The following is a 54,086-nucleotide window of genomic DNA, read 5'->3' as shown; positions in this document are numbered from 1 at the left end:
AATCTAGATCAGATTTTCATGAGAAAGCCATTCTGAGAATCGATCCGCAAAAAAAATTTATTTTCATGAAAAAATGAAGTTTTACATGAAAGGACTTTGTCACAAGTGTCATACCTCAAATGTGGATGTAAAAATTTCAGACGGGATGACTATCTGCGTTAATTGCTTAGAGAAAAAAGCATAGAGAAGAAACTCAAATTATTTGTTTAATCTTTTTTCTGATCTCTATTCCATGCAGCTCTATAATCTCTTTAATTTCCATAATTTCGTCTCCTTCTGGCCATCTTCCAACATTATCAAAAAACGTGTGTTGTGTATGGCACTCTAACCTGCCAATATACCAGCCATATGCAAAATTATAGTCATTATCAAATTTCCAGATTCTTTTCATTTGTGGTAATATTTCATTTAGCATTGTAGGAATACCTGCTATATGCTCTTGAATGTTTTTTTGGATTATTTCATAAACTTCAGAATCAGCTGACATGTCTAATCAAGAAAAATAATGAAAATAAATTTTGGGATACGACTTATTCAAGGTTTTTGAATTGCTCTTTTTTAAGAGTTAAGATGACCTTCTCACCAACACCCCAAATTTCAGATTTTGCAAGAATCTTTGTATTAAAGAGTCCATTGGATACTTCGATTGATTCAAGCTCATTTGTTTCGGTGTTTCTATGAAGTCTTTTGATTTTGCCTAACTTTTGTCCATCAATATCTACTACTGGAGAACCAACTGTTACTGGAGGTGTACTAAGCAGCAACATGTTGTCTGTAAATTTATCAATGTATGTCTCTGACAAAAAGTAATCTTTGTTGAATCCTTGATGTATGGTTACTCCAGATACTCTTAGGGTATCTTGATTTATGTGAATGTGTTTGACTTTACCATATTGGATTCCTTCCCTATCAATTACTTTTTTCCCTGTGAAATCATCGGCGGTAGTAAGATTCGAAGGCATTCCTTCTAGTTTTGTTGACATTAAGATGTATTCTGAAATTTCCTTATCATCCCAGATATCAGGATTTTCTATCAATGAGGTTAAATTACTTGACAAGTGATTCGTTTCATGGCTAAGAATAACGGGGATGCCTTTAAAGCAAAATTAGTCACCAAGGGACGAATTTCTGGAAAGAGTCATTCTGTTTGGCTAAGAGGTGTCATGTATGAGGATAAGATCTATTTTTCAAGACACAGACCAGACAGTGATTGGTTCAAAAATGCACTTGTAAACCATAAAGTACTCATACAATATGATGATCTGGAAGTCTCCGGAAAAGCGTCTTTAGTTACTGATGAAAATCTTGCAAAAAAAATTTCTGAATTAAAATATCCTGGAGAGGAAAGAGCAAAAGAACATAGAGTGAATCTTCAAGTACAGCCAGATTAGGAGTGTCAAAATCAATTTAGATATGATAACTCAAATGCTGTTTGGCGTTATCAAACACACTCACATTATAGTGCTAGATTCTATTTGAGTAATTATTGAATTTAATTAAGAGAGGCCAACATAGAGGAGTCATTGGTGTAGAGTCTGCAATAGTTATGATTGCATTTGTAATTGTAGCAGCAGCTTTGGCCTTTGTAGTTCTCAACATGGGTTTCTCAACTACTCAAAGAGCAAAGACCGCAATCATTTCAAGTTTAAGTGAAGCAAGCAGCTCAATTGAGATTGCAGGAAAAGTTACAGGTATCGGTGATGTCACAGCAGGGTTACTAAATGTTACAAACGTTCCAATTAAGGTAGCATCAGGCGGAGATTCTGTAAACATGAATCCAACTCTTACGGCAGTAAAGTATCTAAGTAATTCAGTCTCATATGATGATATCTTTGTTGGTGCTTTAGGAACTGGTTCTTATGTAAACATCACCCTAGCAATGGATGCAGCAATGAATACTGGCGGTTTCATCAATGCTAATACAGCAAGAGACACAGCAGGTAGTGGAAACGCAAATGCAACTGCAGCATTTCTATATTATGCAGTTAACAGAAATGATAATGTAATCATCGATCAAGGAGAGCATGCAAATGTTGCAATTGTCTTCAAATCAGATGAAAGACCATCAGCACTTGATAATCTAAGAGTAGAAATTCTAGTTCCAACTGGAGCTCCACTGACAATAGAGAGACAAGTTCCAAACGTAACTAATCTAGTTGTTGATTTAGGTTAAATCCTAAATCTTAGACTATGTGAATTATTGTACTAACCCCACGTCTGTCTGACTCTTGATTGTTATTCATTTCAGAAACAGTAACAGTAAATGAAATCACATCACGCTGCTTGCATTCTTCTGCATGTAGTTTTAGATGTAAATCCATAACATCAAATTCATTCTGTGGTAGATTGGTTTCGTCAATGAATGCCTTACAAGAAGATTCAGTCCTAAATCTATCATCTTTAAAATGAAAGCCAAGCTTTGTCTTTCTTCCTTCACGTCCAGTTGCTTTTACATTGACATCAATTATTCCTGGTTTTGATAGCGTATAGCTAGATGTTTTATTTACAAATACCCCAATAGGAAATGGCTTTCCTGCAGTGGATTCAGCCATCTTTTGAACGCCATCATTCATTACAACATCAACGCTTTTGATAGATTGTGCAATTTTTGCTATCCATTCATTGGTTCTCTCAATAGTAGAAAATATTCCAGCTCTTCGTTTTTTGTCCTCTTCATCTGGCAGTTTGTAGTAATCAACCCAAGCAAGATAATCTTTTGAAATATCCTTGATAAACTGCATACATGTAATTTTATAATCTTCAAGACTGTTTGCCCGTTCGGAACTCTCATCTGAACGTAATGAATCATAATCCATAGGTAATGCCATGAATTAACTTGGATTACATCTAAAAAAACCAATCCCAATAAATTCAATTATTAACTAGTCGTTGTAAAATTTCAGTCATGAGTTTTTCATCAATCGTAAAAGAATTACAGGATAAATTAAAATCAAATTTACCACAGATTAGATTTTTGCTAAAGAAAAATCCTGCAATAGCATACTCAAAGATTACAGAGATTGGCTTTGCAGTAGGAAAGAAACACAATATCAAATTAATCGTGAACTTTCCTCAGGAAGGGAAAATCGAAAATTTTGAGATGTATGGAAAACAAGATCTAAGCATAATCATTGATCAAACCAAAACAAACTTTCCCATTAGTCGTGAGATAATAAAAGAAAAAGCCAAAGAGTTGTTTACGGATTCAAAAACAGAGGATGCATACATGTATGAAGGAAAAGAAGGGGTAAAGGTATTTTTTGAGAAAGGTAGAATCGATATCTTACCCCATTCACTTCACATTTGGTGTGAGTTTACTAAAAGTGTTACTGAATTTTGTGATTGGCTTTTTGTAAATGTCTATAAATTAGATTAATGATTGTGAGATATTTTTTCTAAAAGTAGTTTTGCCTCTTGGTGTTCTGGATCTAATTCTATTATTTTGTTCAAGCATTGAGTTGCCAGTTCTTTGTTTTGTAAAAAGATCTGAATATTTGATTTTAAGAGTAATGTTTCAATGTCGTTTGGATTAATTGATAGTACACGTTCAAAGTATGACAAAGAAGTTTTGGCATCTTCTAGTATGTAAAAAATACTTCCCATGATAAAGAGAAAATCAGGGTCTTGGTCAAATTTTTTCTCGATACTTTTTCCAAATTCGATTGCTTCTTTATAGTCACCATTTTTGGCTAGTTTTCGTAATTTTCTTTTAGGATAATTAAACAGACCCATTTGATTTCATTCTAAATTGATTCAGTGTTTAAGTCTTGATTAGTACATGTTTAGGAAATACGCATGATTCCATTTTGTATCAAGAATTGAATTCCTTGTACAAAATCATTATCTGTGATGGCTCCATCTGCCCACCAACCAGCATTGTTTCTAATCCATGATGGAATTTCATTGGAATCAGAGCCACTCCCTTGAGTAGTGGACGGAATCTTCATGATTCCTTCTTTGATTAAAAATTGTATTCCTTGCACAAATGAGTTATCATCTATTTGTCCATCTGCCCACCATTTGGCATTGTTTTTTATCCAATCTGGAATCTGTACAGTGGTTTTTGGAGGAGATATCGTTTGTTCCCCTGAAATGGTGATGTCTATAGGAAGATAGTCAAGCTCATCCAGTGGAGGTACTATGTAGTCAGGGCTTGTACCATAAATCCAAATTACATAACGTGCCGTTCCAGGAGATTCATCGACGATAGTAAAAGTCCTGACTTGCCCCGATGCAGAATACAAAAAGTTCTTTCCTTCTTCTTGTGCGATAGAACGTTTGGGTTTAAGATTATCATCTACTACGAGAATATCATATTGAACTTGGTTTAGGAATTCCTCTTGGTTAAATTTATTCTTAAAACTGATAAACCATTCTATGCTACATCCGGTTGCAGGGTTTTTTGGTCCATATTTTATCTCAACTAAATATTTGAAATCTTTTGAAGGCTTTTTGATTGAAGTTAATTCATAGTTTTTAGAGCAACCTTCTTTTGCTTTCTTTGGTAAAACCTCTTTTACATTTGTGAAAGGATCTGACGTAATGTTCTCCTTGTAAGATAATAATTCAAAAATGTATTCAGCTGGAGGAATGCCCTCAGCTACATGAGTAAATGTTGATGCCTTGACAGGAAAAGGAAATCCATCTACAATCCAAACTTTGTTTACTGCGCCACCGGTTTTCCAAGTTAATTTAACGGTTTCAAATGTACCACCCTTTACTTTGATTGTCTCAATGCTTGTTGGTAGAATTTGTTCACCACCGATATTTGCTATCTTTCCCCAAGAAACTGCCTTGAATTCCCGTGGTCCTTTTCCGGAGATTCCAATATCTGCAGTTGCATATGCAGAAAGCCATGCTATAGAAGATTTGAATGCTGCACGATACGGAGTTAGATTTTCAGAACCACCACTTGGTTCAGGAGCTACCTTACCCATCTCCATATCCCCTTTCAATACAAAAGCACCATCATACACGACAGCTTCTGCAAGCCATTTTTCTTCAGAACCAACTGTTCTATCACCTTTAATCCAAAAATCAATTTGTAACGGACTACATTCTTCATAGTCTACATGACAAAAACTATACGAAAAATAATCACCTTGTTTTAGGCCTTCACCGACATACCAACTACCTTCCTTGTTTACACCGCCCTGTTGAAATTGTGCAAATGCTGTATGTAATGGAATATTTCCAGCAAATAATATGGCAACCAAAAGTAGGACAACAAATTTACTATTCAAGCAATCAGAATTGCGAATTTACCTAGTTAAAGGTTATTCAAATAAGCAAATATAGAGGCATATTCGAATATTTTGTAAATGTGTGATTGTTCAAAAGTCCACTTGTATGAAGTAGAATTCAAGCTTGACGGGATGATCGTAGTTCCAACACATAAGAATTGTGGATTCTCCCTCAATGAAAAGCAAGCAGATCAGTTTCAAAAAGATCTTGTTAAATCATGGGGATTTGAGCAAGATGACGATTAGTAAAAAAATTGAAAAATAAAAGAAAAGATTGAAAATCTAAACTTCTAAAATTGTTTAGTTGCTTCTTTGCAGACATCAGTACCGCATTTGCAATCTTCACTACAAATACAATGTCCTTGCATTGCGCAATCACATGAATAATCAGGATCGCCACTGTCTGCTTCGCAGCCACATGCTTGATCTGTCATGAGTTCAAGATCTCATACATGATTTTAAAGGTTTAGAATATAGATACGTACAGACTATTGATTCAATCCAGATAAGATTTCCTTTGATGCATTCTGGAGGGAATCAATTTGTTGGCTTATGATGGTCTTATCATTTTCTATGTCAAAGGCAGTTTTTAAAACATGAATGTATTCGGGGTTTCTGTGAAGGGTCTTTTTTATTGAGACAAAGTTATTCCTGTTAAGATATCCAAAGTAAAAGTAGCAATCAGATAAAAGAGAGTTTTTCAAAAGAAACTCATACTTTGATTTTATAATTTCAGAATCATTTGTTTTTCCAATCATTTCCGAAAATCCAATAGTTGATTTTAACATTCTCAATAAAAGCGAGGGAGTAGCCCTTTCTACACCAATACATTGTGTGACTGTCAAAAGGTGACTGTTAATTTTATTTTTTTTAAAACTTCTGGACAAACTTAGAAGATGTGTAGGGCATGGCCTAGTCATATTAAGTAAAGAAATCGCATCAGCTAAATAATATGCAGATGATTTTATCCAACAGGAAGCAAAACCATCATCATTCTTTATTCCTTCTTTTGCTTTAGAAGTACAAAAAAGTGATTCGATTAGGCATGATTTAGCATAGTCATCAAAAAATTTATTTTTGTTCTCATGAATTTTGCTTAAAAGCATCTTTAGTTCCCATGTTTCATCAAAGATAATCTTCATTGAATCAAATTGAACTAAAATATTGGAATTAGATTCTAAAAGTGTACCATGTTGAATTTTAATAAAATCATCATCCAAGCGTATGACACTTGAATCTTGATTTAAATCATCAAAGATAGTAACATTGTATTCACAGCAGTCATATGAAAAATCATGATATTTGCAACCGCCAATCCCTATGGGAAAATTATTGTGGGAAATCATTTCTAACAATTTTTTTTCATCCATAAAAAAGATAGAATATTATTTTCTATAAAGTATCAAACAGACTAATTTTTACAAACAAATGCAAAGTCAAAACATTGCTTTAAATTGCGATTTAAGATGATTTTTTAACAAGCTCCTGTGGTGTAGTCCGGCTAAGCATACTGCCCTCTCAAGGCAGTGATCCCGGGTTCAAATCCCGGCGGGAGCATTAGTTATTTTATCTTCAGAATTAATTTTGTAATTGTTTATTAAAAGAAACCACATCTTAGTTGGAGTATTGGGATTAAGAGATATTCCATTAAAGGAAGAATACAGATCAGATAGAGATGACATCATTAAGGAATTTTTCATTCCATGCCTGAGTAATTGCATAGAATATGATAGATGTATAGAGTATGTATCACTAAAGGGTCTCACAACATTATCAATGGGTTTTGATAATTTTGCAAAGAATAAAGCAAAATTAAGAATTGTTTCTGGACATAGGTTTAATGTTTCAGACCTTGCCATAATCAAAAAGATTTTTTCAGATCCTACATCCGGTTTAAATCTTCAAGCAGAAGATCCAAAATTTCGTCAAGTAAGAGAAATGGTAAAGAATCATCAGGTAGCAGTAAAAATTGCCATACCAAATTCGGATGACGTAGTTGGTTCTTTTAGTGAAAGAATTGGATTATTTATTGATGATAAGGATGATGTAGTAGCATTTAGTGGAACATCAAACAGATCATTTAGTCTTGATAATAGAAATTTTGAATCAGTGGATGTATTTACTTCCTGGAATGATAAAAGCCGAGTAGACACAAAGATTAAAGATTTTGAAAATTTGTGGGAAAACAAAACAAAATATGTTGAAGTCTATGATTTTAATTACGCAGAAAAAAATAATTTGTTAAAATTCTCATCAGACTGGGTAATTGAGAGAGATTAGGAAAAATTCATACTAACTCGTTCTTTGTTTTCAAGGAAGTTTATTTTAGAAATTTTATAATAGATTACTTCACCTCTTTTCTCCACTACTGCAATGATGGGTTCTTTTCCCATTTGCGTAATCTCTTCGACTTTTTGTTGAAGTTTACCAATCTTTTCTTGCCTCCCTTCGTTTAAACCAAATACCAAATACTTTGCTCCTTTTTCGCCAAAATGTCCCCTATCATAAACTCGAAAATCAAAACCAAATCCAAATCCATCTTTTACAGTATAACCTCGAGTCTTCAAATCTCGATAAATCAGGAATTTAGTAAGAATGTCCTCATCAAATTTTATACAAATTTGCATCAAGGTATCAAAGTCTACAAGTTTACTTCCTTTGTGAAGTTTAAGTTTATTTGAATACAACAGATAAAGTGCTTCAAAAGGTTTGAGAAAAAATTTTTTTTCAGTTAAATCTCCGTATCCTTTTAGCTCTAAATCATGTTGCATTGCAGAGTCAGAAATCAAAGTTTGATCGTCAATTAACATACCCTCTACATTTGGCTCCGAGTCATTATCCATAATGTTTGAGATTAGCATTACAATATATGAATCCCATGAGAATCAAAATTTACGAATAATCGTGGCTAACCGTTAAAATATGGGCATCTAACTCACTTGGTCATAAGTGAGAATATGCACGGTGCAAATTACAGAAAAAGTAACGGACAGCCCTACGCTAGAAAAAAGTACATCAAGGGTAAACCTCAGATAAAAATTGCAAAATTTCAAACTGGCAAGATGGGAGATTATGATTTTTGTGTCCAGTTACTGGTAAATGAAAAGATACAGATCAGACATATGGCAATAGAATCAACAAGGCTTGCAGCAAACAAGACCATAGAACAAGTAACAGGTGAAACAGGATATTATTCAAGATTAAGAGTATACCCGCACATATTATTACGAGAAAATAAGATGATTGCAACAGCAGGTGCAGATAGACTTCAAGAAGGAATGAGAAGAGCATTTGGAAAAGCAGTTAGTTTGGCAGCTAGAGTCAAACAAGGTCAAGTAATCTATGAAGCACATGTCAAAAAAGAGCATTTGGAACACACAAAAAAGGCACTCAAGAGTGCATGTGTAAAATTACCAGGCACCCCAACAATCAAAGTCATTCCATTGAAATAATAACATCAGGGAAAAACCAGTTTCAAAAATTCTTTCTCTCTTGATTTTAACATCTCAACGAATTCGGAAAATTCCTCTTCTGTAGGATTTCGTTTTAAAATTCTCCTACACTGATAATAAAATGAATTGTACAATCTTCCAATGAAAATTCCATATGCAAATGAATCACGATTAGATGATAATTTATCAAGCAAATTTACAATGGATGATATTTCAGATGAATTTAAAAAAACTTCATTAATTTTTTCATTCATCTTATTTTCCAATATTTTATCCATACAGTACTTTACTCATTTAGGATAAAAATAATCGCAATAATCAGTACCCTTTAATAGAGAAACTCGAAAACATCGATTGAGCAGTTGTAGTACAGTTTGGTTAATATTCGAGCTTGCCAAGTTCGTGACCCGGGTTCGAATCCCGGCAACTGCATCTAATTTGAATTAGATGATTCTATACCACGTTTTATTATCTCTAATGCGTTTGTGGCTTTTTCAGGCCTTGGCAACTGAATCATAAAGACATTATCTTTACCAATCTCAGAATGCGGTGAAGATATTGCAAGCATTGACGTCTTTGCCAATAATTCAAAAAACTCTAAAGAAGTATTTGCATTAAGCAATATCTTTTCGTTGATTCCACCATCTGAAAATGTAAGTAAGACCTCAACAAAGACATGTCCTAATCCATCTTGTAAAATATTCAAATTAGTATCAACAGATATTGGTTTTCCAGCAACTTTTTGCATGATTTCATCAAATCTTTTTTCTGACAGTATGATACATGGGATTTTTGTGCCATTGTAATCAAATGTGGTAATTCCTTCATGTACTTGCTCGAGTAATTTTTTCATTTCATCTTGTGTCATTTCTAATCTTCCTTGAGTTTTGGAACTATCTTGTCACTAGCCTTTATTAAAAATGGCGAAATGAACGCCGTAATAATTGAAATTAAACCAATTAGAGGAAACACAAAGCTGCTAACTGCACCTATGTCAACTCCAGTTTTGACAATTACAATTGAGAATTCTCCTCTTGGTGCAGCAAGTGTGAAAGCAGATCGTAGTGATTTTCTTCTTTTCTGTCTGAAAATGAAATTCCCTAGTAAATTTCCTCCAAATTTCATAAAAGTTGCTACCAAAATTAGCACCAGAGCCAAAATAATGTAATCTCCAACTTGACTAACATCCATTAATGCACCTACAGAAATGAAGAAAATTGCTACAAACATGTCTTTAATTGGACTTGATATTATCTTGGAGACTTCAGCAGACTTTGATTCTGCTACCAAAACCCCTGCTAGAAATGCCCCTATTGCAACAGATAGACCCACAAAATTGGCAAGTAATGAGTATCCAAAGCAGAGTCCTAATACACTCAAAAGCAGAATTTCGCGATGTTCTGCAGCTGCTACTCTGTCAATAAGTTGAGGAATAATTCTCGTACCAATTGTAAATGTGCCAACTATCAATCCAGTTGCTACTAAGACCACAACCACGATTCCTTCTATTGAAACACTTCCGACTAGTGCAATAGATTGTAATGTAGAAATCAAAATTACGGCAACGACGTCTTCGATAATCAATATACCCAAAACCAGAATTGATGATTCTCTCTTAATTTTGCCCATGTCAGTCAGAATCTTTACAATTACTGCAGTACTGCTAATTGATAACGCAGCACCCAAAAACAATGAATCCATAAAATTCATGCCAAATGAATTTGCAGTTAAAAATACCACCCCTAGTGTTGAAAACAATCCAATCGTTCCGACCCCTACTGCTACTTTACCAATAGATTTGATCTTTGCATATGGAAATTCTATACCTATAACAAATAGTAACAAGATTACACCAATCTCAGCAAAAAGATTCAACGCGGAAATATCTGCAAGTATGCCTATTCCCTCCAAATGACTAGAAGGTTCTACTTCAGGAAGTAGCCAAGCCCACAATGGAGAAAGAGGTCCAATGAGCATTCCTGCAAAGAGATAACCAATGATTAGGGGTTGCCTAATTTTGAAGAATGCTAAAGTAACTACTGCGCCTATTATCATGATAATAGCCAAGTCAGTAACAAAGTTCGTGTGACTTAGGTCCGGAGTAATTTGATCAATAATATTTGAAAAGCTTTGACTGATAGAATCTTGGATTTCATCGGCTCCAGTTTGTAAAAAATAATCTCTCAATGATGTGATGTATTTTATTGACTTTAAAAAGACTAACAGAAGAACGGACTATCTTATGAAGAGCCAAATGTTTAACGTCTTTATTCTTGCATTGTAAAAAACATCTGTAGAATGATGATTAGGTGATCTGAATCATGATGAAAGACACCTGGGGTATCTGACTACTCTTTGGTAAGAACACAATCACCATCTTATTAATAGTACGGTACATTACCGTAATTTATGATAAGATGTGAATACTGTCCAAAAAACTTTGTAGAGAGCATGAATGGTCTGGCTGAAAAGACATTTCACGAGTTGTTGCATGAGCCAGAAGTAGTAAACAATTAGCTCTCATCTCTTTTCTTTTTATCCTAACTTTTTTATCTATTCTTTAATCTCTGAAGGGAGTGGCTGGAAAGACAACAAAAGTAACAAAAAAGACTACAAAAAAGGAGCCTACACAAGCTGCACTATTAAAAAAAGTTGCAACCGTGTCAGATACAACAAAAACATTATCAAAAGAAATTAAATCAATGACAAAGATTTTTGCCGATAATCAAAAGGTGCTTATCTCAATGAAAGGAATGATCGATACATTAACAACAGCTATTGAACATATGCAAAAACAATCAAAGCAAATTAACATTTTAGAAGAAGATACTCAAAAGTTATTTTCAGGATTAAGTGAGGTAAGAAATCACTCCAACATAATTTCAAAAATTAACGATCAGACAAATAGATTGCAAGAAGAGCTTAAAAAAATTGAGGATGTTCAGAAATCATCTCCAGAGTCTGCAAAACTATCTCAACAGGTTTCAGAGAGCATGGATTCGATTAAGAATAATTCTCAAATGATAATCAAAATTGCGCAAAGAGTGGACGAAGTTCGAGATGATCTAAGAAAAGTTTCAGCAAAGACAGAGAATGCATCTTCAATAAATGCAGAATTAAGTAAACTAAAAGAGACATTAAAAACAATTACAGAGCAAACAAGTAAGATTCAGAGCACTGACATTTCAAATCTAAAATCAGAATTGCAAAAAATGTCAGAAAAAATGGATTCTACATCACAGATTAAAGCTGAGATCACAAAAATACAAAAACAGATTGAGTCAATATCTACCCGCGCAGAGAAGATAGATTCTTTGGGAACAGTAATTGAGGGTCTGAAAAATCAATTTCAGGCAATATCAACCAAGGCAGAATCACTTCTGAATCTCAGCGGTAAAATTCAGAATTTAGAGGGTGAAATCAACTCCCTAGTAAAGAGATCCGAGGCAACTGCATTTATGGGTGAAAATCTAAAATCTGTTCAGAGTGAATTCTCTGATTTCAAGGATAATGTGTATAACAAAACCAACACGATAGAGCAAAAGATATCTACACTGTCAGATTTGGTCAAGAGATCAGAAGATGCCAGTTCTGAGTTTCACAGAAAGACGGACAAGGTCTTCCAGGAATTACAAGGAATTAAGAATGTAACAAACAAAGCATCTAGTGATTCATCAAAAGAGATGATGGCTTTGCTAAAACTATCAGAGTACCAATCAACAATTAGGATGACTTCTGAATCAAAATATGGAGAAATTAAAGACCTTGAGAGTATGGCATCTCAAACTGCAGAGATAGTGAATTTGTTTGATAAGGTTTCAATTGAATCACAAGAAAAGATGCCAGTTCCTCACGAAGTTAGACAGTGGGCAGTTAGCAAGATTCTTGATTGTGCAGACAGATGGGAGATTAGATTTTCAGATGTTTTTAACATACTATCAAACAATCTGGGTAAAGACCTTCTAAAAGAATCAATTAGACTGCAGCAGGTCAGAGATATTTTTGGAATTAGGGGAGTAGACGAGTTAAGAAAAGAGCTTGGAACTACCTAGACATCATTAGCAAGATCGTATGCCTTGAGTTGTTGGTTCTTTCTTTTCAATACAGCAAAGATTCCCAAAATTGCTGCAATCCACATTGTACTAAAGATAATATTTTGAACACTAACGTACATGTAAGGAGTTGCATTCATGATATTTTCACGTAATTCAATTGCACTGTGTTTGATACTTGTCATACCAGTGTGATATGCTGAACTATCTCTAGGAGATGAAGATATTTTTTCTGCAGTTGCATACATACTATCTAGCGAAGATTGCATGAGTCCAAAATCAGTTTCTGCAGTTGCAAATATCCAGACGGGGTTTCCTTCTTTTGGAAGTTGATCTTTTATTTCAAGTACATTTACCATGACTGCTTGTGGTTCAGTAGCTCGGCTTATCTCACTGAGATAACCTCTTGAAAGATCCAATGGATATACGTCCTTTCCGTATCCATCAAAAGCCATAAAGGCACCAAACACGATTATTCCAACAATTCCTATCATTGCAAGTTTGTATCCGTAATTTGCCATCTTCTCTGCCTTTGTTACTACGTGATTGGAACTTGATTTAATTCTTTTAAATCTTGAGTGGGAGAGGCTCAGATAAGCAATATAGAAGAATCCCAATGTTTGGATTCCTATTATTGGAGCAAAAACAGGATTATTAGAAAAAACCGAAATTAAGATTCCTAATAGGCCGTATATGCCAAAGAAGATTTCAAGCAGAGTGGTTTTGGTAAATGGTAGATTGTATGCTTTATCACGCCAATCATCAGTGTTTTTTATAATACCATATTTTGGAGTTCGCAAGAATTCGTTCTTCTTACCCAATACTGCATCAAAGACTGCAACCGTATTATTTACAGACATTCCGGCGCTGTAAAGAAGTAAAGAAGGCAGAACCTTTGCTTTTGATTTCCAAGATTCATGATAGAGTTTCTGAATTACAATAAGATATGCGCCAGGACCCATTGCAAAATATGCTGCAATTGTTAATGCGGGAAGAAAGCTGACAACATACAGATTCATGTTTGCTGCAAGCAATACAGGCAAAGATAGAAACTGAACAAGCATTAGTGGAAAAACAATGTGTCGAGTTAATTGAATAAAGGCTTGAATTTTTGCTTCAACTGCAATCTTTCTTTTTAATGCAATTTCTCCGAGTAATTTTATTGCACATTGAATTGAGCCTTTTGCCCATCTAAACTGTTGCCTCTTTGCAGCATTCATCTGGACTGGAAGCTCTGCATCAACTACAATGTCAGGTAAGAAGAGGCATTTCCATCCTTTCATTTGTGCCCTATAGCTCAAGTCAAGATCTTCAACAAGGGTAGCAGTATGCCATCCACCAGCGTCCTCAATACATTCTCTTCTCCAAATTCCGGCGGTTCCATTAAAATTCATAAAAAGATGAGAGTTACTCTTTGCTTTTTGTTCTATTAAAAAGTGAAAGTCCAAACTAAGTGCTTGAGCTTGGGTGATGGCAGAATAATTTTCATTTACGTGTCCCCAACGGCATTGAATTAATCCAATGTTAGAAGTTACAAAATGAGGTATTGCTTTTTTGAGGAACCAGCTTGGAGGAATAAAGTCAGCGTCAAATATTGCCACAAGTTCTGTATTAGTGGATTTCATAGCATGTTTTAGGGCACCTGCTTTGTAGCCACTTCTAGTTCCTCGTCTGACATGTTCTATTTGAAATCCTTCTTTTTTTCGCTCTTCAACTAAATTTTCTAAGAGTTCAACGGTATCGTCATCAGAATCATCAAGAACCATAATTCGCATTTTTTCTTTTGGATAATCCATTGCACATACTGCGTTAACTAAACGAGCAGCAACATACTTTTCATTATAGATTGGAAGTTGAACTGTAATTGTGGGTTCGTCAGTTTCAATTACGCCAAGCGCATCTTTTCGCTTTGATGAGAGAAATGCAAGATAATAGAAATTGGCTGTGTAAGCAGTAATTAGAATGGCGGCAATGATGAAGAGATCAAAGACTAATTGAGTAAAAGGATTAGCGCCCATCCCTAAATGGGCAATGCCCACATCCGTATTTATATTTGCAAGAAAGGGTATGTGAGAAATTAAAGATTAACCTTTGTTTTCGAAGATCTTGATTGCTTTTGGAGGGCAAACTCCTTCACATGCAAGACAAAAGATACAATCAGGTTCTTTTGACATTAATGGTTTTTTCTCAGATGCTGGATTTCCAGGAAAATCAAACCATTCATAGACTTGAACAGGACATGCATCAATGCATGCTCCATCTGCAATGCAAATATCATAATCAACTGAGACAAATTCTCCCCAAACACCCATGATACCATTGTCAGTTCCTTTTCTTCCCCAAGTTTTGATTGTATGACCTGTTGCTTCTACCTTGAATGGTGCTGAAGCTGGCATATGTGATTTGTATTCAACATCAATCGGTCCTGGTTTTGCACCATCTGGAATTTCAACAACTTCCTCTTCTACAGATGCAGTTTGTGTTTGTCCTTCTGGTGCAGCAACCTTTGGTTTTGGTTTTCCGTTTGGAACAATTTTTGCAAGAGGAGTCATATCTTCTAGTTTTTCCATTGCAGCTGCAAGTGAAATCTTTTCAGACTTTGACATTGATTCAATCATTTTGTCGGCAAGAATTGTATTTCTAAGAATAGTATCAATCATCATCTTTGCAAAATGATCTGCCTTCTTTCTGTAATCTTTAACCCATTGTGGGTCTCCGAATTTTTCAATTGGGAATATTTGATAAATAATATCTACAACTTCTCCTGTCACAACTTCGACTGTAACACTTAGCTCAACTTCTTCGTAACCTGCTGCATCTGAATCCTCCATGTTTTGTTCTTTCCATTTGTATGTAGCATAGATTCTGTCAGCATAGGTATCCATCTCAAAGGTTTTTTTCATGCCATCATGAACAGACTTTATTTCGGCAGGATCTTCGAGTTTAATTGGTAATCTATACAAACCTAATTTGTAACCATGTAAAGGATATACACCACGTTTCGCAGTGGGCGACTCCATTGTGTAAACGCGATCCTTAAGCAATAATGACATTTGATTTCTCTAACTACGAATTGTTTAAAAACCTTATCTAGTCCCCGTCATCCGGACATGTTAATTCGCGTAATTCTGTGTATTTTTTTTCCATTGTTTCTGCATGAACCAAAACAGCAGATAGATCAAATGAGTTCTTTGGGAAAAACCACCTGATTACAACCCAATGGCCTATTCCATCCATATCATGGATCATTCCCTTGTCAGATTCTACGTTTAGCTTTTCATCAATAGAGTGCTCTTTGATGGTAAGGCCTCTTTTTGTTCTGTCCTCTAAGACCAGATCAAGTTTGCTCTCTTTAATGTAATAGAAACTACCTTTTTTTAAAATAGGTAAGTCCAGCCCAGAATTATTTTTCGACTGGGTTTCCAATCATGTTACCCCATTCAGTCCATGAACCATCATAGTTTCTAACTCTAGGATAACCTAGCAGATACTTTAAGACAAACCAAGAATGTGAGGAACGCTCGCCAATTCTACAATAACAAATTACGTCTTTATCTGAAGTAACACCTTTTGGTTCATAGTTTTGTTTTAGCTCTGCTACAGATTTGAATGTCCCATCTGCATCATTAACTGCAGTTGCCCATGGTATGTTATTTGCTCTAGGAATATGTCCACCACGCTGTGCATGCTCCATTGGGTATTCTGGAGGAGCAGTAATCTCACCTGTAAACTCCTTTGGAGAACGAACATCAACCATTACAGTGTCATGTCTGTCAAGTGCGCGTCGAACATCATACAGGTATGCACGCAAGCCTTCATCAGGGGGACTAGCAGTGTATTTTGTGTTAGTAATTTGTGGTTCTTCAGTAGTGTATTGCTTATTTTCTAATTCCCATTTTTTGCGTCCGCCATTCATAATTTTGATATTCTCATGTCCATAATACTTGAATACCCAAAACACAAAAGCTGCAAACCAATTATTAAAATCACCATAAAGAATGACTTCAGAGTCGGGAGTGATTCCATTTTTTGACATTAATTCTTCAAATTTTTTCTTATCGATAATATCTCTAGTAAGAGGATCATTGATGTCTCTCTTCCACCAAATTAAGCTTGCACCTTTAATGTGACCCTTTCTATATCCATTTTCAGGATCATAATCAACTTCAACTAAACGTCGTTTTTCATTTGGAGGATTATTTGATACCCATTCTGTATCAACTAAAACTTCAGGATGTGCGTAACTCATATCTAGTTTAATTGAAAATCTGCTTAATTAATTGTTTTTCCCAATTTAGAATCCCAAAACTATCATTTTTAAGTAAATGCAAATGATACACACATGGTTGAAATTAAACAAAGTTGCAGTTGTTAGTAAATTCGGCTCAAAGGAGTCTGAAGATGCTGCAACCAAGGTATCAAAAAAATTCCTTTCAAAAAAATCAACAGTGTTTACTATTGCGCCAGTAAAACTAGAAGGTACTAAACAAGTGGACACCATAGAGGAGTTAAAAAAAGAGAAACTCGACCTTGTTGTAACATTAGGCGGAGACGGAACTACGTTGAGGGCCTTTAGACAACTACGAAACGAAGTTCCTGTTTTGACCATTAATGTAGGTGGGAATAGGGGCATTCTGTCAGAGATTACGATTGATGAATTAGACACTGCAATAAACCAGATGCTTGCAGGAAAGATAATTCTAGAAAAAAGAACCAGAGTAGTTGCTTCCTGTGCTGGAAAGGACTTTCCACCAGCTCTAAATGAGATTTACATTAATAGAACAAACTTGACCAAGACTGCAGAATTTGAGATAAAATTCCAAAACGACACCGTAAAACAGAAGATGGATGGAGTAATAATTGCAACACCCAGTGGATCAACTGGACATTCGTTTTCACTTGGAGGGCCAATTCTACATGAAAGCCTTGATGTACTAATCATCACACCTGTTGCTCCAGTGTACAGACTAGAATCAATTGTAGTTCCAGATGAAAAGGTAGAGATTATTTGTTCTCATGATTGCAATGTTGTAATGGATGCACAAGTTGTAAAATCTGCAGGTTTTGGTGAACCAATAACCATTAAAAAGTATAATAAACACGCAGTCTTTGTTAGACTAAAAAAGCGTGGATTAAGGCAAATGAGTAAACTTGGATTTTAAAATTGTAGACGCCAGCGCGTTTTACGCCGGCATTCCATTTGGCACATTAGATGCATGTCATACCACTACATTGGTGTATGATGAAATTAAACACATAAAACAAAATCAAGATGCTTTAGGAACTCTGTTAGAGACAGGTAGATTACAGATTAGAGATCCTGAAAAAAATACATTAGACTTTATTCTAAAAAAAGCAAAAGAAACAGGAGATCTTCAGCAGTTATCTAAACAAGACATCTCGGTTCTAGCATTATGTTATGAATTGAAAGGAGAGCTAATCACAGATGATTATGCAATTTCAAATGTTTCTGAAAATCTTGGGGTGAAGGTTTCCCCAATTATGACTTCTGGAATAAAAGATGTGGGAAAATGGATTCATTATTGTTCAGGATGTGAAAAGAGTTTTCAGAAAGGAGTAGAGTGTCCACAGTGTGGCAATCCATTGAAGAGGAAGCTAATCAAGGGCAAGCCTCCTTCCATTCCAGTCAACGAATGAGCCATCATATACTTTGACTTTCTCATATCCGGCAATTCTTAATTGATAAAATAGGCTTGATGCCCTATGTCCATGCATACAATAACAAATAATTTCTTTATCCTTTGGAATTTTTCTTTCTAGGAATAGTTTTTCGAGATTTTCTTTATCAGAGAACATCTTACCGTTTGTTCCTAACCCATCAGTAAATGGAATCAATATGGCATTTGGCAAATGTCCACCCATGAATTCTTGAGGTGATCTAGCATCCAACAATACAATCTTTTCCAAATTTGTCAAGATGTCATCGGCATCAATTTGTAAATGATGATTTACCTTTGAAGAAAATTTTGAAGGAGTTACATTGTATGACTTTCTTGTAAGATCAATACCAAATTGTGGAAGAGTGTTAATTCCATGATCCAAAATTTTGGTTTTTTCATGGCCAAAGTATAGAAATGTCCAAGCTATTCTTGCAACAGAAGGATCCATATATTCTCCACACAGTACAACTGTTTTTGATTCATCAACTCCTAATGAGCTAAAAATTTCTACAATGTTTTTTTCATCTGCAACAAGGTGTGAACCATTTTGATCAAATTTTATTACCTGCTCGATTGTCAATGACTGTGAGTTCGGTATATGACCATACATGAAAGAGACTTTTGGTCGGGTATCAAGAATTATTAGTTCAGAATCATCAATGTGATCTTTTAGCCATTGTGGTGAAACTAGCACACGATAAAAAAATTTGATAATTATTTAATACTATGTTAAGAGTCGTGTAAGGTTTTTTGATTTGAAGATTTGATATGATTACTTTGAGTTTCTAACATTTTTTTAATCTTCTTTGCTCTTGAATCACCCAATCCTTCAACCTTTGAGAGATCTGCTGTCGTTGCATTAAAGACTCTAAGTGGAGTTCCAAATTTTTCAAGCATTCTGATTGCAAGTTTCTCTCCAACACCAGGTAAGCTGCACAAAGCAGAAAGTTGTTGTCTCTGGGTATCATTTGATTTTTTTATTTTTTTAAGAAATGGTCCCTTTGTTGCATCTTTTCGAGAACACATTGAGATTAGCAATTTCACCGTATGAGTTGCACTAGGAGTAGGGATAATTGGAATTTTAAAATCTAGTGCGACACTAGATACTGCACCATAAAATATCAATGGGTTATCAGTTATTTCATCAATCTCATCAAGATTTCCCTCCATGAGAATCACTGGAAACTGGAAATGCTCTTTTAGTCGGCTGCATTGATCAAATAATCTACCATCAAAGACAGATGATAGTAAATCATGGAGGCTTTTTCTCTCTACAACTGTTTCTGGTGCAACAATATAATCACCAATTGGTAAGGTTTTGATTTCAGTGTTGATTCCTACTTGTTTTAACAGATCAGGAATGCCACTTTTGCGTTCTCGTTCATCAACTACAATACGTAAATTGGATAGATTCACAAAATTGGTTTTGGTTAATTTGTTAATATCTTATTTGGAGTCTTGAGGTTTACTTGAAGGTTGAGGCTTTGTACCGGATTGACCGCCCTTCATCATTTCAGTAATCTTTGCTTCCTGTTCTTTTAGACTTTCTTCAATTCTAGTTCTTTGTTTAGCTAGTACAGTAGTTCTAGTGTTTGCAAGCTCTTTTTTCTCTTCTAGTTCTGAAATCAAATCCTTTTTGACTGATTTTATAAGAATTGAGCCTGCATGTTTGTAAACAGTGTCATCATCACTTACTTTTTTTAATTCTTCTAGGGCCTTGTCGGTTTCAGCAATTTCCATGTCTAATTGTTGTTTTTGTGCCATGATTGATTGTAAATTTTGTTGAGATTGTTGCATCTTCATTAATTGCTCTTGTAACCATGGAGGCATTTGTTGACCTGAAGACATCTTAACATCTACATTCCATGTTTTCTTATATCTTTACCGATTCAATAGTGTTGTAGCTTGCCTGAATCAATCTAAGTGTGGAGTTAAGATTTGCACGCAAATGTGGGAGTTGGTCTGATTCTATAAGAATTGAAATTTCTTTATTTAACTTCATTTCTGTTTTTGTAGGATTTTCAGGATAAAACTTGTTATCGATATATATTGCATCAAAGATTGCTTTTGTTTTTTCTTTGGCATTGATAGTAATTTTTGCATTAAAGTTTGACATCGTATGCTGTTCCAGCAATTTTAAAACCACATTTCTGGCATTTCCAGATGCCAACGGCTTCTCTGCTGAGCTTTTTTGAACCACAGTCAGGACAGGTTCTTTTTTCTTTAAGCATCAAGTGAACTTGGGTGTATTGTTTTCTTGGCTTGATTCCATATCGAGCACCTAACCCTTTCATTGATTTCTTTTTGGCCATTTTATTGTCTGCCTTGTTTTGCTTGTTTAAGAGTTTCTCTTATTTTTTTACCGATTGAGACAGATAATTCTCCACATTTAATGAGCTCCTCATGCCTAAATCCATCATGACCTCCTTTTTGGAGTGCACAGATGTTTCCATCAGAGTCTGTAGTAATTGTGATTCTAGCATCCATGCAATCCCACTCATCAGCGTTTGGGTCTACTACGATATAATCACCAATTTTAGCCATAGTAACTGAAACTGGAATGGTAGTTATTGGTACATCAGATTCTGCCCCTTCTACAAGTTTTGGTGAATCATTTTGCATCTCCCATTTCGGAGTCTTACTAGACAGTAATGCAGCAGTTGTTGCATAAGAGCATGCATCAAAGAGATTGCCGGCATAATCAATTACACTGTTATCTGCAAATACGCCAACTACAGATTTATCTTTCTCAATAACTAGTTGAGACAAATCAATCATGTGGCTTTCTCTGATTCCTCTATCTACAACTCTTGCAAGTTCAATTACATCTTCATTTGGTGGACCTGTTTCAACAGAGGGATGTGCTACTGGTAAAACTTCAGCAGTACAAATGAAAATTCCTTTATCTCCCATATCAGGAAAAGGTCTATCAGGTTGAATTTTTACACCAGAAATAACTTCAGTATCACCTAATCTTACTCTTGCAGAACCGTTTGCTTTTGGAATTGCTCCTATTTCGATATCTAGTGGTCGAACTTCATCAAGTGAACGTCCATCAATTCTTTTTCCTTGTTCAAGTAATTCCAAAATAGATTTCTTTTTTAGATCATCAATGATAGAAGCATGTCCCATTATTCATTTCCCCCAGCAAAATATTTGTCAGTTAAAGCTTTTTTCTGAATTTCGTAAACTAGCTTGCAACCATCAATTCCAGTTTGAACACATTTTTTGTATTCTTCTGGAGTTAGTACACCATCAAGTTGTAAAAGAGTGATTTTTTCTAGATTTGGCATATAGCCTACTGGCATATCTGCTTGACCTGCTTGATCCTCTTCATTATTTACATCTAAAACTATAGTATCAGCAACCTTTCCAGCTGCACATGCTGAAACCATATCTCGCATAGGAATTCCTGCATCTGCTAATGCAACAGATGCTGCATCTAATGCTGCACAACGTGAACCTCCATCAGCTTGTAATACTTCAATGAATACATCAACTGCAGTTCTTGGGAATTTATCTAACATAACTGCGGGCTCTAGTGCCTCTTTGATGACTTTGGAAATTTCGATTTCTCTTCTGGAAGGTGCGGGGTTTTTTCTCTCAGTGACAGAGAATGGCTGCATGTGATATCTGCATCTTAAAATTCCTGTATCAGTATTTGACATGTGTTTTGGATGTACATCTCTTGGTCCATAAACACCAGCCAAAATTTTGTTATCTCCAAATTCAATGTAAGCAGAACCGTTGGCATTTTTTAAAACGCCAGCCTTTATCATAATTCTTCGTGGTTCGTCAATCTTTCTTCCATCACAACGAATGCCATTTTCATCTAATAGTACTACTTCAGTATCTCTTCCACCCATAATTATTCACCTTTTGATTCTAGCATTGATTTCACTTTATCAGTGAGATTTGCAATATGTGCTTGTTCGTCCACCATTCGAATTGCTTTTTTGGCCTTTAATAACCCATTGGGATCATCACAGGTTACGACAACCCAACCGTTTTGTCCAATTGTAATAGTAGCACCAGTAGCCATCTCTATTGTTTGAATCATGGTACCTCTTTTTCCAATTAACCTTGGGACTTTGCTTGCAGAGATTGCAATCAGTTCTCCCGAATCAATTTTTCCAAGTTCTCTGTCTGCAATTGTAATTAATGGATCACGGGTTCTATCAAAATTTGCAATTCTAGCAGCAACAAGATCACCCTTGTCAAGTCTAGAAGTTAATTCATCTGCATGTGCAGAAAAGTCTCTGCCAAAAACATCCTGGGCTGGTAAAAATCCCACATAACAGGAGTTGATGTCAAGCTCCCATGATAATGATGTATGAGAAATTACTTTGCCAATTACTAGATCATTGATCTTTGGAAGATACATTCCAGTAAGTGGTATGACCCTAACAGTGTCATCATAGATTTCAGAAATTCCTATTGTAGTTGCTACGATATTTTTTCCCTCAAGTGTAACATTTTGATCTGGTCGATATGGTCCTGAAGTGATTACATCGCCAGGAATAACGTATTTTCGCTTTGTATTTTCCATTATAATTGAACCTCTACTGTAGCAGTACCCTTTGTAATTGAGCCTAATCTATCTATCACGTTGGGCCTTGCTGCCGCCGGTATTTCAAGTATTGCTTTGAGTGAGCCATTTGCAAGCCAATCTTCTTTTTTCAAACTACCAACTGACTTTAAGACAGAATATGATTGAGCTGCATATTGAGCAGGGACAATAATTTCTAATTTCAAATTTTCAGATTTTAATGGAATGACACTACGTAATTTTTCTACAATATCTTTGATCTGCTCATCAGAATTTTTTTGAGGATCTATTGAGATTCTTGCATCCTTCATTGCTTGTTCTATTCTAAGTGGAGGATGAGGAAGATGTGAGCGAGGATCAACGTATGTTTTTGCAATATGCTCAACAATTTGTTTGCGTTTTTCTTCAATCATCTTTCTGCGCTGATCAGTGGTAAGGTTTAGTTCTCCTTTTGTGAGGATTTTTTCGGCTATTATCGCAGCATCTTCAGTTTTGAAAGCTTTGAGTAATTTTTCAGTGGAGGGTTTTGTGCCTTTTCCAGAATCAGTGTAAATTTCATCAGAAACCAATACCGATGAGATATCCTTCTTTTTTCCAAGCTTAAAATCTAGGGCAGGATCCGGCTTCACCAGAATTTCAAACTTTTCGCCCTCAAATGAGTACCTTACAACAGTTACGTCTACCATCGTGTATCTGAATATGCATAGTCGGTATTTATCTATACATAAAACTAGCTAGATTTTTATTTGGACTTTGAAGTTTTTGAGTAAGATTTGCCTTCTTTAGAAGTAATTAGTAAAGATAAAGAAAAGATATCAATCAAGCTTACAGATGTTCCTCTTCAATATGCAAATGCATTAAGACGTATTTGCCTAAATGGAGTTCCAGTTTTTGCCATAGATACAGTTGACATTGTTGAAAACACCTCAGTTCTTGCTGATGAGGGTCTTGCTCACAGACTAGGACTAATTCCATTAAAAACCGACTTGAATGAATTTAAAAACTTGGCAGATCTTGACCTAAATGACTCTACCAATAGAGTAATGTTAGTTTTAGATTCAGGAGATTCAACAGAGACTAGAACAGTACTTTCTGGGGAAATGTCATCTGAAGATAATTTTGTAAAACCAATCTCCGATAAGATTCCAATTGTAGCGTTGGCTCCTGGTCAAAAGATAAAGGTTGAGGCTTATGCTCGACTCGGAAGAGGAATTGAACATGCAAAGTGGAACTCTTCAAATGTATCAGTGCTAATTGAGACAAACAAGGAAAATGAGAGAATCCTAACAGTAGAGTCTACTGGCGCCTTAGCACCTGAACAAATAGTACTTGCGGGTGTTGAGGAGTTATCTCACAGATTATCAGAGTTCAAAGGCATAGTTGAGCAACTCAAAGCATAGTAAAACAAGCATATCTATTATATTTGGGCAGAAAAACGCATTATCACATGTCAAACATAGTTGTACGTCAAATGGCTAAAGAGCTCAAAAAGGCTTCAGTAGAACACGAGGCCCCAATTTGGAAGAAATTAGCTGAATTGGCCCTAAAACCAACTGTTGCAAGAAGAAACATCAATGTCAATAAGATCGATAAATTAACCAAAGACAATGATGTTGTAGTAGTTCCAGGAAAGGTATTAGGAACTGGAAACATGTCTCATAAAATCACACTTTGCTCATTTTCAATATCAAATGCCGCAGCAACAAAGATTCTAGAGTCTGGCGGAAAAATCCTTAATTTTGAAAACATGATAAAGCAATATCCAACTGGAAAAGGAGTGACCATGCTTGGCTGATCAAGTAGTAAAGACAGACAGACCAATCGTAGTGGATGCAACTAATCACATTGCTGGAAGATTAGCATCAAATGTTGCAAAGCTTCTATTGCAGGGAAACAGGGTATCAATTGTAAATTGTGAAAATATCATGATCAGCGGTAGTAGAAGTAACATCATCAAAGAATATCGAGATTTTTTAAAGATTGCAAGTATCATAAATCCAAAACATGGTCCATATCATCCTAGGCGTCCAGATACAATACTTACAAGAATGATCAGGGGAATGCTCCCAAGAAAAAAGACTTCAGGATTAGAAGCTCACAAGAGATTAAGAACATACATTGGAACTCCAAAGGAACTAGGCTCATTTGAGAAGATAAAATTTGAAAAAGCAATGATTACAAGAGCATCAGCAAACTATACAACTATGGCAAATCTCGGAAGAACTATTGGGTGGACTGAATGACCGTACCAAAAACTGAAATTTATTTTGCAACTAGAAAGACATCCAGTGCTCATGTCCACATCACAAAAGGCGTGGGACGAGTTAGAGTCAACAACATTCCAGTGGAAATGATTCCACAAGAGACAGCAAGAGAAGCTATTCTTGCACCATTAGAGATTGCAGGAGATTTGAGAAAAAAGGTTGACATTTCAGTCAGAGTTAGAGGCGGAGGATTCATGGGTCAAGCAAGTGCAACTGCAACAGGAATTTCAAGAGCGTTAATTGGATGGACAAAATCAAAGAAAGAACCAAAAGATCATCCACTTCCAAAATCAACTCGTGAAGATCTTAGAAAACGAATTGCAGATTTTGACAAGTATCTAATTAGTGGAGATGCCAGAATGAAGGAACCAAAGAAGTTTGGTGGACCTGGCGCTAGAAGAAGAAAACAAAAATCTTATCGTTAGAAGTGAAAGTAGTAATTTTAGCTGGTGGCAAAGGTACAAGGGGAAAACCCTATACAGATTATTTCCCAAAGGCAATGACGCCAATTAATGCAAAACCCCTGATTGAATATATTGTGAAATATCTTGATTCACACAAATTCATCAGTGAGATAATCATAGTTTCAGATTATAACGGATTAGGAGGACAGGTTCAAAATTATTTGGGAGAGCTAAAGACTCGCTCAAAATTATCGTTTGTTCAGGACTCCCAATCAGGAACAGGAGGAGACTTGCTGCATGTATCATCAAAGATAAAGGAATCAGAATTCATTTTGTGGTTTGTAGACAATCTTTGTGCAATAAATCTCAAAGAGATGTGGGAGCAGTTTAAGAGAAAAAAGAGTCTTGCATGCATTGCTACAAGAAGCAGTAGAAAAGAAGAGACAGGATTTGCCAAAGTAGAAGACGGGATTATACAAGAATTTGTAGAAAAGCCAATGATGAATCTTCAGATGTCAGAGTGTCTTGGAGTCTATATTATCTCAAAATCAATTCTAAGGAAGATTAAAGAAAAATCAAAGAAAAAGGATGTTAATCTTTCATTTGATATTTTACAGGAATTATCTAGAGATGGAAAGGCTAGCTCTTTTGATATTGGAAATTGTTTGTGGGCAGATGTTGAGTCACCAGTATTTGTTGAAAGAAATCAAAAGATGATTAACAGCATTATAAAACAGATGAAAGTTTAGAGTTTTTCTCATATTCAGATATTTTATCCTCGTATTGAAGGGTTAATGCAATATCGTCTAATCCTTCTAAGAGTATCTTTTTCTTGTAGGAATCAATATCAAATGATATCTTTTCAGAATTTGTTATGATTAATTGATTTTGAAGATCAACTTGAATCGGAGATGTCTCATTCATTAATTGTTCAACAATTTTTTGCTCTAATTGAATTGGTAAAATTCCATTCTTGAAACAGTTGCTGTAAAAAATATCAGCAAATGAAGGGGCTATAATTACAGAAAAACCATAATCCTGCAAAGCCCATACTGCGTGTTCCCTGCTTGAACCACAACCAAAGTTATCTCCAGCAACTAAAATTTTTGAGCCCTGGTATTTTTTCTCATTTAACACAAAAGTGTCAATTGGTTTTTCACCCTGTGAGAATCTCCAGTTGTAAAAGACGTATTTTCCAAACCCAGTTTTTTGAACCAACTTGAGAAATTGTTTTGGAATAATTTGATCAGTATCGACATTTACTTTGTCAAGAGGAGTTACAATGCTTGAAATCTTTTCAAATGGTTTCATTTCAGATCTAGTTTCCTAACATCTACAAAATGGCCAGAAATTGCTGCAGCTGCGGCCATTACAGGACTAACAAGATGGGTTCTTCCGCCAACACCTTGTCTGCCTTCAAAGTTTCGATTAGAAGTACTAGCGCATCTTTCACCCGGTGATAAAATATCAGGATTCATTCCAAGACACATGCTACATCCTGACTCTCGCCATTCAAAATTTGCATCAATGAAGATCTTATCTAATCCCATCTTCTCTGCTTGGATTTTTACCATTTGGGAACCTGGGACAACCATTGCCCTTACATTTGGTGAGACCTTTTGTCCCTTTACTACTTTTGATGCCTCAATCAGATCCTCTAGTCGGGCATTTGTACATGAACCGATAAAGACCCTATCAATTTTGATATCAGTTATTGGAGTTCCAGCTTCCAAATCCATGTATTCTAGTGCTTTTTGCGCACCCCTTTCTTGATTGGAATCTCCTTTTGCAAACTCTTCTGGATCTGGAACATTCTCAGTTACATCACACGTCATTCCCGGGTTTGTTCCCCAGCTTACTTGAGGAGCAATATCATCAATGTTTAGTGTGAAACTTTTTGCAAATTTTGCATTAGTATCAGTCTTGAGGTTTTCTCTCCAATCATCAACTAACTCTTCATAATTTTTTGGAGTGTATTTTCTTCCCCTCAAATAATCAAATGTCTTCTCATCTGGTGCAATTAATCCCGCACGGGCACCTGCCTCAATTGACATATTACAAACAGTCATTCTTTGCTCCATTGACAAGTCTTCGATCCCTTCTCCCCGATACTCTATCACAGTTCCAGTGCCACCACCAGTTCCAATGTTTTTAATGATTGAAAGAATGATGTCTTTTGCAGTTACAGCAAATGGGTTTTTTCTTTTTCCCCTTACTGTGATCTCAAATGGTTTTGGTTTTTCTAGCCATAAAGTTTGAGAGGCAAAAACATGTTCTACTTCGCTGGTGCCTATACCAAATGCTAGTGCTCCAAATGCACCCTGTGTGGATGTATGACTATCGCCACAAACAATTGTAGTACCAGGCAGTGTGATTCCCAACTGAGGGCCAATTACATGTACAATCCCTTGTTCTGGACTGTTAATATCAAAGAGATGAATTCCAAAGTCTTTGCAGTTTTTTTCCAAAGTTTTGATCTGAATTGATGATGTCTGATCAACTATTGGAAGAGAGCGGTTGTTTGTTGGAACATTATGATCCATTGTAGCTATGGTAAGATCAGGTCTTCGAACCTTTCGATTATTCATTCGTAAACCATCAAAGGCTTGAGGCGATGTCACCTCATGAATCATGTGTCTGTCTATGTAAATCAGAGTTGGACCAGAATCTTTTTTCACAACAATGTGAGAATCCCAGATTTTTTCAAATAATGTCTGTGCCATGATATTCAGATTATGGAGTATACTTGAAGAGGCCACCTGCCTCAATTATTTTCCCAATTAGTTCTGAGAAAGGTTTCATTTGATACACTTTGTTTTTTGTGATATTTTTAATCTCATTTTTTGCAGTGTTAATTTCAAGCTCATCCCCGTCTGAGATATCCTTGTAGGTTTCCTCAGAAATTTCAATTGGTAGTAAAAATGCGCCATCAACTGCATTCCTATAAAAAATTCTGGCAAAGGTTGGAGCCAAGACTGCCTTTATTCCAGAGTGAGATAATGCTATTGGGGCGTGTTCTCTACTGGAACCACAACCAAAGTTCTTTCCGGCAACAATGAAATCACCATCCTTAACCTTTGAGTGAAAATCAGGATCTATTCCCTCCATTGCGTGTGTTGCTAGCTCTGCATAATCATGAATCTTAAGATAAGTACCAGGAATTATTACGTCGGTATCTATGTTGTCACGTTCATATTTTATTGCGTTGCCTTTCATTTCAAATCCCTCGGGTCAGTAATCTTTCCAGTAACTGCAGATGCTGCTGCAACCATAGGAGATGACAGATACGTTTGTGAATCCACATGCCCCATTCTTCCAGGAAAGTTTCGATTTGTAGTGCTAATGCAGATTTCATCTTTTGCTAATACTCCCATATGTGCACCACAGCATGCTCCACATGTTGGGGGTCCAACAGTTGCGCCTGCATCAAGAAATATTTTGATAAGACCTTTTTCCATTGCGCGTTTGTAAATCGATATTGCAGCTGGTAGAACCTCTGTCCTGATCTTTACTGTTCTTCCTTTGAGGATTTTTGCAGCAGCCTCCAAATCCTCCATCTTTGCACCAGTACATGAGCCGATGTATGCTTTGTCAAGATCAACAGAAGGTGCTTCCCTTACAACACAGATGTTTTCTGGTGAGAAGGGTTTTGCAACAATTGGCTCCATCTCAGAGCCCTCATACTCGTATGTCTCTGCATACTCTGCATCATCATCACCCATTACGGGCGAGTAATTTGTTGCACCACGTTGTGCTAGATAATCATAGATTTTTTGATCTGGTTCGATAATTCCGTTTTTAGCGCCACCTTCGGTTGTCATGTTAGTTAGAGTCAGTCTCTCTTCGACTGACATCTCAGATATTCCAGTACCGCCAAACTGCATGGTGCGATATGCTCCACCATCTGTTCCTATATCGCCAATTATTTTGAGAATTAGATCTTTTGCCATCACATAATCAGGTAGCTTTCCGTTTAGCTTAAAGTAAACAGTCTCTGGAACCTTAAACCAGATTTTTCCATGTAACAGGACATAAGCTACATCAGTGTGTCCAAGGCCACATGCAAATGCACCTAGTGCTCCCGTGGTGTTTGTATGAGAGTCGCCTCCAACATATACCTCGCCGGGTAAAACCATTGCTTCTTCATGGGACAAGGTGTGGCAAATTCCATACTGACCCATACCGTATTTGAAATGGCGTTCAATTCCATAATTTTTTGTAAAGTTTGATAATTTTACAATATTTTCTGCAGAGACCTTTTCAGCCGAAGGCACAAAATGATCCTCTGCAACCCAGACATTTTTTGGATTCCATAGCTTGTCTACATTAATTCCTTGTTTCTTTAATTTATCAAATACCTTGATCACTCCCGGACCAGATACGTCATGTACCATTACTTTATCCACATTAGCAAAGACTACATCGTCTGGCGCTAATCTGTCCTTTCCAGATGCCCTAGCTAGAATTTTTTCAGTGATATTCACGTTCAAAAAAGCTTAATCTACAGATTAAAAGCTTTTCAGAATCTATTAGAGTGTAACATATGAAATCCCTCATATGTGACGCAACTGCTCAAAAATTCTTCAAATTCTCGAGTTAGGATCTATGCATTGTTTTTTCCACATTGGTACTGATGATCCCAAAAAATTTCCCCCAGTAATAATAGGTGATTTTACCAATGTATCATATTGGCGTGGGCAAGAGACATGCAGGTGTACAAGGATGTCGTATCCTCTCTGCTTGAAAAGTCAATTCTTGATATCGATATCAAATCCCTATCAAAGATAGAACACACACTAAAAGAGAACAGCCTTACATTTGATGACTCACTTGATAATCCAGAGGCAGTAAATGCAATACTAAAGCAGGTATTGGGAGACAAATACCAAAGACTGGTTCATGCAGTAAACAGTGAGCTGAGTCTTGTGCCGAAAATGGAGTTATTTGATAGATTTATCACAATTCTAAACAAGTAATTGAGGCGTGCGAAAACACCCACCCAAAATGAAAACTTTGGTCAATAGTCCTAGTATGCCAAGTATACTAGTATGAGGATATATCTGGTGGTGTATACACCATGAACACAAATCTCTGGCTAGTACCGCGATAAAAGAGCAGAATAACTTATGAATATCTGAATCAAGTCATCATCCATTGAATAAGAGCATCAAAATTTTCATCATGCTAGTTGCAGTGGGATTTTCCTCATCAATGATGCTATCATTAGTTGACTGGAGTTATATTGGCAAGTGTATCGAGGAAGGGTTGTTTCCAGGAATGTCAGACGGAGACAGAACATGTACTGATATCATTCCACATGCATTTGCATGCAGCTGTGCAGCTGAATGGAAGATTCATGATGACTACAAAGAAAAAGGAAATGTAATCTTTTCAGGAACAGTATCGGATATCATAACGCAGGAGAGATCCTATCTTGTCACACTAGACATCATAGATTCTTGGAAGGGAATCCCCTTTGGAACTGGTACAATAAACATCATGACTTCACAAAGCAGTGCATCCTGCGGTGTTAATTTCGAGGCAAACCAGAGCTATCTAGTAGTTGGTCATGGCCCATGGGATCAAACACCTACTGTTTCCAGTTGCAGCTCTACTACTCTGTTGGATTTTGCAGACCCACAGGTTGCATATCTTAATGATGTTACACAGGAACCAGAGTTTATTGTAAAAGATGTGAAATTTCTGCAAGATATCATTTATCCTGATGAATTAGGATTCTATGAAGTTGAAATTACAGATAAAGACGGAAATCCAGTTGAGATGTTTGTTACTGGCAGAGTAGATTATATCGCACCGTGGGGTGAGTCAAACTTTTCACCAGTTGGAAACTATGACAAGCAAAAAGAAAGATTTGTTGGTGAGCTGACCCCGCCAAGGGAGATAGCTCCGGGAACATACACCTTACAGCTATCAGTGCACGGGCTGCACGGGGGACCACTGGAATTTTCTGGAATAAAGCAAGTAGAGTTTGAGATAAGAGAAAAGCCCGGCTCCATGAATACGCTGTTTCTTCCAGCTTCAATGGATAAACTGCGAGGGGAATATCGATTCTTCCACAAAGACGAGCCGCGAGAATTTCAGATACAGCTAATCAAGGGACATTACTATTCGTCTGTCTTGGCAAATCACACAATGTCAATTTTGGTTTATGGAATAGATGAGGAAAACAATGAAAATCTACTACAAGCAGTGCAAAAGACATCAGATGAGAACGGCTTTGTAACGCATGAGCTTGACCTGAGTGACAGGACATACTGTGAGTATGATGTGGTGTTTAGCGCACAATATGATGGCTTTGAGGATACGCAAAGGATTGGATACCGTATGACAAACACAGAGACGTATCATTATACATGGAATGGTGAGGACATTCCGGTAACAGTCGAGGGCAACTGCTCTGTTCCATTATCAATGGAGTTTGACCAGCAAAAAAAGACAATGACAGTTCAGGTAGATACTACAGATGCAAAGAAAAGCTTCCAGATTGAATTTCCCCACAGGCTGCTTGATGGTGATCTCTCAGTTGTGTTCAATGGTGACCTAGGGGAGAATAGCTCTGTCGAGAAAAGAAAGGATGTGGCCATAGTAAACATCAAGGGCAATTCAGATATCACTACAGTTCAGATTATTGGAACAAGTGCAATACCGGAATTTGGGCAAATGGCGCTGCTGCTTTTGGGTGCAGCTATTCTGCCAATAGTGATTCTTGCCAGAAAACTCGGACCTTTAGGGACAAGAGCTTAGAATAACTTATGAGGCTCCTACTTTGGAGCTTTAGTGGATGAAGTATTTTCTGATTTTACTATTCCTTGCAGGCATCACAGGTGCTGCATCTGCAGTGCCTTATCAGGATCCACAGTATACCTTTGATAATTCGGACACAGTACTGGTCGGAACAATCCTTACTGCAGACATCATAACAGAGCCAGTGATTACGAGGGCGGAGAATTTTTTCTCAGAGACTGCTGGAGTAGCGATTTATGAGATTCATGTGGAAGAATATTTGAAAAATTCAGGCAGCGACACAATTACGGTAGCGGGATTTTTTACTCGTGAATCAAACGCAATGTCTGTCCATACATATCCCTATGAGGCAGATCAGCGAGTCTTGTTTTATCTTATCAAAAACAATGATACAAACACGGGTTTACAGTTTGAAATCCTATCTGGCGTATCAAGGGTCATTGAGGACAGCTTGTGTCCAGAGAATTCTGAATTTGTGAGGGGCATTTGCGTGGTTAATGATGCAATAGATGATTCAATCCAAAAGATTCCAACGGATTCAGAGCAGCGCGAATCACTTTCCAAAGGAGAGACATTAGGTGACTCGCTTGGATGGTGGACGCTAGCAGGCTCCATAGTAATTGTCGGATTGTTTGTAATTATTCTAGCTAGGAGGAAAAAATGAAGTTACAGTACATAGCAATCATTGCAGGACTAGCATTCTTGTTGCCGATTCATGATGTCTATGCAGACTCTGCAAAGGAAATATGCGAGGAAAAATTTGGAAACTGGATTCCATCCAAGCTTGAATGCGAGAATCCAAGCTATGAGAATGAAGAGGAATTCCAGAATTACTGCAAGCAGTTTGATGGTTCCTACATAGAGTGTAGCAGTTGCAGGGGAATACCCGATGACAATGCAGACATGGTGTGCACTTCACAGTGCTATCAGGTCTGTGACTTTTCCCAAGAAAAAACACCCAGAGTGGCAGTCTCTGCAGCATATACGCAAGATGCACCAGAAGAGGGAGAGTTAATCATCAGGGTATATGATGAGCTGACAAACCAGACTGCAACTGATGTCATTTTACGCTTGCAGATTAGCAAAGACGGAGACCTCTTGGCAAGAAACATTTACGATGTACCAGACGGAACACTAGAGATTATCATACAGTCAATATCTGGATGCCCAGAGGATGAGCTATGGAAGTGCACCACATACTATGGCACAACTGCATCAATTGCTGCTGGAATCACTCCGCCAGAGTATGATATCCCAAAAATAAAAGGCCCAGTCTTTCTTTCAGGAAAGCATGAGCTGATAGTTACCATAGAGGATGCAAGGATTGATGCAAGTTCGGTGGAGCAAATCAGCTTTACAATTCCAATACTGACAGAGTCTTCCCATCCGTGCTTTAATGAAGAATTGCAGAGCATAGTTCCATGCAGCCCAGACCAGACAGAGCTCTTCTACAAGTACAAGGGGGAAACATGGATGGAGCAAAAAAAGCAAGAGATGATAGATTCGCTAAACCAAAACAGGTTCCATGAGTGGGTTGATGAGACAAAAGATCATTCCCATTTTGATGTCTATTTGTATTATTCACAAAACGAAGACATAACAAAACTGCACGAGCCTCTTCCTCCACTAAAGCAAATCAAAAACGGCGCTGCACTCTCTGAGATACAGTGCCGTGATGGATATCATGCAGTGCCAAGACTAGACAGAATGATGATTGCATGTGTGTATCCTGAGACAGAGGGTGAGCTGCTCAAGAGGGGATGGGCAGCATTGCGACTTGGCGGTCCTGCAACGGATAATCTTCCAAGGGACTTGTGTGGAATATACAATGGAGAGTGGCTCTCAGAATCAAAAGAGTGCATCAATCTTGAGGATCCATTGCAGTGCTCCCTGATGGGTGGTGCATACAATGAGTGCGAATCCCCATGCAGAAACGATCCTGCATATCCAGATGTTGGCTGTGTAAAATATTGCGTCCAAGTCTGCCGCATTACCCACTCTACACTTGAAGATATAATGAAGAATCCAGCCATTGAGGCATTTTATCTTCGATATGGAGATGTGTATCCTACTGTGAAAAGTGATCATGTGTCATACCATGCAGGAGGCGATGAGGGATTTTCTGCAAGGCTTAACCTTTACTTTGATAATAGATACAATCTGCAATACATCGAGTTTCACTGCTATGAGGACAAACAGCATCGATACGAAATAGCTGAGGAGTGGATTGTGAGACATTTGCAGAGTCATCATTGCGAGACTTATGGAAAGAACCAGCCTACACAATCGAATGATTATGGTTTTACTGCAGAGGATTTCATGAGCATGGAATGTGATGAGCTTGATCACATTTTTCCGGAATTTCCAAGTGAAGAGATTGCAAATGCATGGAATACTCGAATGCATCAATGCATGAATGAGCAAGGAGAATAGAAGATGAAGTTACAGTACAAATTAGCAATCATTGGAACTGCAATTTTGTTTGTTGCAATTTCGGTAAACCATACTGTTCCGTCTTGAGACACTACTACGTCGTGTGGTGAGGAGTTTGGAGTAGGAATGTCCCACTCTTGAATAGAAATTTCTTCTGCATACGATACAGAAAGAAATGATATGCTAAAAATACCAATAATTGCAAATGCCAAGGAGTAAAGCATTCTAGATTGTACGTTTTTGATGCTTTTACAGTTTTCTGAGTAAAAAAAGAAATTCATGATTACAGGCTTAAGGTCCGGCAATCAAGAATGCGCCAATTCCCATTCCGATGACGACGCCAATTCCCATACATATGAGATCAAAGGCTACGACCTTCTTGAATGGGGCATGCACCATTTTGTTCCAGGTGCTTTCTTTTGTGTTTGTTTCCATGGAGTATCTATCAATGGGCGATACATAGGAATGCGTAAGCTGAACAGCTTACTATTATCAAATAATAAAATAAAAAAATTAGCAGGGGCCCAATGTCTGCCAGATTCCGATAACGTTTCCTTCAGTGTCAGACACTCTTGCATAGAGGCCATAAGTGCCAACCTCCATCTTTGGCATCACCACCTTTCCGCCAGACTCTGTAATCTTTTTGATGTGATCATCAATGGATGGGACATCAATTACTATCAGAGGATGTTCACCTGTTGGGTCCTTTTTGAGCATTCCACCATTTATGGCACCTGGCTCCTTTGGACCTGTCTTTTCATCACTAGGAGTAGTGATTGCAAGATGATAATCCATGTCAGGAAACTTTGTTATCTGCCACCCAAAGACCTCGCGATAAAACTTTGTTGCCCTATCTTGGTCATCGTATGGTATCTCAAAGTGTACTACCTTGTTCATGAAATGGGAAAATCATGATGATTCATAACGTTTTTGCCAAATTTTTACGATGAGTTCTGAGCACTATAGTTTATTGATTCAAAGTGCGGCAAAGTCACTGCTTTAGTAATATTTTGTGCGTGGAATGGAGAAATCAATAATTTCAGAAGGATAAAAAGTACATCTGTTTTTTAATATTCATGGCTCTAACAGTACTCACAGTAAAGACCGAAAGGATGGATTCTGTCTTTGATCTGTACCAAGTAGTTATAGAATCTATAAAGAAAAATGATTTGATGCTTCAAGATGGTGATGTACTAGTTATTTCAAGTAAATTTGTTTCAAATGCCCAAGGCAGAATCATCGATATCAACAAGGTAAAACCTTCAAAACATGGAGTTGAGGTTTCAGAAAAATTTCAGATCCAACCAAAAGTTTCAGAGATAATTCTTAGAGAGTCTGATCATATCTTTGGTGGAATTGCAGGGTTTGTTATAACATCTGCAGATAACATCATGGCACCAAATGCTGGAATAGATAAATCAAATGCAAAGAAAGGTAAAGTAATTCTCTATCCAAATAATCCCTACAAAATTGCAGAAGATCTACGGCGCAAGATATTTTTGAATTTGCTGATTCATGTCGGAGTGATACTAGTAGATAGTAGATTAATGCCAGCACGTGTCGGAACAACCGGGGTTGCCATTGCATGTGCAGGAATTGAACCGGTAAACGACATGAGGGCTCAAAAAGATCTTGATGGAAATCCTCTAAAGGTTACATTTCAAGCAGTGGTTGACAATCTAGCATCAATTGCAAATCATCAGATGGGAGAGGGCGGAGAGTCAAGGCCTATTGCCATCGTTAGAAACTCAAATGCAAAGCTAACTGATAGACGCATAGACCCAAACGAAGTTGCTATCTCTCATGACCAATGCGTGTATGTCAGAGGTCTTGGAAACTCTAATTGACTGGAAATTTGGGATTCAAAGTCAAACTGTTTTAAATATGGGATTTTTTACGGAAAAATAATGGAATATCTTACAAAATATCCCAAAACTGTATCATTTCTAGATGGAATCAAAGAGAGCATACAGGTAGACAAAGAGGGAGTAGAGCAGCTCCACATTGTAGTAAAAAAGAGCTTTAATGATTTGATGAAAATTTTTACTGCAGAAGGATTTACCAAAGTAAAATTTGAACACAAACAGCCATCACAGATAGGAAATGGTTTGAATCTAAAGCTCAAAAAACCATGGGAGATGCATGTAAGATTTGTAGAGCTAAAGAAAGGATTGATTGCAATTCATGCAGAAGTAGAAGTTTCTAGAGATTACCTGCAACATTTGTTTTCTCAGAGAACACCAGTAATTTATGAAGTTGAAGAGATGCTAAAGCGTCATAATGTAGATTATAAAATTTGGAATGCAAGAATCAGAAAGTATGTCTCAGCTGTTTTTGAGAATTATAAAGTAAAACTAGCAACCCCTAGCATTCCAGTATTTGCATGGAAGCCAATGTTGTTTATGATTGGCACGGTAGGACTATTCTATCTTTGGAAGTATCTAAACACAATTTAGAAGATTAGGTATAAAATTTCCATCTTTCATATAGTAATTTTGTCAAGATTTTTAATTGAGATGCATGCTAATATCATAATGTCACTTGATCATCAATGCTACTATTGTGAGCAGATTTTTGAATCAAAAGAAGCGTTATATGATCATCTCGAAGTTCATGCAGAAACTGAGAGCGAACAAATAGAAAAAAAGAAAAAGACAGACTAGAACCTTTAATTAGAAATTTTTAGATTTAGAAAGAATGCCTGATGAATTTTTAGATTCACATTTACGATATTATGGAATTTCACCTTGGGAGGTAGAAGTTGTATACGGATATCTTAATTCAAGATTTAACGTAACACAAGAAGAGATAGAACAAGATGATGAAAATTTTGTCAGCATGTTTGAGATAAACATTCCATTGGCTTTTTCAGAGGAGTTTTTCAATTGGTTTGATTTTAGAAGATGGGAGAAAGTAAAAGCGTTATTCAAAGAGATGAAGCGAAGAAGAGGAAGTGGAAATGCATTAAAAATTATCATAAACTTTGCAGGAAAACCAGATATTCAGTTTATTTTGGATGCAAATGATAGAGAATGGTACAACAATGCAGTAGAAAAGATTGATTTTGTAATTGAGTTACTCCCATATCACCTAGATCCCGAAAAATTACCTCAAAATGTAAATAAAATTTCATATTCATTTGATGAAGCAGCAAAGCGTTGGAGACTAAATCAAGCAATTGTTAAAGACAAAAAATTCGTTTTCCAAAATAATGGATGGAAGATGGTTACTTGATGTCTTTTTCTAAAGGCTTTAGCATAGAATGAAGTTCTTTGTATTTTGTTTCTAAAAATTCCAAAGACTCTACAAGCTTTTTTGATTTTCCGTACTTGAATCTGATCAATTCACGATGATGCCAAAAGTTTTTGCCATCCTCAATTGCTATAGTTGTAAAATAATCAGTTCCTTTCAGAGAATCAGGTAATTTCATATCATGAGGGAACAGATAATCAACAATAAACCACTCATCACCATCAGGATAATCAGAGCCAGTTTCCACATCAAAGAAGATGTGTAGTATTTCAAATTGCATTAGACCGTCATCAGGTATTTCAGGATGCTTGATGTTAGATTTTTTAAAATCAAGATTAACCAGTTGGGGTTCAAAAAAACCCTTGATTATTGATTTTCGAAATATCTTATTTGCATCAGTAATGTTCAATGATAACTCTGTCTTTTGGGAAACTTGCTAATAATTCATTGGGTAAACGTGAACCTATACCTCTAGGGAATCAAGCAGGTTAGTAACATCAGTAGTCGGCTTGCCATTGCGTGAAATAATCTGATCTGATGGCGGATTTTCAACATAATTTGGAATCTTATCCTCGATTCTACCACTATACGGGGTGATTAACTCGTTTTTGTAAAAAATTCCTATAGGAATTTTATTTCCCCATTCAAGGGATTTTATCAAAGCCTGACTAAGCTTTTCGTTTAATTCTGCTTCTGAGGAATAATGAACGACTGGTTCGTATCCAGTATCTTCAAGCTTGTATATCCTAGAGTGTCGCTCCTGTGCTTCTTTGATGTCTGCTCCAGAATACCAATCCCTTGTATTGATATCATTGTATGTTGGACACGGTTGAAGAACATCTAAAAATGCTAATCCTTTGTGTTTCACTGCTGCAATTATTAGGTCCTTGAGATGCCTTACATCATATGAGTATCCTCTTGCAACAAAGGTAAAACCGCTAGCTACTGCCAACCCAATTGGATTAACATTGTAATTCGTATTAGGTGTTGGTAATGATTTTGTCTTCTCACCTAGTTTTAGAGTAGGAGATGCTTGTCCTTTTGTTAATCCATAGACGCCATTATCAAATATTATGTAGGTCATGTCGATGTTTCTTCGTCCGGCTGCAACAAAGTGTCCTGCACCAATACCTAGTCCATCACCATCACCACCTGCAGCAAGAACGGTCATTCCAGGATTTGCAAGCTTTGCGCCTTGTGCAAATGTAAGTACACGACCATGCAAAGTATGAATTCCATAAACATTAACAAAGTGTGATGTCTTTCCTGAGCAACCGATTCCAGAAAATAGTGCTGCTTTATGTCGCGGTATTCCCATCTCTGCAAGTGCCATCTGAATTGCATTTACAATACCAAAGTCACCACAGCCTGGACACCAGTCATTGTGGACATCTGTCTTGTAGTCTGCTAGTTTAAGCGCCATGCATTAAGATCTCCCTTTTTTCTGCAGTTCCATTGATGATTTTTTTAAGAGAAGCATATACTTCGGTGCTAGTCATTGCTCTGCCAGTATACTTTAGGATATAATTATCAGGGTCTCTGTGCAAATGTTGAGCAAATAATTTTCCTAGTTGTGCAGTATGGTTTGCCTCAACATCAATAATCTTTTTTGCCTTTTCTAATAGAAAATCAACATAATCAGTTGGGAAAGGATTTAGCAATTTGATCTGGACAAATCCTACATTGATGTTTTCTTGTTTTAACATGTCAATGGCATCAAGAACAGGTCCTTTAGCAGAGCCCCAGCTAATCACAGTATATTCATGAACACCAAAGGATACTGCTTGTTCCTCATCAGGTATCTCTTTGAGGATTTTTTCATACTTGTTTAGGCGTTTATCCATCATTTTTCTTCTCATAATTGGATCTTCTGTGATGTGGCCATACTCATCACTCTCATCACCGGTGTTCCAAAAGACACCACCCTCAAGACCAAGTTTTGATCTTGGAGATATTCCATCGGGTGTTAGCTCAAATCTTTTGTAATCATCAGTCTTTATTTCGTTTAGTAACTTTCCGCGATTTATCTCAATTTTTTCTGAATCAAATCGAGGACATGTAATAACAGAACTTGCCAAAAACTTGTCCATTAGATGAATTACAGGAAGCTGGTAAATGTCTGCATAGTTGAAGCATCTTGCAGTATCATAAAAGCTCTCTTCAATATCACCAGACGCATAAACAACTTTGGGAAATTCTCCATGTCCTGCATTAATCGTAAACAAGAGATCATCTTGACCATGTCTTGTAGGAAGACCGGTTGATGGTCCACTTCTCTGATACGATGTCACTACTATTGGTACCTCGTTAATTCCCGACCACCCCATCATTTCTGCCATCAGTGAGAATCCAGGACCAGATGTACATGTTGCAGAACGAGTGCCAGTAACTGCACCACCTAACGTCATTCCGATAGCACAAATTTCATCTTCACTTTGCACAATAAGAGTTGAGCCTGGTCTGTCACCATTTACTTCAAGCAATTCATTTGATTCTAAATACACACTCTCATCAGATGCCGGGGTAATCGGATAGTATGGTTGGAATCTGCATCCACATACCATCTTTCCAATCGCTGTGCCCTGATAACCTTGAACAAGCATGGTATGGGGTTGTTTAGGAACTTTTGGCAATGAATAATCGAATCCAGTGAAAGTGGTTCCTTGATTGTATGCATAGTTTGCTGCTTGGACATTTATCTCTGCAACCTTTGGTTTTTTTGCAAAGATTGATTCGATAGATTCGATGAGATATTTGGTCTCCATTTTGAGTAGTCCTAGAGATAAAGACACGCCAATTACATTATACATTCTGATCAAACCTTTTAGTTTTGGATTCTGTGTTTCTTCAGCTAGTTTTGCTAGAATGCTCTTAAATGAAATTGGGTAAAGATTTACACCTCGCTCTTTTGCTGTTTCCAAAATTCCAGGAATTGTAAAGGGTTTATTTTTTGATTTTAGAGACTCGTGTAACCTGTTCTTAAATGGAGAATCCAGAGTATGTACATCATCAGTTGTTAATGCATCAAGATCTGAATCATAGATGATTGCGCCACCCTTCATTACCTCATCAGCATGACGAAAAATTGTCTCTGCATCATAGGAGACCATCAAGGTCACATCATTGACATTTGAATGAATTTTTTTGTTGGCAATTCGGACAGTGAAATAGCTGTGCTCACCTTTGATGTTTGAATAAAATTCTCTTTTTCCAAAGACTTGGTATCCTAATTGTGCGCAAACTCGTGAGAAAACATTTGCTGCAGATTCTACACCACTACCTTGCGGTCCACCAATTAACCAAGAAATATCAGTAGTCACAAGAAGATTTGCTTTTTATTAGATATTAATAATATGGTTAAAAAAATGAACTAACCGCCTGTTGCTGCATCAAACAGTGCACATTCACATTTGTCACGTTCTCCACAAAAAGGGCAAACGCACTGACATTTTTCAATTGAATTGCCGCATTCCACACAGATTGCAAACTCTTCTTTGTCAGAAACCACTAATTTCCATATAGCGGAATCTTATAAATGGTTTAAGGTGAGGTATGAACATTGAGTAAGAAACGTGTGTTTTTAACCAGAAGGCTGCATGAATTTGCCTTAAAGGAATTACGTAAAAAATATTCAATCGAGGTGCATTCGGGTAAAATTCCAATACCAAGGGAAAAACTGTTAAAAAAAATTGCCAATGTTGAGGGACTGATATGTTTTCCATATGACAAGATTGACAAAGAAGTAATTGATGCTGCAAAAAATTTGCATGCAATCAGTACGTACAGTGTAGGTTATGATCATATTGATATCAATTATGCCAAAAAAAGAGGAATACAGATAGGATACACTCCAGACGTATTAACTGATGCAACTGCAGACTTGGCAATTACATTGATGCTAGATCTATTGCGCAGAGTCACAGAAGGAGACAGAATAATTCGCAGAGGAGATTGGAAAGTAATCTATGGTGCATATGACTATGTGGGAGTAGACATTTCAAAAAAGACACTTGGAATTGTAGGCCTTGGAAGAATCGGACGAGTTGTGGCACAAAGAGCTAAAGCATTTGGAATGAATGTCATGTATTACAATAGGAATAGATTATCAAAATCAGTAGAACAAAAACTAGGAGTAAAATATTCAACGTTAAATTCATTGTTCAGTAAATCAGATGTAGTGTCATTACACGTACCGCATAATTCTCAAACAAATGAGATGGTGAATCTATCGTTGTTGAAAAAAATGAAAAAAAATTCCTACATTGTCAATACAGCAAGAGGAAAGATAATCAATGAATCAGATCTTATCTTTGCATTAAAGAAGAAATTAATTGCAGGTGCAGCATTAGATGTATTTACAAACGAACCAATTGATTCCAAAAATCCATTGTTAAAACTTGAAAACGTTGTACTAGCACCACATATTGGAAGCTCAACTGCAGAGACAAGAGCAAAGATGGCCGAAATTACGGTTAAGAATCTAAATCGTGGAATTGCAGGAAAAAACCCAATCTACTCTGTAAAGTAAATCATTTCTGTACCATATTTTTGAGAAAGGAAATCATAGAGTTTTTTTCTGTCGTGCTTTAGATTCATCTTTTCATCATACATCTTTGTAAAAAAAGCTCCAAGAATTCTTTCACCTTTTTCATCATAGAATCGCACACTAAAGCTAGTTCTTTCAGGTTTTTCCTCTGTGACAAACTGTGCTGATTTTACTATCGTATCATTAAGATGCATATGACAAGGTCCATCATTCTCGCCAATTGTTATCCATTGGTCTTTTTGCCTGATTCCTAGTATATTACTTCGAATCTCAGCAGTTGCACCATTACTCTTGACAACAAAGAGTACATCCTCAATCTTCAGAATGTCTTCCAGAAGTTGTTTTAACATTTGTTTCCTATTACAAGAACATATTTGAATTTAGTTTTCAAAATCAATAAGAAGGTAGAGTTGCCATAAAGGCAAAACTACCTAACCTTATTAGATAGGACCAGACAAGTTGCCAAAAACACAACTTCCCTGCCATTATATCATAGAATTATTCTAAAGTAAAAGATAGCGAAGAATTGTTTGTGTATTTTTTACACATGAAATTTTCAAAATTACAGCTGAATCAAATCATCAGCATTACCCTTGATACAGTCAGTACCAACTGGTTTTAGCTCTGAAAAATTAATTGTTCCCTTTGGAATTTTTCCTTCATTTTGTAATATCTGAATTTTTCCTGATACTGCCCCCTTGTGCCTGTTGCATGTGACTCCGACCATGTATTCCCCATCCTCTACCAAAACTGAGATAACAAATTCTGGAGGATTAAGACAGTTTCGTCCCTCTTCCTTTACTGAGCACTTGTCAGGAAACATCATATCATTTCTGATTTTATATGATATTAAGCTTGGTTGATAATATCCTCAAAGCTCCAAAAGGAGCTCTTTTGTTTTGTAGAGCTCTTCAATAGTCCTTTTTCCTGTAATTGCTTTACAACGAGTGCTGAATATGCAGGAGCACCAGTAGCACCAGGCGAATTATAGTTTACAATATGAAAAGAGTTTTTTCCAAAAAGTTCCAAGATATCCTTTTCAAACTCTCCTTTCTCAGAAATAATTGGTGTTCGAATACCCGCAGTGCCATGTTCGGTAAAGTATTCTGGTTTTACTTTTGGAATAAATTCCTGAACTCGATGAACCATTGCAGTCTTTGAGATTGAGCTCAAAAACTCCTTTGATATCAAAGTCAAAAAGTCAGGATTTAACAACAATTTTTTGACGTTTCCCGAGATGATCTCTTTTACTTTGTCAATTGTCTCTCCGATATCACCGGTGTACCCAAGATATGTCTCAGGTGTCGCTACCGGAACTGCGTTTGGTCCTATCTCAGTTGTTCCGTTTGAGCGCTTTATCCAGTGGGGATCCAAGAAGGGAAATTCAGAAAATCTAGCTACAGTGTAGATATTTGTCTGAACCAGATTAGAATAATTTGAATCAGCAATCCAGTATTCTCCTCGAAAATGCAGATCATCGTATTCTGTTGCTAGACCAAACTTTTTTGCAATATCAAGTGAATTTCCCCCAGCACAGTTAATTGTCAATGTAGCATCAAGTGTTGTTGCATCTGAAAATGAAAGGATGGAATCAGTTCCTACTGTGACGGACTCGAGTTTCTTACCAAAAAGAAACTGGGTTCCATTTTTTTCTGATTCCTTTTTGAGCTCCTTTGTAAACAAGCCGTAATCAGTGGAAACATCACGTGAGCAGTATAATCCAGAATAAGCCTTGAGGTTTGGTTCTTTTTTCTCTAGTTCTTTATCATCTAAAAGTTGAGTCTGATCTTCAGGTATTCCGTTTTTTGCAGACCATTTGAGATATTTCTCAAGGGTGTGGTGTTGGGATTCGTTTAATGCAACCTCAATTGTTCCGACTTGAAGCCATGGAAGATTTTTTTTCTTTGCCATAGTCTCCCATAAATCATGGGATATCAGTGATGTCAGTGCAGATTTTTTTCGCTTTGCAGGATCAAGATAAAATGGAGAATGGACAACGCCGGTATTTCTGCTGCTAGTATGTCTTGCAACATTTTTCTCCTTTTCAATTACGCAAACTCTGAGGTCATAAAGTAATGAAATCCAGTAGGATATTGCAGTGCCAAGTATACCCCCACCGATAATTGCTACATCAAATTTTTCCAATGGTATGAGAGTAACTTACAAGCAATTAATTGATTATGAAAATGGCGCCGGGAGGGAGATTTGAACTCCCGTTCCCTTGCGAGAACGCGCTTTATGGTTATCAATTTCCAGGCGCGCGCCCTACCAGGCTAGGCGACCCCGGCACTGTCATTGAGACAGATTATTTCATTATATAATAGGTTGGCAAGGATTTGATTTGTACTATTTGTGGATATGAACAGTTATTGATTTTGAAATTTTGTTTTGTTCTGAATCTCTGCCTTCTGATATTATCTTGTACAAGCCCTCAAGTGCCGCATCTCCGTCGTTTTTTATCTGATCCCAAGTGATTGTCACCTCGTCTTTGGGTTCTAATGTAGATACTACTTGTGCAGCAGTTGGAGAGTACAACTCTATGGTGTCTAGTTGTGTGATTTTTAGTCCATATGATGCATCAGAAAATGTAATTGGTACAGTGCCAGAATTTACAATTCTAATCTTAATGTCTTCGCCTTTTTTAAAATCAGTCTTTTCTGTTACTAGTGATAAAGAAGGACCTTCAACAAAGACTAGTTGATTTTCATTTTTCAATTCTGCAAAGAATAAGCCAAATACTACTGCAGCAAAGACTCCAATACTTGTTGCAATGATTAGTCCTTTAGGAAGCAAGTAAGAAATTCTATTCTGATTCAGTTTTTATTTGTTGGTTAGGCTTTGAGTGCCATCTCTTTGGATACGTACCTGGTGCCATGATGATTCGTTTTGTCTGAAACGCATATCCCTTTGTTCCGTCTTTGATTTCGTGTGCGCTGTATAATGATTCTGCCAGGGCAACTGCTTCGCCTTTGAGTGTATACACCCCAACAAAGTCACCCTTCTTTAGATCAGGGGAGACCTGCAAGATTCCAGGTATAGCAAGTTGTGCTCCATGACACAGTGCATCAACTGCTGAATCACGAATAACTACGGATTTAATTTCACTTAATGCATCTTCAATTGGCCTAATCATCTTGATTAGCTTTGAATCATCCTTTTTTTCTTCCCATAATGCAAATGCGTTAGCAAGCTCATGTAGTGTAACCAATCCAGATTCTTCTGTAAACTGATCAACTCTAGTTCTTCGAAGCTCTATCATTGACGCACCTGGACCTAAAATTTCGCCAATGTCGTAAAATAATTTTCGAATATAAGTTCCAGCTTCACACAGTACACGTACCAGAATCAATCTCTCTTTTTGCTCAAGCAGGTCTAGCTCATAGATGTTCCTTGTTCTTGTTCTTCTCAACACCGATGAGCGTTGTGGTGGTTTTTGGAAAATTTCTCCCCTAAACATTGATAGAATATCATTTAGCTTATCCTTTGATGGTAACGAGTGGAGTCGTCCCAATGCATGATACTCTTTTGGTCCAAACAACAAAACACCCAATGCTTTTGTTGCCTCGCCTAATCCAAGCGGCAATACTCCAGACACCATAGGATCTAGTGTTCCACTATGCCCAATCTTTGGAATCTTTAGAATTCTTTTAGTCCATGCGACTGTTTCGTGACTAGTTGGACCTGGTGGTTTGTCTAAGAGTATCAGTCCATAGTTGAGTAGCTGCTCTATTGAACGCTTGTCATAGTATGTACCGTATTCATTATCAGTTAGGTCTTGATCAATCTCTAGTAAATTTTCTAGTTGTTTTAGTGTCATAGTAGCTCACGTACAGTTGATTTTGCAATCTCTATTACTTGTTGCGCATTTAGGTTATCGGTGTTAATCACAGTATCAAATACCGAGGTGTCAGACCCAAAGTCAAAATCATACAGTTTTTTGTAGAGAATTTTGTTTTTATCATATCTTTTCCGAGTCACTTCAAATGCCTCCTTTCTTTCCATGTTGTCTCTGTTTTGCATTCTCTTTGCACTGTTCTCATGAGAACCTGCAAGCCATATTTTGATTCCATCATCAACAAGCCAAGGCAGAGTATAGCTTGTTATCACCTTACCGCCTTCATAGAATAATTTCTTTAAACGCTCATCGACTTTTTTATCAAAATCATAGTTTTGCTCCCTTTGCGATAGGAACTTCATTCCTTCTGGCCTGTCCCACCAGTCATCACCATCTGCAACAAATCCTTGCTCCTTTGCAATCTCCTTTAGAACGTCGCCACCGCTAAGATATTTCAGATCAAACTCTTGTGAAAGGGCTAAAGCAACAGTAGTTTTACCAACTGCTGGAGGGCCAGAGATGATAACAGATTTGGTCAATCGAGACCCATCGATGTTTTAGTAACTTTCATGATTATGCCACTAAACGCAATAGATGACAAAAAGTACCAAGCCCAAAAGTAAATTGCGTTTTCTTTAGGACATACATGTTCAGAGTCAACTGCTTGAGCTGCAGTGCATGTTAGTTGGAAAAAGTCACCGGGAATCACATTGAGTGGAATTGGGGATAGTGCAACAGTGTAGGAGAATAATGGAGGCAAAACAAAGTAAAATATCAAAATTAATGGAACAAATGTAATCATCATTGGTCGCATGTTCATCTGCATCATCTCCATGTTCATTTTGTTCATGTATGCAGATTTTTTGTTAAGCTCTGCTTGTTTTGCAGTGTCCTTTGCCCTAAATGCAGCCATTCGTTCTTTTTGCCAAGCACGTGTCTCTTTCATGATTCGCTTTAGTTTGACTTGGTCTACCAATTTTTTGCGTACTCCAGCATTAAAGAGATTTAGCAACAAAGCAAATCCCAAAATTCCAAACATTGACGGGATTATTCCTTTTACAATTGGATCTGCACTACCTAATGGGCCCTGGTGAATTCCAAAGAGATCACCTTGTAGAAAGATTGATTCAAGAAATAGTAGTATGTTAAATTCCATTTTTACAGACCTATTGCATTAATTACGGTTTCAGCAGCTTCTTCAATCTTTCCCTCGCGGTTTAGCACAGTCATCATCGGTGAGCCAGACAACACACTGCATGCAGAGACCATGGATTCCTGCACAGAAAGTTCCTTTTTAATTGCATCAATTGAAATGATATCACGATTTCTGGTGTCATCCTTCATTCTTCTGTTGTAAATTTCCTCAGGTCTTGCTGACACTGTGATAAAATTTGATGGTTTGATAATCTTCATCACATAATCTGGCAGACCTGGATAAAATCCAGCTGGAGTAACAATAAATGCATGAGTATCGATAATTACCAAATCTTCATTCATTGCTGCAATCTTTTCACCAGCAATTCGTTGTAGTTTTTGTTGCTCTTCAGTAGTAAGCTTTCTCAAATCATCTCTGTCTTTGCATCCATTCTTCTTGGCTTCTTCTAGCATGACAGTTCCAAAGCTAACAACTTTGACGCTCTTGTTTTTTCCATTAAGAATTTCTACTATCTTTGATACCAAAGTAGTCTTGCCTACACCAGGAATGCCAACCATTACGACTTTTTTACTTTCTACCAAGCAACGCACCAAGCCGTGGCATTACAACTTCGACCTGTTCCTTTACAAGTTGATTATAGTAGTTGATCAGAATATCTACCATCAGTAAGATTCCAATTCCAGAACCAAATACGCCAAGAACATCAGAGATTCCAGCCAACGCTCCAAGTATCATTGAACCAATAATTGTAACAGAAGGAATGTATCGATTAAGGAGTGCCTCAACGGGTTTATTTGATCTTCTAAATCCAGGTACCTGTACATCTGCATCTAACAAGTTTTGAGCAGCGCTCTTTGGAGACAGACCTCCAAGCTCTACCCATAATCTTCCAAACACCACAACAATTCCAATCATAAACAAGACATATCCTACAGCTCTCATAGGATCAAGTGCTGCGACATCTAGTCCTCTTGGTGGTGTAACATAGTATAGGATTCCGCCGATTGGAGTGGACGGACTGGTGGGATCAAATTGCGCTAAAATATTCATAAAGAAATTATTATTCCGCGGATTAAAGTTGGCCCAAAACATCTGACCGATAAAGACCGCGTTTGCGGTAAGTGCAGATGCTAAAATTACAGGAATGTTTGATACATACATTAGTTTGATTGGGTACACTGCTGAGAATCCCCTGTACTTTGTAGACACGATTGGAATCTCTACCTTCATACCCTGTGTGTATACTAGGATTAACAGCACCGCTGCCGTCAAGAGTATTCCAAATATGCTAGGAAGTTGATTTGACCGGAAAAATACATTTGACAAGTCACCAAACATTATTGATTGTCCAATGTATGGAAGAATTCCTACCGTTCCTCCATCACCAGCAGGCAATGGGCTAAAGAGGCTCCATAGAATTTGTTGAGCAACACCTGCCATAATGAATAGACTGATTCCACTTCCAAGACCCCATCCTTTTTGGATCAGCTCATCAAGAAACATGATGATTACTGAGGCAGCCATTAGTTGTCCTACGATAATATACAGTACACTAGGATCAGAAATTCCTGGGCCATACACGGCCATGCCATATACTGCAGACTCTACAACGATTACAATGTATGTTACAATCTTTGTTGCAGTCTGAAATACACCACGTTCTTCGGGTTTTTTGAAATCAAATTTGAGAATTTCAGAACCTCTCAAGAGCTGCATCAAAAGTCCGGCTGTGACTATCGGCCCTATTCCAAGCTCAACTAAAGTTCCCTGTTGGGATGCAAAAATAACTCTTGCAAATGCAAGAAAATCAAATTCTGGAGTCGTTGCTCCAAACAATGGGGTTTGTCCCATTATCATGTAAATTAAAAGTGCAAGACCACACCAAAGGAGTCTTGTTGGTAAAGGTAGTTTCTTTTTTGGTTTTGGTACTTGGGGCAGATACGGTTCTGCAACCATTACCATTTTTCGTATAAACGCAGTAGCTGAACCCTCAGCCATTATCTGCTAACACCTCGCCTCCTGCTTGTTTGACCTTTTCTTCAGCAGATGCAGTAAAACGATTTATCTTGACAGTATAAGCAGATGCAATTTTACCTCCGCCTAGCAGCTTGTCAAATCCATTTCCTTGTAGATCTATTACTTTTTTCTCCCCTTCTTTCTTTCCATATCTTGTAAATAGATCATCTAGATCACGGACGCTAGCCCATTTTCTTGTTATAGTTGGGTGAGGTGGAACAGTAGAATCATGACCAAAGTGATCTGGGTCTGTCTTGAGCATTCCGCTGTAATGATGCTTTAGTTGTCCTGAGACACCTAGTCCTCCTTTGTGTCCACTTGCACGGTGTTGCCCGACTTGACCCCAACCGTGGTTTCTAGAGCCTCTAAATTTTCTAGTCTTTCGTAAGCGAGTAGCCATGTTATATCATGTTCCTCACAATTGTAGCAAGTTCGTTGTTTTGTCCCAAAACTCCTTTTTGGCCAGACATGCGCTTTGTGCTTTTCTTAAATCCATGTCTTGGTGGTGCCAAAGCAAACCAAGGTTTTAGGGGTTTTAGTTTAGTTAATGATGTCTTGCCTTCTGCCAAAGATGTTGCAAGCTCATCAATTGATTTGAAGCCAATCTCTCCCAAGTCCTCAGATGTTATCTTTTTGTAGCCGGACTTTCTAGCTTTTTTGTCTAACAACTCCTTAGCCAAGCCTGTATCGACTTCTTGCCAAGAAACATAATGCTTTACTTTGTTTAACATACCCAAGGTATTTTCTTTAGCTGGAATGATAGTTGCGCGGTATCTCTTTTCTAATTTGAGTAGTTTGAGTGTGTGCTCTGCCCAATATGGAACATCGACTTGACCTTTGATTCTAACAACAAGATATGCTTTTGCCATTTCTCATCATCCGTGACTGAATGTTTGTCTTAGACATTCAAGTAGTGCTTTAGAAGTGGAGTTCATTGTTGTAGTGGAGCCGTATGCTGTTGTCCATGCATCTTTGAGTCCTGCCAATTCTAATAGTCGTTTAATTTTACCACCTGCAACAAGACCTAGTCCACGTGGTGCAGGTAAAATTTCAATTGTAACACTTCCACCTTTTCCTCTTACTTTGAATGGAACAGAATGTTTTTGATCACATCTGCATTCCCAACTGCCACATCCCAATTTGATTGGACTGACATTAAGATATGCTTGGTTGTTTGCTTTTTCAATTGCAATTCTCATTTGTTTAGATTTTCCTTGACCAACACCTAGCCAACCGTTTCCGTTTCCTGCTGCAACAATTGCTTTGAATCTTGTTGATTGGCCGTTTGATGTCATCTTTTGAATTATTCCAACATCTACGACTTCGGTTTTCAAATCTGGAAGTAATTTTTTGATAATGCCAGCTTCTTGAATTCTATCACCGCTTTCAATTATTTCTTCTAGTGAAGTGATTTGTCCTGATGCAACTTTTTGTCCAAGTATTGTCTTTGGCACCCAAACCTCTTCTTCTTCTCTTGGACGTCTTCTACGTTCACCTCGGTCTGAATCTTTTTTCTCTTGGACTTGACTCATCTTATTTTACCTCAGAATCTATTTGTGATTTGAATTGATTAACGTCATTTTTTACAGTAAGGTGTTGTCCTGTGATTCTCTCCTCTGGTGGAAATGATTCAGGATCAGCTGGGATCTCCAAACCAGCATCAACTACTCCCTTGAGTACTGCCGCCATTCTTTGAGTATAACGTCTAGTACCAGTGTAAAGTATTGCAGACTTGGAACCTTTTCCTACTGCTTTTTTTCCTGCAAGATAACCTGTAAGATATGCTGCTGGAATGTTTTTGCGTGAACCTTTCCAGCCTTTTTTTAATAGATAATGTGAATGTGCTGATGCTATGACCTTATCACCAGTCATCTCGGGTGTATGAATTTGGACTTGGGTATTCTCATTAGTAATCTGAACAGTAATGAAAGGACGCTTTCCCATCAACATGGTTTTACGCTTTCGGTAGTTAGTCTTCTCTTCCCGTAGTCTTCTCAATATTTGCGAATAGGCCATCTATAAGGCAAAAACTTGAATCTGCTCTTATAAACGTAAAGTGATACGGCCTCGTAGGTTTTTATCGTGTGCGATGTTTTTTCGACAGATCAAGGCAAGATTGTTACTCTATCATTGGATTTTATTTTTTTGACCAAAAATTCGCACTTGATCATACACTCCAAATGCAATCAAAACATAGCTAAAATAAAATAAAATCTCAATCTGGTGTCCTGTATAGTATGTGTCATCCATTTGCGAATACATAAAGATTGTATCAGCAATAAAGAGAGACAGTATCCCAAAGCACACCATTGTCCACATGAAATTGACCCTACCAGAGAAGAACAGAGAGATACCCAAGATCGCAGGAACTATCAGAATCGAATCCAAGACGGGATACAGAATGGCATAAAATGTATCAAGAGAATCCAGTTCGATTGAAGAGTCGATTGTTTGGTATAATCCAAAGAACAGGATTACTGCTGAAATAGAGACTGCAATTGACAAAGAACTTTTTGTGATTCCTTTTCGCACTGGCGAGATGTATGCTAGCATAAATACAAACAGAAATGGGTATCCAAGTGAATAGAACACATCAGCTAGAGATGGAAAAGGATCAACCTGCAATACCATCTCGTAAAAAATCCACACTACTTCAGCAACTAGCCATAATGATGATGCGATAAGTAAAGAGATCCATGCTATTCCGTGCATTCCATCATGGCCTAATTTTATCAGAGTAAATGCGCTAACTGAAACCAGGAGTAACACTACTGGAACATACACAATGTTTCCAACAAGTATGGTAGTATTCATATCAAGAAAATTTGCAATCGTGTTTATTGATACAAGTAGCGCAAGTATTGCCACTAGTAACCATTGAAATTGAAAAGTTTCAAGATTAGTTTTTTGCAATCGGCATTTAATATGATTCTTCATTATTAAAATGTGAGATATGTTTAAAGCATTTACATAATAATTTGAGATATGGAAAACTACACCGTAAAAAGAGCCCTCGTAGCAGTCATTATTGAAAGAACATTAAATGAATTTGGAAAGGCAGAGTATAGAGAAGTTGAAAACAGACTGGAATCAGAATACGGAATTTATTTTACGGATTGTCTAGAGAATCCAGAATATTTCAAACGAGTAATTCAGGACATTTACGGAAATGCACACAAACAAATTCTTGAAAAAATAAACGATTACCTTGGCGAGCTCAGAGAACAAAAAGACTATTCTGATTTTATTAAAATTTTAGAGCATACAAATTAATTATTTTATCAAAGAAATTAAAAGTGCTTTTTGAGAATGCAGACGATTTTCTGCTTCTTGCCAAACAACGGATTGAGGACCATCAATTACTGATTCGGTAACTTCTATGCCTCGCTTTGCCGGCAGACAATGCATAAAGATTGCATCCTTCTTTGCCTTTTTCATCAAGGAAGAATTGACTTGATATTTTGGCAGGAATTTTTTAACGCGTTTTTTATCTAAATTATGAATTGAAGTAAAGGTATCAGTCATCACCACATCTGCATTTTTTACTGCATCATCTGGATTAGTTGTTAATTCAACTTGAGTTTTGCTTTTTGATTTTTTTACCACTGCAGAATCAGGTTGGAACTCTTTTGGTGTTGCAACAGAGATGTTAATTCCACTTAGTGCGCATCCATAAAGGAGTGAATTGCATACGTTGTTGCCATCTCCAATCCAAGCAATCTTTAATCCGGAAAGTTTCTTTTTCTTTTCTTTGATTGTCATAAGATCAGCCAATATCTGGCATGGATGAAATGAGTTTGATAATCCATTAATCACTGGAACTGTAGCATTTTTTGCAAGATCCTCTAGTAGGTCATCCTCAAAGACTCGAGCCATTATAGCATCAACATATGCAGATAGGGTTTTTGCTGTATCCTGTACAGATTCACCTCGAGAAATTTGCATATCGTTTGGTGACAGGTTCAATGCATTTCCACCCAACTGAAACATTCCTACCTCAAAGCTTACTCGTGTACGAGTAGAAGGTTTTTGGAATATCATTGCAAGTGTTTTGTTTTGTAATGGTTTTGCTTTGTTGTTTTTTTGTTTTTTTAATTTTATTGCAAGATCAATAATTTGTGAAAGCTCTTTGCTTGATAATTCATCCAGTGTGAGAAAATCTTTTGTTTTTAATTTCATTTCTTAAATCTACCAAATAGAGAGCGTTTCTTTTTAGATTTATCTGCATCGTCTTGTTTCTTTGGCTCTTCACCGGGTTTTGGTCTTCCATCTTCGATCCATTTACGAATCTTTGAGGCAAGCTCTTTTGCTTGAGCATCACTCTCAGGAGGCGGCTCATCATACATGTCGGCATACTTGTTGATATCCTTAGTATCAATTCCGTCAAATGGATCATCGCTATCTAATTCGGGTTTTGGTTCTGGTTTTGGTTTTGGTT

General features: G+C 37.0%; 74 protein-coding genes, 3 tRNA genes and 1 pseudogene. 26 read left to right on the top strand and 52 right to left on the bottom strand.

Annotated features, from left to right (window positions below; genetic code table 11):
* Window positions 1-193 precede the first annotated feature (193 nt).
* Together C6988_RS04830 and C6988_RS04825 are read right to left on the bottom strand one after the other, a co-directional pair.
* Window positions 194-487, bottom strand: a complete 294-nt coding sequence (locus C6988_RS04830; RefSeq protein ID WP_182133923.1) for a hypothetical protein — start codon at window positions 485-487, stop codon at window positions 194-196.
* 43 nt (window positions 488-530) lie between these two features.
* Entirely contained in the window at window positions 531-1,058 is a 528-nt protein-coding gene (locus C6988_RS04825; protein ID WP_255464244.1) for a PRC-barrel domain-containing protein, read from the bottom strand.
* Window positions 1,059-1,070: 12 nt separating this feature from the next.
* On the opposite strand from C6988_RS04825, the gene C6988_RS04820 reads away from it, so the two are divergent.
* Together C6988_RS04820 and C6988_RS04815 are read left to right on the top strand one after the other, a co-directional pair.
* Window positions 1,071-1,391 carry a pyridoxamine 5'-phosphate oxidase family protein gene (locus C6988_RS04820; protein WP_182133922.1) on the top strand — a complete coding sequence of 107 codons (321 nt, stop codon included), beginning with the start codon at window positions 1,071-1,073 and terminating at the stop codon, window positions 1,389-1,391.
* A gap of 95 nt (window positions 1,392-1,486) precedes the next feature.
* Window positions 1,487-2,173, top strand: coding sequence for an archaellin/type IV pilin N-terminal domain-containing protein (locus C6988_RS04815; RefSeq protein WP_255464243.1), 687 nt, complete (start codon window positions 1,487-1,489; stop codon window positions 2,171-2,173).
* Window positions 2,174-2,183: 10 nt separating this feature from the next.
* Here C6988_RS04815 and C6988_RS04810 read toward each other — a convergent pair whose 3' ends face one another.
* Entirely contained in the window at window positions 2,184-2,828 is a 645-nt protein-coding gene (locus C6988_RS04810; RefSeq protein WP_182133921.1) for a hypothetical protein, read from the bottom strand.
* Window positions 2,829-2,905: 77 nt separating this feature from the next.
* On the opposite strand from C6988_RS04810, the gene C6988_RS04805 reads away from it, so the two are divergent.
* The gene (locus C6988_RS04805) at window positions 2,906-3,376 is read left to right on the top strand and encodes a DNA-binding domain-containing protein (protein ID WP_182133920.1); all 471 of its coding nucleotides are present in this window, start codon (window positions 2,906-2,908) and stop codon (window positions 3,374-3,376) included.
* Here the strand turns inward: C6988_RS04805 and C6988_RS04800 are convergent.
* Both C6988_RS04800 and C6988_RS04795 read right to left on the bottom strand, forming a co-directional pair.
* A complete protein-coding gene (locus tag C6988_RS04800; RefSeq protein ID WP_182133919.1) occupies window positions 3,373-3,732 on the bottom strand; it encodes a tetratricopeptide repeat protein in 360 nt (119 codons plus the stop codon). The two genes, C6988_RS04805 and C6988_RS04800, sit on opposite strands and share 4 nt — an antisense overlap.
* A gap of 50 nt (window positions 3,733-3,782) precedes the next feature.
* The gene (locus tag C6988_RS04795) at window positions 3,783-5,243 is read right to left on the bottom strand and encodes a peptidase (protein WP_182133918.1); all 1,461 of its coding nucleotides are present in this window, start codon (window positions 5,241-5,243) and stop codon (window positions 3,783-3,785) included.
* A gap of 78 nt (window positions 5,244-5,321) precedes the next feature.
* Between C6988_RS04795 and C6988_RS04790 the strand changes: the two genes are divergently transcribed.
* On the top strand, window positions 5,322-5,489 hold the full coding sequence (locus C6988_RS04790; RefSeq protein ID WP_182133917.1) for a hypothetical protein: 168 nt from the start codon (window positions 5,322-5,324) through the stop codon (window positions 5,487-5,489).
* A 44-nt stretch (window positions 5,490-5,533) separates the two neighbouring features.
* On the opposite strand, the gene C6988_RS04785 is transcribed toward C6988_RS04790, so the two are convergent.
* The gene (locus C6988_RS04785) at window positions 5,534-5,677 is read right to left on the bottom strand and encodes a hypothetical protein (protein WP_182133916.1); all 144 of its coding nucleotides are present in this window, start codon (window positions 5,675-5,677) and stop codon (window positions 5,534-5,536) included.
* A gap of 54 nt (window positions 5,678-5,731) precedes the next feature.
* Window positions 5,732-6,613, bottom strand: coding sequence for a hypothetical protein (locus C6988_RS04780; RefSeq protein ID WP_182133915.1), 882 nt, complete (start codon window positions 6,611-6,613; stop codon window positions 5,732-5,734).
* 111 nt (window positions 6,614-6,724) lie between these two features.
* Between C6988_RS04780 and C6988_RS04775 the strand changes: the two genes are divergently transcribed.
* Together C6988_RS04775 and C6988_RS04770 are read left to right on the top strand one after the other, a co-directional pair.
* Window positions 6,725-6,800, top strand: a tRNA-Glu gene (locus tag C6988_RS04775).
* Window positions 6,801-6,833: 33 nt separating this feature from the next.
* Window positions 6,834-7,523, top strand: coding sequence for a phospholipase D-like domain-containing protein (locus C6988_RS04770; protein ID WP_255464240.1), 690 nt, complete (start codon window positions 6,834-6,836; stop codon window positions 7,521-7,523).
* Here C6988_RS04770 and endA read toward each other — a convergent pair.
* Entirely contained in the window at window positions 7,520-8,104 is a 585-nt protein-coding gene (gene endA, locus C6988_RS04765) for a tRNA-intron lyase (protein ID WP_255464239.1), read from the bottom strand. The two genes, C6988_RS04770 and endA, sit on opposite strands and share 4 nt — an antisense overlap.
* Before the next feature lie 96 nt (window positions 8,105-8,200).
* Here endA and C6988_RS04760 point away from each other — a divergent pair, with 96 nt between their 5' ends.
* Window positions 8,201-8,695 carry a 50S ribosomal protein L16 gene (locus C6988_RS04760; protein ID WP_182133933.1) on the top strand — a complete coding sequence of 165 codons (495 nt, stop codon included), beginning with the start codon at window positions 8,201-8,203 and terminating at the stop codon, window positions 8,693-8,695.
* A 5-nt stretch (window positions 8,696-8,700) separates the two neighbouring features.
* Here the strand turns inward: C6988_RS04760 and C6988_RS04755 are convergent, their stop codons facing one another.
* Window positions 8,701-8,949 carry a hypothetical protein gene (locus C6988_RS04755; RefSeq protein ID WP_182133914.1) on the bottom strand — a complete coding sequence of 83 codons (249 nt, stop codon included), beginning with the start codon at window positions 8,947-8,949 and terminating at the stop codon, window positions 8,701-8,703.
* A gap of 104 nt (window positions 8,950-9,053) precedes the next feature.
* Here C6988_RS04755 and C6988_RS04750 point away from each other — a divergent pair.
* Window positions 9,054-9,127, top strand: a tRNA-Gly gene (locus C6988_RS04750).
* Window position 9,128: 1 nt separating this feature from the next.
* Here C6988_RS04750 and C6988_RS04745 read toward each other — a convergent pair.
* Together C6988_RS04745 and C6988_RS04740 are read right to left on the bottom strand one after the other, a co-directional pair.
* Window positions 9,129-9,563, bottom strand: coding sequence for a hypothetical protein (locus C6988_RS04745; RefSeq protein ID WP_182133913.1), 435 nt, complete (start codon window positions 9,561-9,563; stop codon window positions 9,129-9,131).
* 2 nt (window positions 9,564-9,565) lie between these two features.
* Window positions 9,566-10,882 (bottom strand): cation:proton antiporter, encoded by a 1,317-nt coding sequence (locus tag C6988_RS04740; RefSeq protein WP_182133912.1) that lies wholly within the window; start codon window positions 10,880-10,882, stop codon window positions 9,566-9,568.
* A 389-nt stretch (window positions 10,883-11,271) separates the two neighbouring features.
* On the opposite strand from C6988_RS04740, the gene C6988_RS04735 reads away from it, so the two are divergent.
* Window positions 11,272-12,747 (top strand): coiled-coil domain-containing protein, encoded by a 1,476-nt coding sequence (locus C6988_RS04735; RefSeq protein WP_182133911.1) that lies wholly within the window; start codon window positions 11,272-11,274, stop codon window positions 12,745-12,747.
* Here the strand turns inward: C6988_RS04735 and C6988_RS04730 are convergent.
* The 4 genes from C6988_RS04730 to C6988_RS04715 form a co-directional block, all read right to left on the bottom strand.
* Complete coding sequence (locus tag C6988_RS04730; protein ID WP_182133910.1) at window positions 12,744-14,765, bottom strand: cellulose synthase family protein; 2,022 nt, start codon at window positions 14,763-14,765, stop codon at window positions 12,744-12,746. The genes C6988_RS04735 and C6988_RS04730 overlap by 4 nt on opposite strands.
* A gap of 66 nt (window positions 14,766-14,831) precedes the next feature.
* On the bottom strand, window positions 14,832-15,800 hold the full coding sequence (locus tag C6988_RS04725) for a 4Fe-4S dicluster domain-containing protein (protein WP_182133909.1): 969 nt from the start codon (window positions 15,798-15,800) through the stop codon (window positions 14,832-14,834).
* A gap of 37 nt (window positions 15,801-15,837) precedes the next feature.
* The gene (locus tag C6988_RS04720; protein WP_255464234.1) at window positions 15,838-16,173 is read right to left on the bottom strand and encodes a hypothetical protein; all 336 of its coding nucleotides are present in this window, start codon (window positions 16,171-16,173) and stop codon (window positions 15,838-15,840) included.
* Complete coding sequence (locus C6988_RS04715) at window positions 16,151-16,996, bottom strand: sulfurtransferase (RefSeq protein WP_182133908.1); 846 nt, start codon at window positions 16,994-16,996, stop codon at window positions 16,151-16,153. Before C6988_RS04715 ends, C6988_RS04720 begins: the two co-directional genes overlap by 23 nt.
* A 76-nt stretch (window positions 16,997-17,072) precedes the next feature.
* Between C6988_RS04715 and C6988_RS04710 the strand changes: the two genes are divergently transcribed.
* Window positions 17,073-17,909, top strand: a complete 837-nt coding sequence (locus tag C6988_RS04710; protein ID WP_342752364.1) for an NAD(+)/NADH kinase — start codon at window positions 17,073-17,075, stop codon at window positions 17,907-17,909.
* Entirely contained in the window at window positions 17,899-18,405 is a 507-nt protein-coding gene (locus C6988_RS04705) for an NOB1 family endonuclease (protein WP_182133906.1), read from the top strand. The genes C6988_RS04710 and C6988_RS04705 overlap by 11 nt, the downstream gene beginning before the upstream one ends.
* On the opposite strand, the gene C6988_RS04700 is transcribed toward C6988_RS04705, so the two are convergent.
* From C6988_RS04700 to C6988_RS04660, 9 genes are read right to left on the bottom strand one after another with little or no spacing between them, the layout of a single operon-like run.
* Window positions 18,364-19,122: a sulfurtransferase gene (locus C6988_RS04700; RefSeq protein WP_182133905.1), complete on the bottom strand. Its 759-nt coding sequence runs from the start codon at window positions 19,120-19,122 to the stop codon at window positions 18,364-18,366. The genes C6988_RS04705 and C6988_RS04700 overlap by 42 nt on opposite strands.
* Before the next feature lie 35 nt (window positions 19,123-19,157).
* Window positions 19,158-19,844 carry an ERCC4 domain-containing protein gene (locus C6988_RS04695; RefSeq protein WP_182133904.1) on the bottom strand — a complete coding sequence of 229 codons (687 nt, stop codon included), beginning with the start codon at window positions 19,842-19,844 and terminating at the stop codon, window positions 19,158-19,160.
* 30 nt (window positions 19,845-19,874) lie between these two features.
* On the bottom strand, window positions 19,875-20,276 hold the full coding sequence (locus C6988_RS04690) for a prefoldin subunit beta (RefSeq protein ID WP_182133903.1): 402 nt from the start codon (window positions 20,274-20,276) through the stop codon (window positions 19,875-19,877).
* 25 nt (window positions 20,277-20,301) lie between these two features.
* Window positions 20,302-20,544, bottom strand: coding sequence for a KEOPS complex subunit Pcc1 (locus C6988_RS04685; protein ID WP_182133902.1), 243 nt, complete (start codon window positions 20,542-20,544; stop codon window positions 20,302-20,304).
* Window positions 20,531-20,740 (bottom strand): eL43 family ribosomal protein, encoded by a 210-nt coding sequence (locus tag C6988_RS04680; protein ID WP_182133901.1) that lies wholly within the window; start codon window positions 20,738-20,740, stop codon window positions 20,531-20,533. Before C6988_RS04680 ends, C6988_RS04685 begins: the two co-directional genes overlap by 14 nt.
* 1 nt (window position 20,741) lies before the next feature.
* Window positions 20,742-21,560, bottom strand: a complete 819-nt coding sequence (gene rrp42 / locus C6988_RS04675) for an exosome complex protein Rrp42 (RefSeq protein WP_182133900.1) — start codon at window positions 21,558-21,560, stop codon at window positions 20,742-20,744.
* Window positions 21,560-22,294, bottom strand: a complete 735-nt coding sequence (rrp41, locus tag C6988_RS04670; RefSeq protein ID WP_182133899.1) for an exosome complex exonuclease Rrp41 — start codon at window positions 22,292-22,294, stop codon at window positions 21,560-21,562. Before rrp41 ends, rrp42 begins: the two co-directional genes overlap by 1 nt.
* Window positions 22,295-22,296: 2 nt before the next feature.
* The gene (rrp4, locus tag C6988_RS04665) at window positions 22,297-22,977 is read right to left on the bottom strand and encodes an exosome complex RNA-binding protein Rrp4 (protein ID WP_182133898.1); all 681 of its coding nucleotides are present in this window, start codon (window positions 22,975-22,977) and stop codon (window positions 22,297-22,299) included.
* Window positions 22,977-23,663 (bottom strand): ribosome assembly factor SBDS, encoded by a 687-nt coding sequence (locus C6988_RS04660; protein ID WP_182133897.1) that lies wholly within the window; start codon window positions 23,661-23,663, stop codon window positions 22,977-22,979. The genes rrp4 and C6988_RS04660 overlap by 1 nt, the downstream gene beginning before the upstream one ends.
* A gap of 87 nt (window positions 23,664-23,750) precedes the next feature.
* Between C6988_RS04660 and C6988_RS04655 the strand changes: the two genes are divergently transcribed.
* The 5 genes from C6988_RS04655 to C6988_RS04635 are packed head-to-tail and all read left to right on the top strand — an operon-like array spanning window position 23,751 to window position 26,394.
* Window positions 23,751-24,377, top strand: coding sequence for a DNA-directed RNA polymerase subunit D (locus C6988_RS04655; protein WP_182133896.1), 627 nt, complete (start codon window positions 23,751-23,753; stop codon window positions 24,375-24,377).
* A gap of 47 nt (window positions 24,378-24,424) precedes the next feature.
* Window positions 24,425-24,772, top strand: a complete 348-nt coding sequence (locus tag C6988_RS04650) for a 50S ribosomal protein L18e (protein ID WP_182133895.1) — start codon at window positions 24,425-24,427, stop codon at window positions 24,770-24,772.
* The gene (locus tag C6988_RS04645) at window positions 24,765-25,220 is read left to right on the top strand and encodes a 50S ribosomal protein L13 (RefSeq protein WP_182133894.1); all 456 of its coding nucleotides are present in this window, start codon (window positions 24,765-24,767) and stop codon (window positions 25,218-25,220) included. Before C6988_RS04650 ends, C6988_RS04645 begins: the two co-directional genes overlap by 8 nt.
* The gene (gene rpsI, locus C6988_RS04640) at window positions 25,217-25,666 is read left to right on the top strand and encodes a 30S ribosomal protein S9 (RefSeq protein ID WP_182133893.1); all 450 of its coding nucleotides are present in this window, start codon (window positions 25,217-25,219) and stop codon (window positions 25,664-25,666) included. The genes C6988_RS04645 and rpsI overlap by 4 nt, the downstream gene beginning before the upstream one ends.
* Before the next feature lie 2 nt (window positions 25,667-25,668).
* Window positions 25,669-26,394: a nucleotidyltransferase family protein gene (locus tag C6988_RS04635; protein WP_182133892.1), complete on the top strand. Its 726-nt coding sequence runs from the start codon at window positions 25,669-25,671 to the stop codon at window positions 26,392-26,394.
* Here C6988_RS04635 and leuD (C6988_RS04630) read toward each other — a convergent pair.
* From leuD (C6988_RS04630) to C6988_RS04615, 4 genes are read right to left on the bottom strand one after another with little or no spacing between them, the layout of a single operon-like run.
* Entirely contained in the window at window positions 26,372-26,956 is a 585-nt protein-coding gene (gene leuD / locus C6988_RS04630) for a 3-isopropylmalate dehydratase small subunit (RefSeq protein ID WP_182133891.1), read from the bottom strand. The genes C6988_RS04635 and leuD (C6988_RS04630) overlap by 23 nt on opposite strands.
* Window positions 26,953-28,368 (bottom strand): 3-isopropylmalate dehydratase large subunit, encoded by a 1,416-nt coding sequence (leuC, locus tag C6988_RS04625; RefSeq protein ID WP_182133890.1) that lies wholly within the window; start codon window positions 28,366-28,368, stop codon window positions 26,953-26,955. The genes leuD (C6988_RS04630) and leuC overlap by 4 nt, the downstream gene beginning before the upstream one ends.
* A gap of 10 nt (window positions 28,369-28,378) precedes the next feature.
* Complete coding sequence (leuD, locus tag C6988_RS04620) at window positions 28,379-28,861, bottom strand: LeuD/DmdB family oxidoreductase small subunit (RefSeq protein WP_182133889.1); 483 nt, start codon at window positions 28,859-28,861, stop codon at window positions 28,379-28,381.
* A complete protein-coding gene (locus C6988_RS04615) occupies window positions 28,858-30,129 on the bottom strand; it encodes a 3-isopropylmalate dehydratase large subunit (RefSeq protein WP_182133888.1) in 1,272 nt (423 codons plus the stop codon). Before C6988_RS04615 ends, leuD (C6988_RS04620) begins: the two co-directional genes overlap by 4 nt.
* A 204-nt stretch (window positions 30,130-30,333) precedes the next feature.
* Between C6988_RS04615 and C6988_RS04610 the strand changes: the two genes are divergently transcribed.
* From C6988_RS04610 to C6988_RS04595, 4 genes are all read left to right on the top strand, one after another.
* Window positions 30,334-30,621 (top strand): hypothetical protein, encoded by a 288-nt coding sequence (locus tag C6988_RS04610; protein ID WP_182133887.1) that lies wholly within the window; start codon window positions 30,334-30,336, stop codon window positions 30,619-30,621.
* A gap of 178 nt (window positions 30,622-30,799) precedes the next feature.
* On the top strand, window positions 30,800-32,410 hold the full coding sequence (locus C6988_RS04605) for a PEFG-CTERM sorting domain-containing protein (protein WP_182133886.1): 1,611 nt from the start codon (window positions 30,800-30,802) through the stop codon (window positions 32,408-32,410).
* Window positions 32,411-32,447: 37 nt separating this feature from the next.
* Window positions 32,448-33,074, top strand: a complete 627-nt coding sequence (locus tag C6988_RS04600; RefSeq protein WP_182133885.1) for a hypothetical protein — start codon at window positions 32,448-32,450, stop codon at window positions 33,072-33,074.
* Entirely contained in the window at window positions 33,071-34,843 is a 1,773-nt protein-coding gene (locus C6988_RS04595; protein WP_182133884.1) for a hypothetical protein, read from the top strand. The genes C6988_RS04600 and C6988_RS04595 overlap by 4 nt, the downstream gene beginning before the upstream one ends.
* On the opposite strand, the gene C6988_RS04590 is transcribed toward C6988_RS04595, so the two are convergent.
* The 3 genes from C6988_RS04590 to C6988_RS04580 form a co-directional block, all read right to left on the bottom strand.
* Complete coding sequence (locus C6988_RS04590) at window positions 34,816-35,055, bottom strand: hypothetical protein (RefSeq protein WP_182133883.1); 240 nt, start codon at window positions 35,053-35,055, stop codon at window positions 34,816-34,818. The genes C6988_RS04595 and C6988_RS04590 overlap by 28 nt on opposite strands.
* Before the next feature lie 79 nt (window positions 35,056-35,134).
* Window positions 35,135-35,278, bottom strand: coding sequence for a hypothetical protein (locus C6988_RS04585; protein WP_182133882.1), 144 nt, complete (start codon window positions 35,276-35,278; stop codon window positions 35,135-35,137).
* Window positions 35,279-35,356: 78 nt separating this feature from the next.
* On the bottom strand, window positions 35,357-35,740 hold the full coding sequence (locus C6988_RS04580) for a VOC family protein (RefSeq protein ID WP_182133881.1): 384 nt from the start codon (window positions 35,738-35,740) through the stop codon (window positions 35,357-35,359).
* A 179-nt stretch (window positions 35,741-35,919) separates the two neighbouring features.
* Here C6988_RS04580 and C6988_RS04575 point away from each other — a divergent pair, with 179 nt between their 5' ends.
* The 4 genes from C6988_RS04575 (at window position 35,920) to C6988_RS04565 (ending at window position 38,077) form a co-directional block, all read left to right on the top strand.
* On the top strand, window positions 35,920-36,690 hold the full coding sequence (locus C6988_RS04575; protein ID WP_182133880.1) for a coenzyme F420-0:L-glutamate ligase: 771 nt from the start codon (window positions 35,920-35,922) through the stop codon (window positions 36,688-36,690).
* 60 nt (window positions 36,691-36,750) lie between these two features.
* Window positions 36,751-37,299: a hypothetical protein gene (locus C6988_RS04570; RefSeq protein ID WP_182133879.1), complete on the top strand. Its 549-nt coding sequence runs from the start codon at window positions 36,751-36,753 to the stop codon at window positions 37,297-37,299.
* A gap of 78 nt (window positions 37,300-37,377) precedes the next feature.
* On the top strand, window positions 37,378-37,506 hold the full coding sequence (locus C6988_RS11170) for a hypothetical protein (RefSeq protein ID WP_255464228.1): 129 nt from the start codon (window positions 37,378-37,380) through the stop codon (window positions 37,504-37,506).
* Between the two features lie 34 nt (window positions 37,507-37,540).
* On the top strand, window positions 37,541-38,077 hold the full coding sequence (locus C6988_RS04565; RefSeq protein ID WP_182133878.1) for a hypothetical protein: 537 nt from the start codon (window positions 37,541-37,543) through the stop codon (window positions 38,075-38,077).
* Here the strand turns inward: C6988_RS04565 and C6988_RS04560 are convergent.
* From C6988_RS04560 to C6988_RS04545, 4 genes are read right to left on the bottom strand one after another with little or no spacing between them, the layout of a single operon-like run.
* Complete coding sequence (locus C6988_RS04560) at window positions 38,070-38,504, bottom strand: hypothetical protein (protein ID WP_182133877.1); 435 nt, start codon at window positions 38,502-38,504, stop codon at window positions 38,070-38,072. The genes C6988_RS04565 and C6988_RS04560 overlap by 8 nt on opposite strands.
* Before the next feature lie 54 nt (window positions 38,505-38,558).
* Window positions 38,559-39,518, bottom strand: a complete 960-nt coding sequence (locus C6988_RS04555) for a 2-oxoacid:ferredoxin oxidoreductase subunit beta (RefSeq protein ID WP_182133876.1) — start codon at window positions 39,516-39,518, stop codon at window positions 38,559-38,561.
* Window positions 39,508-41,415, bottom strand: a complete 1,908-nt coding sequence (locus tag C6988_RS04550) for a 2-oxoacid:ferredoxin oxidoreductase subunit alpha (RefSeq protein ID WP_182133875.1) — start codon at window positions 41,413-41,415, stop codon at window positions 39,508-39,510. Before C6988_RS04550 ends, C6988_RS04555 begins: the two co-directional genes overlap by 11 nt.
* A gap of 50 nt (window positions 41,416-41,465) precedes the next feature.
* Window positions 41,466-41,603: a hypothetical protein gene (locus C6988_RS04545; RefSeq protein WP_182133874.1), complete on the bottom strand. Its 138-nt coding sequence runs from the start codon at window positions 41,601-41,603 to the stop codon at window positions 41,466-41,468.
* 51 nt (window positions 41,604-41,654) lie between these two features.
* On the opposite strand from C6988_RS04545, the gene C6988_RS04540 reads away from it, so the two are divergent.
* The gene (locus C6988_RS04540; RefSeq protein WP_182133873.1) at window positions 41,655-42,623 is read left to right on the top strand and encodes a 2-hydroxyacid dehydrogenase; all 969 of its coding nucleotides are present in this window, start codon (window positions 41,655-41,657) and stop codon (window positions 42,621-42,623) included.
* Here C6988_RS04540 and C6988_RS04535 read toward each other — a convergent pair.
* The 15 genes from C6988_RS04535 to C6988_RS04465 form a co-directional block, all read right to left on the bottom strand.
* The gene (locus C6988_RS04535) at window positions 42,608-42,991 is read right to left on the bottom strand and encodes a ChuX/HutX family heme-like substrate-binding protein (RefSeq protein ID WP_182133872.1); all 384 of its coding nucleotides are present in this window, start codon (window positions 42,989-42,991) and stop codon (window positions 42,608-42,610) included. The two genes, C6988_RS04540 and C6988_RS04535, sit on opposite strands and share 16 nt — an antisense overlap.
* A 212-nt stretch (window positions 42,992-43,203) precedes the next feature.
* On the bottom strand, window positions 43,204-43,467 hold the full coding sequence (locus tag C6988_RS04530) for a hypothetical protein (protein WP_255464227.1): 264 nt from the start codon (window positions 43,465-43,467) through the stop codon (window positions 43,204-43,206).
* Between the two features lie 23 nt (window positions 43,468-43,490).
* Complete coding sequence (locus C6988_RS04525; RefSeq protein ID WP_182133871.1) at window positions 43,491-44,786, bottom strand: NAD(P)/FAD-dependent oxidoreductase; 1,296 nt, start codon at window positions 44,784-44,786, stop codon at window positions 43,491-43,493.
* 42 nt (window positions 44,787-44,828) lie between these two features.
* Window positions 44,829-44,929 (bottom strand) — tRNA-Ser (locus tag C6988_RS04520).
* Window positions 44,930-44,987: 58 nt separating this feature from the next.
* On the bottom strand, window positions 44,988-45,434 hold the full coding sequence (locus tag C6988_RS04515; RefSeq protein ID WP_182133870.1) for a hypothetical protein: 447 nt from the start codon (window positions 45,432-45,434) through the stop codon (window positions 44,988-44,990).
* A gap of 10 nt (window positions 45,435-45,444) precedes the next feature.
* Window positions 45,445-46,458 carry an RNA-guided pseudouridylation complex pseudouridine synthase subunit Cbf5 gene (locus C6988_RS04510; RefSeq protein WP_182133869.1) on the bottom strand — a complete coding sequence of 338 codons (1,014 nt, stop codon included), beginning with the start codon at window positions 46,456-46,458 and terminating at the stop codon, window positions 45,445-45,447.
* Entirely contained in the window at window positions 46,455-47,015 is a 561-nt protein-coding gene (locus C6988_RS04505) for a cytidylate kinase-like family protein (protein WP_182133868.1), read from the bottom strand. Before C6988_RS04505 ends, C6988_RS04510 begins: the two co-directional genes overlap by 4 nt.
* Window positions 47,012-47,632 carry an EMC3/TMCO1 family protein gene (locus tag C6988_RS04500; RefSeq protein ID WP_182133867.1) on the bottom strand — a complete coding sequence of 207 codons (621 nt, stop codon included), beginning with the start codon at window positions 47,630-47,632 and terminating at the stop codon, window positions 47,012-47,014. The genes C6988_RS04505 and C6988_RS04500 overlap by 4 nt, the downstream gene beginning before the upstream one ends.
* Window positions 47,633-47,634: 2 nt before the next feature.
* A complete protein-coding gene (locus C6988_RS04495) occupies window positions 47,635-48,222 on the bottom strand; it encodes an adenylate kinase (protein WP_255464245.1) in 588 nt (195 codons plus the stop codon).
* Entirely contained in the window at window positions 48,200-49,630 is a 1,431-nt protein-coding gene (secY, locus tag C6988_RS04490) for a preprotein translocase subunit SecY (RefSeq protein ID WP_182133865.1), read from the bottom strand. The genes C6988_RS04495 and secY overlap by 23 nt, the downstream gene beginning before the upstream one ends.
* Window positions 49,623-50,048, bottom strand: a complete 426-nt coding sequence (locus C6988_RS04485) for an uL15 family ribosomal protein (RefSeq protein ID WP_182133864.1) — start codon at window positions 50,046-50,048, stop codon at window positions 49,623-49,625. Before C6988_RS04485 ends, secY begins: the two co-directional genes overlap by 8 nt.
* Before the next feature lies 1 nt (window position 50,049).
* Window positions 50,050-50,517: a 50S ribosomal protein L30 gene (locus C6988_RS04480; RefSeq protein WP_182133863.1), complete on the bottom strand. Its 468-nt coding sequence runs from the start codon at window positions 50,515-50,517 to the stop codon at window positions 50,050-50,052.
* A gap of 6 nt (window positions 50,518-50,523) precedes the next feature.
* Window positions 50,524-51,180, bottom strand: a complete 657-nt coding sequence (locus tag C6988_RS04475) for a 30S ribosomal protein S5 (protein ID WP_182133862.1) — start codon at window positions 51,178-51,180, stop codon at window positions 50,524-50,526.
* A gap of 1 nt (window position 51,181) precedes the next feature.
* Complete coding sequence (locus C6988_RS04470) at window positions 51,182-51,664, bottom strand: 50S ribosomal protein L18 (protein WP_182133861.1); 483 nt, start codon at window positions 51,662-51,664, stop codon at window positions 51,182-51,184.
* A 111-nt stretch (window positions 51,665-51,775) separates the two neighbouring features.
* Window positions 51,776-52,516, bottom strand: coding sequence for a hypothetical protein (locus C6988_RS04465; RefSeq protein WP_220463408.1), 741 nt, complete (start codon window positions 52,514-52,516; stop codon window positions 51,776-51,778).
* 117 nt (window positions 52,517-52,633) lie between these two features.
* Between C6988_RS04465 and C6988_RS04460 the strand changes: the two genes are divergently transcribed.
* On the top strand, window positions 52,634-52,921 hold the full coding sequence (locus C6988_RS04460) for a hypothetical protein (RefSeq protein ID WP_182133859.1): 288 nt from the start codon (window positions 52,634-52,636) through the stop codon (window positions 52,919-52,921).
* Here C6988_RS04460 and argF read toward each other — a convergent pair whose 3' ends face one another.
* Together argF and C6988_RS11165 are read right to left on the bottom strand one after the other, a co-directional pair.
* A complete protein-coding gene (gene argF, locus C6988_RS04455; RefSeq protein ID WP_182133858.1) occupies window positions 52,922-53,827 on the bottom strand; it encodes an ornithine carbamoyltransferase in 906 nt (301 codons plus the stop codon). It abuts the gene before it with no gap.
* A pseudogene (locus tag C6988_RS11165) lies at window positions 53,824-54,086 on the bottom strand (signal recognition particle-docking protein FtsY); the annotation flags it as partial. The pseudogene C6988_RS11165 and the gene argF, both read right to left, overlap by 4 nt.

The organism is Nitrosopumilus sp. b1 (assembly GCF_014078545.1).
Classification (GTDB): domain Archaea; phylum Thermoproteota; class Nitrososphaeria; order Nitrososphaerales; family Nitrosopumilaceae; genus PXYB01.
Note: the sequence above shows the minus strand (reverse complement) of the source record. Positions and strands in the feature narration are given on the sequence as shown.

What these genes read in the sequence shown, in the direction of transcription:
- rrp4 (WP_182133898.1), bottom strand. Translation starts at nt 22,977, where the DNA reads ATGGAAAATACAAAGCGAAAATACGTTATTCCTGGCGATGTAATCACT.
- C6988_RS04570 (WP_182133879.1), top strand. Translation starts at nt 36,751, where the DNA reads ATGGAATATCTTACAAAATATCCCAAAACTGTATCATTTCTAGATGGA.
- C6988_RS04710 (WP_342752364.1), top strand. Translation starts at nt 17,073, where the DNA reads ATGCAAATGATACACACATGGTTGAAATTAAACAAAGTTGCAGTTGTT.
- C6988_RS04575 (WP_182133880.1), top strand. Translation starts at nt 35,920, where the DNA reads ATGGCTCTAACAGTACTCACAGTAAAGACCGAAAGGATGGATTCTGTC.
- C6988_RS04460 (WP_182133859.1), top strand. Translation starts at nt 52,634, where the DNA reads ATGGAAAACTACACCGTAAAAAGAGCCCTCGTAGCAGTCATTATTGAA.
- leuD (WP_182133891.1), bottom strand. Translation starts at nt 26,956, where the DNA reads ATGAAACCATTTGAAAAGATTTCAAGCATTGTAACTCCTCTTGACAAA.
- C6988_RS04810 (WP_182133921.1), bottom strand. Translation starts at nt 2,828, where the DNA reads ATGGCATTACCTATGGATTATGATTCATTACGTTCAGATGAGAGTTCC.
- rrp42 (WP_182133900.1), bottom strand. Translation starts at nt 21,560, where the DNA reads ATGGGACATGCTTCTATCATTGATGATCTAAAAAAGAAATCTATTTTG.
- C6988_RS04800 (WP_182133919.1), bottom strand. Translation starts at nt 3,732, where the DNA reads ATGGGTCTGTTTAATTATCCTAAAAGAAAATTACGAAAACTAGCCAAA.
- C6988_RS04480 (WP_182133863.1), bottom strand. Translation starts at nt 50,517, where the DNA reads ATGGCAAAAGCATATCTTGTTGTTAGAATCAAAGGTCAAGTCGATGTT.
- C6988_RS04780 (WP_182133915.1), bottom strand. Translation starts at nt 6,613, where the DNA reads ATGGATGAAAAAAAATTGTTAGAAATGATTTCCCACAATAATTTTCCC.
- C6988_RS04685 (WP_182133902.1), bottom strand. Translation starts at nt 20,544, where the DNA reads ATGTCAAACTTTAATGCAAAAATTACTATCAATGCCAAAGAAAAAACA.
- leuD (WP_182133889.1), bottom strand. Translation starts at nt 28,861, where the DNA reads ATGAAAGGCAACGCAATAAAATATGAACGTGACAACATAGATACCGAC.
- C6988_RS04565 (WP_182133878.1), top strand. Translation starts at nt 37,541, where the DNA reads ATGCCTGATGAATTTTTAGATTCACATTTACGATATTATGGAATTTCA.
- C6988_RS04475 (WP_182133862.1), bottom strand. Translation starts at nt 51,180, where the DNA reads ATGAGTCAAGTCCAAGAGAAAAAAGATTCAGACCGAGGTGAACGTAGA.
- C6988_RS04690 (WP_182133903.1), bottom strand. Translation starts at nt 20,276, where the DNA reads ATGTCTTCAGGTCAACAAATGCCTCCATGGTTACAAGAGCAATTAATG.
- C6988_RS04510 (WP_182133869.1), bottom strand. Translation starts at nt 46,458, where the DNA reads ATGACACTAAAACAACTAGAAAATTTACTAGAGATTGATCAAGACCTA.
- C6988_RS04730 (WP_182133910.1), bottom strand. Translation starts at nt 14,765, where the DNA reads ATGGGCGCTAATCCTTTTACTCAATTAGTCTTTGATCTCTTCATCATT.
- C6988_RS04830 (WP_182133923.1), bottom strand. Translation starts at nt 487, where the DNA reads ATGTCAGCTGATTCTGAAGTTTATGAAATAATCCAAAAAAACATTCAA.
- endA (WP_255464239.1), bottom strand. Translation starts at nt 8,104, where the DNA reads ATGCTAATCTCAAACATTATGGATAATGACTCGGAGCCAAATGTAGAG.
- C6988_RS04600 (WP_182133885.1), top strand. Translation starts at nt 32,448, where the DNA reads ATGAAGTATTTTCTGATTTTACTATTCCTTGCAGGCATCACAGGTGCT.
- C6988_RS04485 (WP_182133864.1), bottom strand. Translation starts at nt 50,048, where the DNA reads ATGGCTACTCGCTTACGAAAGACTAGAAAATTTAGAGGCTCTAGAAAC.
- C6988_RS04760 (WP_182133933.1), top strand. Translation starts at nt 8,201, where the DNA reads ATGCACGGTGCAAATTACAGAAAAAGTAACGGACAGCCCTACGCTAGA.
- C6988_RS04805 (WP_182133920.1), top strand. Translation starts at nt 2,906, where the DNA reads ATGAGTTTTTCATCAATCGTAAAAGAATTACAGGATAAATTAAAATCA.
- C6988_RS04790 (WP_182133917.1), top strand. Translation starts at nt 5,322, where the DNA reads ATGTGTGATTGTTCAAAAGTCCACTTGTATGAAGTAGAATTCAAGCTT.
- C6988_RS04745 (WP_182133913.1), bottom strand. Translation starts at nt 9,563, where the DNA reads ATGACACAAGATGAAATGAAAAAATTACTCGAGCAAGTACATGAAGGA.
- C6988_RS04555 (WP_182133876.1), bottom strand. Translation starts at nt 39,518, where the DNA reads ATGGCGCTTAAACTAGCAGACTACAAGACAGATGTCCACAATGACTGG.
- C6988_RS04530 (WP_255464227.1), bottom strand. Translation starts at nt 43,467, where the DNA reads ATGATGTTTCCTGACAAGTGCTCAGTAAAGGAAGAGGGACGAAACTGT.
- C6988_RS04660 (WP_182133897.1), bottom strand. Translation starts at nt 23,663, where the DNA reads ATGGTAGACGTAACTGTTGTAAGGTACTCATTTGAGGGCGAAAAGTTT.
- C6988_RS11170 (WP_255464228.1), top strand. Translation starts at nt 37,378, where the DNA reads ATGTCACTTGATCATCAATGCTACTATTGTGAGCAGATTTTTGAATCA.
- C6988_RS04755 (WP_182133914.1), bottom strand. Translation starts at nt 8,949, where the DNA reads ATGAATGAAAAAATTAATGAAGTTTTTTTAAATTCATCTGAAATATCA.
- C6988_RS04500 (WP_182133867.1), bottom strand. Translation starts at nt 47,632, where the DNA reads ATGGAATTTAACATACTACTATTTCTTGAATCAATCTTTCTACAAGGT.
- argF (WP_182133858.1), bottom strand. Translation starts at nt 53,827, where the DNA reads ATGAAATTAAAAACAAAAGATTTTCTCACACTGGATGAATTATCAAGC.
- rpsI (WP_182133893.1), top strand. Translation starts at nt 25,217, where the DNA reads ATGACCGTACCAAAAACTGAAATTTATTTTGCAACTAGAAAGACATCC.
- leuC (WP_182133890.1), bottom strand. Translation starts at nt 28,368, where the DNA reads ATGGCACAGACATTATTTGAAAAAATCTGGGATTCTCACATTGTTGTG.
- C6988_RS04680 (WP_182133901.1), bottom strand. Translation starts at nt 20,740, where the DNA reads ATGGCCAAAAAGAAATCAATGAAAGGGTTAGGTGCTCGATATGGAATC.
- C6988_RS04580 (WP_182133881.1), bottom strand. Translation starts at nt 35,740, where the DNA reads ATGAACAAGGTAGTACACTTTGAGATACCATACGATGACCAAGATAGG.
- C6988_RS04535 (WP_182133872.1), bottom strand. Translation starts at nt 42,991, where the DNA reads ATGTTAAAACAACTTCTGGAAGACATTCTGAAGATTGAGGATGTACTC.
- C6988_RS04650 (WP_182133895.1), top strand. Translation starts at nt 24,425, where the DNA reads ATGTCAAACATAGTTGTACGTCAAATGGCTAAAGAGCTCAAAAAGGCT.
- C6988_RS04585 (WP_182133882.1), bottom strand. Translation starts at nt 35,278, where the DNA reads ATGGAAACAAACACAAAAGAAAGCACCTGGAACAAAATGGTGCATGCC.
- C6988_RS04785 (WP_182133916.1), bottom strand. Translation starts at nt 5,677, where the DNA reads ATGACAGATCAAGCATGTGGCTGCGAAGCAGACAGTGGCGATCCTGAT.
- C6988_RS04715 (WP_182133908.1), bottom strand. Translation starts at nt 16,996, where the DNA reads ATGAGTTACGCACATCCTGAAGTTTTAGTTGATACAGAATGGGTATCA.
- C6988_RS04595 (WP_182133884.1), top strand. Translation starts at nt 33,071, where the DNA reads ATGAAGTTACAGTACATAGCAATCATTGCAGGACTAGCATTCTTGTTG.
- C6988_RS04470 (WP_182133861.1), bottom strand. Translation starts at nt 51,664, where the DNA reads ATGGCCTATTCGCAAATATTGAGAAGACTACGGGAAGAGAAGACTAAC.
- rrp41 (WP_182133899.1), bottom strand. Translation starts at nt 22,294, where the DNA reads ATGGGTGGAAGAGATACTGAAGTAGTACTATTAGATGAAAATGGCATT.
- secY (WP_182133865.1), bottom strand. Translation starts at nt 49,630, where the DNA reads ATGGCTGAGGGTTCAGCTACTGCGTTTATACGAAAAATGGTAATGGTT.
- C6988_RS04820 (WP_182133922.1), top strand. Translation starts at nt 1,071, where the DNA reads ATGGCTAAGAATAACGGGGATGCCTTTAAAGCAAAATTAGTCACCAAG.
- C6988_RS04725 (WP_182133909.1), bottom strand. Translation starts at nt 15,800, where the DNA reads ATGTCATTATTGCTTAAGGATCGCGTTTACACAATGGAGTCGCCCACT.